This window comes from Pseudomonas sp. GW531-T4, assembly GCF_017349615.1.
GTDB lineage: Bacteria > Pseudomonadota > Gammaproteobacteria > Pseudomonadales > Pseudomonadaceae > Aquipseudomonas > Aquipseudomonas chlororaphis_I.
The window spans coordinates 1-56,212 of sequence record NZ_JACMZT010000031.1; the positions used below are offsets into that span (position 1 = coordinate 1).

The window sequence follows — 56,212 nt, forward strand, 5'->3', positions numbered from 1 at the left end:
CCTGTCACCGAGGAGCTACTTTACGGCCTTGGAGCTGTCTATCTGCAAACCGCCTTAACATTCGCATTTATTTTCGACTTTCTAGAGCAGATTTCCCCTGGAAGCTTTTCCGGCTCTCCTTCGACCTTCAGAATCGATATTTTTGTCTACTTCAGCATCATAACGCTGACCACCGTTGGCTATGGCGACATCTCACCCTCCACCCCCATAGCAAGAATATTTGTATGTGCCGAGGTGCTTTTTGGAATTTTGTTCACCGCTCTGATTGTTGCCAAGACCATGTCGCTACTCAACGTAGAGAAGAAAGACAACTAAACCAATAGACATGCAGATAGCTTTATATTTTCGGCCCAGCTTATTCACAAGAGAAAACCTGAGTGAGCCAGAACTTTATCGGGTATCCGATTCCAGTTGGCTAACCACTCGACGCAAAGCATCAGGCCCTGTAACCCGATCTCATGGGCGCTGAAACCACGTAGCGTGCTCGACTGAACCCTGTGCTGACAAAACCTTATGAAGGCGCGGAAGCGGCCTTTGATGCGCGGATAGGGCGACCCGCCTGTACCTCATCAGCAGCAGCGATAACTTCGCGTCACTTTGGCTCATGGCCCGGATGAAAGCCTAGAAGAGCCAAGAGGCGGCCTCAGGGCGTAATAGAGACACCCTGCAAGGTGTGTAAGGAGACTCGCGGGGGTTGAGTTCCAGAAGCAGCTGGCGAGCCCAATCGACTATAGGCGCAACGTGTCGATTGCCTATGCAGATCCACGCCCTCCTCGACTCCTGGTGGGCACATGGAGAGCCAGGTGATCAGGATTCAAGGAAAGGAAAGCACAGGAGTTGTATGTACCAAGGCCAGGTATAACCCCAAAACAAAAAACCCCTGAAACCATAGGTTTCAGGGGTTTTCATTTGTATGGCGGAGAGATAGGGATTCGAACCCTAGGTACCCGCGAAGGTACAACGGATTTCGAATCCGTCCCATTCGGCCACTCTGGCATCTCTCCAACGGCGCGCATCATAACAGCACCTTTGCCCGAAGCGAAGCCCCTCGGGCAAATTTTTTCCGTGCTATCAGTCGGTTGCGTCGATTACAGCGGTACGCCCAGACGGTTTGCGACTTCTTCGTAGGCTTCGATCACATCACCGAGGCCCTGACGGAAGCGGTCCTTGTCCATCTTCTTGCGTGTTTCCTTGTCCCACAGGCGGCAGCCATCCGGGCTGAATTCGTCGCCCAGGACGATCTGGCCGTGGAATACGCCGAACTCCAGCTTGAAGTCCACCAGCAGCAGGCCGGCATCGTCGAACAGCTTGCTCAGGACTTCGTTGACCTTGAGCGACAGTTCTTTCATGCGTGCCAGTTGCTCGGCGGTGCCCCAGCCGAACGCCACGACGTGGGATTCGTTGATGAACGGGTCGCCCTTGGCGTCGTCCTTCAGGAACAGTTCGAAGGTGTAAGGGTTGAGTTTCAGGCCCTCTTCCACACCCAGGCGCTTGACCAGGCTGCCGGCGGCGTAGTTACGCACGACGCATTCAACCGGGATCATGTCCAGCTTCTTCACCAGGCATTCGTTGTCGCCCAGCAGTTTGTCGAATTGGGTCGGCACGCCGGCCTCTTCGAGCTTCTGCATGATGAAGGCGTTGAACTTGTTGTTCACCATGCCTTTGCGATCGAGCTGCTCGATACGCTTGCCGTCGAACGCCGAGGTGTCGTTGCGAAACAGCAGGACCAGGCGGTCGGCGTCGTCGGTCTTGTAAACCGATTTGGCTTTGCCACGGTAGAGTTCTTCACGTTTTTCCATGATGGGCTCCGCTTGCTAAGTAGGTGGGCTAGGCGATGTGGCGCCAGTCGAGCCCTGAATCTTGATCGGCCAGTTGCAGCCAGTCCGGGTCGCACCCGAGGGTGTCGACAAAACATTGCCGGGCCAGCTGCGGCAGGTTGTTCTTGCTGCTGAGGTGGGCCAGTACCAGATGCTGCAGGTCCTGCCAGCCCAACTCGGCCACCAGGCTTGCGGCCTGATGGTTGTTCAAATGTCCCATTTCCCCACCGACCCGCTGCTTGAGGAAATACGGGTAGTAACCTCGGGCCAGCATGTCGCGGCAGTGATTGGCCTCGATCATCAAGGCATCCAGCCCGCGATAGCGGTCGATCACTGTGTCGCAGTAGGAACCCAGGTCGGTCAGCAGGCCGAAACGCCGCTGGCCGTCACTGAACACGTACTGCACAGGTTCCAGCGCATCGTGGGCGACGCGGGTCACGTCGATGCTCAAGGCACCGACCTGAAGCGTCTCGCCCCCGGCGAGAAAACCCGCGGCGTCCACCGGCTTGCGCATCCCGCGCAACGTGCCGCGACTGAGGTAGACCGGTAAATTGTAGCGCCGAGACAGCAAACCCACGCCATGCACGTGGTCGGCATGTTCGTGGGTTACCAGAATCGCGCTCAGCTGCGCGGGGGCTACCCCCAGGCGCAGCAGGCGCCGCTCGGTTTCGCGCAAGGAGAAACCACAATCCACCAGGACGTAGGTGTCGTCACTGGCTATCAGCGTGCCATTCCCTTGACTACCACTGCCGAGAACGGCGAAACGCATCGGATCAGCCCAGATTGTCCTGAATCACAGTCAACACTTTGCGCGCCACTTCAGGCGGGGCAACGGTGTTGATGTCTTTCTCGACGGTGACCTGGACGTTGTCGCCCACCTTGCTCAGGCGAACCTGATAACGCTCGGCGCGGGCTTCGATTTCTTCCTTGGCCGGTGCGCTGCCGAACAACTTGCCGAAGAAACCCGGCTCGTCGTTTTTCTTCTCGGCTTTTTCCGCCAGGTTGATGTAGTACAGACCCAGGCTGCGGTTGATGTCTTCAACGCGCCACTCACCCTGTTCCAGGGCGCGGCCGACGCTCGACCAGGCGCGGTCGAGGTCTTCGCCGAGGTTGAGCACCACGTTGCCGCTGCCGTCTTCGGTGAGGCTGACACGGCTCGGGGTATCGAAATCACGCGCGGCCAGCAGGGAGACCGAACCGCCCTTCTCGGCGCTGCGGCTCATGCTGGCAAGCATTTCGTCGACCAGCGCGGCATCCAGGCTGGTGTTGACCGAACGGTTGGTGAAATCGACGTTGGAGGTACTGCCGACAGGACGCTCGGCGCTGACCACGTAGACTTCACTGGTATTGCGCTGCACGCCGGGTTCGATACGCACCCGCACGCGGGTTTCGTTATCGGCCGAACCTACGCTGCCCAGGCGCTTGGCCATGGATGCGGAGAGCTCGTCGGAACGCTGCCAGGCGGTGCTGAACTCGCCGGTTTGCGGGCGTTGTTCGTCGATACGGAAACCGTTGTCCTGGAAGAACTGCATGGCCACCGGCCAGACTTCGGCCGGGGCGTGCTGGGCCATGACCCAACGTGCATCGCCGCTCTTCTGCAGGGTGTAGTCGCTGGCATCGGCCACCGAGCCCAGCGGCTGCGGACGCGGCACGATGTATTCGCCCTTGACGGTGTCGTCGGCCACGTTGCGCGGAATCGGCAACAGCGGATCAAGGCGTTTGGAGGTGCTGACATCCGACGGCAGTTGCATCGGTGCGGTCTGTTGCGCTTGCAGGTAATCGCTGCCGCGGTCACGGAAGTAGCCTTCCGGCCCCCAGATCCAACCGCAGCCACTGGTGCTGGAGATAATCAAGGCAAGTGCGGAAAGTCCGGCCAATCGCTTCATGCGTAGTACTTCCTCAATTAAACCAATACGCCGGACTGGCGCATGGCCTGCCGCAGCGGTTCGTGACAGGCAGCACTGAGCCAGGTGAGCGGCAGACGGATACCGTTCGCCATCAAGCCCATCTCGCACAGGGCCCATTTCACGGGAATAGGGTTGGATTCGATAAACAGCGTCTTGTTGAGCGGCATCAGCTTCTCGTGGATCGCCCGGGCGGTGGCGGCATCGCCACGCATCGCGGCGGCGCACATCTCGCTCATGGCTTTTGGCGCCACGTTGGCGGTCACCGAAATATTGCCCTTGCCGCCCAGCAGGATCAGTTCGACGGCGGTTGCGTCGTCGCCGGAATACACCAGGAAGTCGCTGCTCACGCCGGCCAGGATGTCCTTGGCGCGCTGCAGGTCGCCGGTGGCTTCCTTGATGCCGATGATGTTCGGCACGGTCGACAGGCGGATCACAGTCTCGGCCTTCATGTCGCAAGCGGTGCGACCCGGCACGTTATAGAGGATCTGCGGGATATCGACGGCTTCGGCGATGGCACGGAAATGCTGATACAGGCCTTCTTGCGTCGGCTTGTTGTAATAAGGGGTCACCAGCAGGCACGCGTCGGCACCGGCGATCTTCGCGTTGGTGGTCAGTTCGATCGCTTCGCGCGTCGAGTTCGCGCCGGTACCGGCGATCACCGGGATGCGCCCTGCAACCTGAGCGACCACGCGACGAATCACTTCGATGTGTTCGTTCACATCGAGGGTAGCCGACTCACCTGTAGTGCCGACCGCCACAATGGCGTTGGTGCCCTCTTGCAGGTGGAAGTCCACCAGTTTGCTCAGGCTGTCCCAGTCGAGACGACCCTGTGCATCCATGGGTGTGACCAGTGCCACCATACTGCCCGCAATCATGCAACCGCTCCTGCCGGAAAAAGAGAGCGGTAATGGTACTGGCGCCAAGATGCTTGCACAAGCGAAGTACCGCGCTGCGAGCATTCCCCTGAGCGATGTATTTCGCTACCCTTCAGACTTTGATCGGTACTGCTAAGCTCGTACGCCGGGTTCCAGCCTCCCTTTTCGGCATCCGAAGCCCCAATCCCGCGTTGCCGCCCTTCGCTCTCGCCTTTATGGAGTTCGTTGCAACCGGGCGGTTCAGGGCTTCTGAAACCGCATCCGGACGTTTACCCAGTACTCGAGCCTGTAAAAGTATCGACCGCTCATCGCTTTAGGAATGCTGCATGTCCACCCCCACAGTCCGCGAACAATTCCTTGTCATCAGTGCCCTCGGCGCCAACCCCATGGAGCTGACCAACGTCCTGTGCCGCGCCAGCCATGAAAACCGCTGTGCCGTGGTGACCTCCCGCCTGACCCGCCACGGCGAGTGCAGCGCGCTGGTCCTGGAGGTTTCCGGCAGCTGGGATGCCCTGGCGCGCCTGGAGGCCGGCCTGCCGTCGCTGGCGAAGAAATACGCCTTCACCGTCAACGTGGTACGCAGCGCGGCCCTGGAAAACCGCCCGCAGGCCCTGCCTTATGTGGCTTACGTCAGCGCCGCCTACCGCCCGGACATCGTCAACGAACTGTGCCAGTTCTTCATCGACCACCATGTCGAGCTGGAAAACCTGACCTGCGACACCTATCAGGCTCCGCAGACCGGCGGCACCATGCTCAACGCCACCTTTACCGTGACCTTGCCGGCCGGCACCCAGATCAGCTGGCTGCGCGATCAGTTCCTGGACTTCGCCGACGCCATGAATCTCGATGCGTTGATCGAACCCTGGCGCCCACAGAACCCAATGTAAGGAAAGCCCCAATGGCCGTTGCCATCGACCAACCTGTTGCCAACTTCGAAGCCCCGGCCACCAGCGGTCAGACCGTCAGCCTCGCCGCGCTCAAGGGCAAGCAGGTGGTGATCTACTTCTACCCCAAGGACAGCACCCCGGGCTGCACCACCGAAGGCCAGGGCTTTCGCGATCAATACGCCGCGTTCAAGGCCGCCAACACCGAGGTGTTCGGCATCTCCCGCGATGGCCTGAAGTCCCATGAGAACTTCAAGTGCAAGCAGGAATTCCCCTTCGAGCTGATCAGCGACAAGGACGAAGCCGTCTGCCAATTGTTCGACGTGATCAAGCTGAAGAAGCTCTACGGCAAGGAATACATGGGCGTCGATCGCAGCACCTTCCTGATCGACAAGAATGGCGTGCTGCGCCAGGAATGGCGTGGCGTGAAAGTGCCAGGCCACGTGGATGCGGTACTGGCTGCCGCGCAGGCGCTGAACAAGGCCTGAGCGGGGTAAACGACTAAAAAAGGGGGCGGCTGAATCAGCCGCCCCCTTTTCATTTCCAGGACAGAGCCGTTCTAGAGCAAGGGCGCCACGACCGGCTCCTTGCGCGGCCAGGCATCCAGTACCGCCTTGAACAGGGTGGCCAGGGGAATCGCGAAAAATACGCCCCAGAAGCCCCACAACCCGCCAAACAGCAGCACCGCACAGATGATCGCCACTGGATGCAGGTTCACTGCCTCGGAGAACAGCAGCGGCACCAGCACGTTGCCGTCCAGGGTCTGAATGATCCCGTAGACCGCCATCAGATAGATAAACTGGTCGCTCCAGCCCCACTGGAACAAGGCGATCAGCGCTACCGGCACGGTCACCACCACCGCCCCGACGTAGGGCACCACTACCGAAATCCCCACCAGCAATGCCAGCAGGGCCGCGTAGTTCAGCCCCAAGGCCACGAAGGCGATGTAGGTCACTCCACCACAAATGACGATCTCGATCACCTTGCCACGAATGTAATTGGCGATCTGCCGGTTCATCTCCTGGGCCACCCGGGTGATCAGCGCCCGCTCGCGCGGCAGGTAACCGCGCACCCACTGGCTGATCATCGCCCGGTCCTTGAGGAAGAAAAACACCAGGATCGGCACCAGCACCAGATAGATCATGATGTTGACCAGCAGTGGCAGGCTGGACAGCGAGAAGGTCAGCGCCCACTGGCCGAACTTGCCGATCTCGCCACGCGCCACCTCGATCGCCTGCAACACCTGTTCGTCGGACACCAGGTGTGGGTAACGCTCCGGCAACAGCAGAAGCAGCGATTGCCACTTGGCGAGCATTCCCGGCAGCTCGTTGAACAAAGTGATCAACTGATGCCACAGCAGCGGCACGACGACCACGATGAACACCAGCAGCAGCCCCATGAACAAGGCAAAGACCAGGCCTACCGCCGCCCCGCCTGGCAAGCGCCAGCGTTCCAGCGTGAGCACCAGCCCCTGCATCAGGTAGGCCAACACCATCCCCGCCAATACCGGCGCGAGCATGCCGCCCAGGGTCAGCACGGCGGTGAAGGCCAGGAACAACAGAACGGCCAGCACCACGGCCTCTTCGTCGGAGAAGTAGCGCTGAATCCAGTCGCGTAACACTTTGAACATCAATGATCCTTAGACAGAGGCGCGATGATTTCCGGGGCGGTTCAGGCCTTCTTCAGCCAGTAACGATAGACCCCGGCTTCGTCTTCCTCGCGCAGCAGGGTATGACCGGCCAAACGGGCAAAGGTGCGAAAGTCGCGCTGGGAACCGGCATCCGTGGCGATCACCTTGAGCACCGCGCCGCTGGCCAGGCGATTGAGTTCCATCTTGGCCTTGAGCAGCGGCAGCGGGCAGTTCAGGCCGCTGGCATCGAGCTCGGCGTCGTGGGCTACAGCATCAGTCATTGCGTCACTCCGGGAGGGTCGTCGAGGTGCCTAGAATATCTGGTCCAAGGCCTGGTGTCCGGCTACAGTAGACTCTTTGTCGACTAAGGCTTTGTGCATGACTTTTTTGCGCCCTACCCTGCTGACGCTCGCTTGCCTGCTCGCCTCACCAGGCTTCGCCGACGACCTGCCGTCACTCGGTGATGCCAGTTCTGCCATTGTCTCGCCCCAACAGGAACACCAACTGGGCCGCGCCTGGCTGGCGTTGCTGCGCAGCCAGGTTTCGCAACTCAACGACCCGCAACTCAAGGATTACGTCGAAACCAGCGTCTACAAGCTGGTCGAGACCAGCCAAGTCAACGACCGGCGCCTCGAGTTCATCCTGATCAACAGCCCGCAGCTCAACGCCTTCGCCGCTCCCGGCGGGATTGTCGGGGTCAACGGCGGGCTGTTCCTCAATGCCCAGACCGAAGGCGAATACGCCTCGGTGCTGGCGCACGAATTGGCGCACTTGTCGCAACGCCACTTCGCCCGTGGCGTCGAGGCCTCGCAACGCATGCAGGTGCCGATGATGGCCGCCCTGCTGGCCGGTATTGTGATCGCTGCGGCGGGCGGTGGCGACGCCGGGATCGCCGCCATTGCCGGCACCCAGGCCGCGGCCATCCAGGAACAACGGCGCTTCTCTCGGCAGAACGAGCAGGAAGCTGACCGTATCGGCATCCTCAACCTGGAAAAGGCCGGTTATGACCCGCGCTCCATGCCGACCATGTTCGAACGCCTGATGCGTCAGTACCGCTTCGACGCCAAGCCGCCGGAGTTCCTGCTGACTCACCCGGTCACCGAATCGCGGATCGCCGACACCCGCAACCGTGCCGAACAGGCCAAGGCTGGCGGCAAGGAAGACAGCCTGCGCTACCAGCTGATCCGCGCACGCGTGCAACTGATCTACGAAGAGTCTCCCGGCATGGGCGCCAAGCGTTTCCGTGCCCAGCTCGACGAAAACCCGAAAAACGACATCGCCCGCTACGGACTCGCCATCGCCCAGATCAAGGGCAGCCAGTTCAACGATGCCCGGGAAAACCTCAAGCAACTGCTGGCCAAGCAGCCTAACGACATCACTTACAACCTGGCCCAGATCGATCTGGATACCGCCACCAGCCGTTTTTCCGACGCTCAGGCCCGGGTGGATAAAATGCTTGCGCAGTACCCGGGCAACTATCCACTGAACCAGGTCAGGGTCGATCTGCTGCTCAAGCAGAATCGCCCGGCGGACGCCGAAAAGGCTCTGGAAAGCCTGCTCAAGACCCGCTCCGATGATCCGGACGTCTGGTACTCGGTGGCGGAAACCCGTGGCCTGTCCGGCAACATCATCGGCCTGCATCAGGCGCGGGCCGAATACTTTGCCCTGGTCGGCGACTATCGCCAGGCGATCCAGCAGCTGGATTTCGCCAAACGCCGCGCCGGCAGCAACTTTCCCCTGTCTTCGCGGATCGACGCACGTCAGCGTGAGTTGATGGACCAGGAGCAGATGGTCAAGGACATGATGCGCTGAGCCCGACCGGCGCCCACAAAAAAGCCCGCCTCTTCCGAGGCGGGCTTTTTATTGCGCGATCAACCCGCTAAGCGGATTACTCGGCCAGCTTGAAGGTAATGAAGCTGGCGCGCCCCTGACGCAGAACCCGCATCGAGACCGAACGGTTCTTTGGCAGCGCCTGGGCGATTTCAGTGAAGTTCTTGGTTGAAGTGATCGCCTGATTGTTCAGGTGAGTGATCACATCGCCCGGCTGCAGGCCGATCAGCGCGGCTGGGCCATCCTGGACTTCCTTGATCACCACACCACCCTTGAGGTCGAAGGCTTTCTTCTGCTCATCGGTCAACTCGACCACCGCAACGCCCAGACGGTTGCTGCTGCGCTCGGCACCGGACTTGCTGATGACATCCAGGGTCTTGTCTTCGTCCGGAATCGCACCAACGGTCAATTCGACGTTCTTGCGTTTGCCGTCACGAATCACTTCAAGGTTGGCTTTCGCGCCTGCCTTGAGGGCACCGACCAGATGCGGCAGGTCCGCCGACATGATGATCGGTTGACCGTTCATGCTCAGGATCACATCGCCCACCTGCAGGCCGCCCTTGGCCGCCGGGCCGTCATCCTGGATCTGGGCCACCAGCGCACCGGCCGGTTTCTCCAGGCCGAAGGATTCCGCCAGGTCCTTGTTCACTTCCTGGATGACCACGCCCAGCCAGCCGCGGCTGACTTTGCCACCGGCTTTCAGCTGGTTGGAAACGTCCATGGCGACATCGATCGGGATGGCGAAGGACACACCCATGAAGCCGCCGGAACGGGTGTAGATCTGCGAGTTGATACCCACGACTTCACCGGCCAGGTTGAACAGCGGACCACCGGAGTTACCCGGATTGATCGGCACGTCGGTCTGGATGAACGGCACGTAGTTTTCGTTCGGCAGGCTACGACCGATGGCACTGACGATGCCCTGGGTCACGGTGTGGTCGAAACCAAATGGCGAACCAATGGCCACCACCCACTGGCCGGCCTTCAGGTCCTGGGATTTGCCCAGTTTCAGCACTGGCAGGTCCTTGCCATCGATCTTCAGCAATGCCACGTCGGAACGTGGATCGGTACCGATCAGCTTGGCTTTGAGTTCGCTGCGGTCAGCCAGGCGGACAAGGATTTCATCCGCGTCGGCGATCACATGGTTGTTGGTCAGGATGTAACCGTCCGACGAAATGATGAAGCCAGAACCCAGGGACTGGGCTTCACGCTGGCGATCGCCCCGTGGCGAACGCGGCTGCGGCGGCATGCCACGCTCGAAAAACTCGCGCAGCATCGGCGGCAAGCCTTCGAGGTCTGGCATCTGGGCGGAAACCTTGCGGTCCGGGAGCTTCTGCGTGGTACTGATGTTGACCACTGCAGGCGATGCCTGCTCGACCAGTTGTGTGAAGTCAGGCAAGTCCGCCGCCTGCGCGGTAACGGCCTGACCGAGCACCAGCACAGTAGCGAAAATGGAGAGATAGGATTTCAAACGTGGTATCGACATACGGCTCCCATTACAACGAGCGTGGTTAAGCGATAGGGACAAGAAATACCAGGCGACTCGCGCAGTACTTTTGTCCCGGAAACGACAAACAAGGCCAGAACCTAGTGGCTCTGACCTATAAGAAAAAACAGGGGGTTTTGCAAATGAAAATGTTCACCGAACATTTAGATATCTCGATTGCAGAGCTGGCATTGCAGACCTCTTACACAACCAACATTAACGCTCGATGAACACCTGGGCTGTACTCACTGCGCCTTGGGCCCAGCGGCGTCGGTACGCATCGACAAGGCGATCCGTTCGGCGGTGCCGATAGGGATCTCGCCCACCACCGTTACCATCATTTCGCCTTCAGGCGTGGTCAGGCGCCGGGATACCGCCACGGTCGGGCCCAGTTGAGTGCGAGTGTCGGTCACCGTCGCACCGTTGAGCGGCTCGAGGAACACCGAGAAGCGGGCCAGACCATCGTCATACATCAAGCTGTTGACCATGGCCTTGGTGTCGGGATCCTTGCGCGCACTGCTGCTGGTCAACTCGAAGCCTGGCGGTAACCAGTCGGAATGCCAGACCTGCGCAGCCTTCACCGCGGAAGCCTTGTCGCTGTCCAGGGCCACAGCCTTGCATTCGGCGCTGGCCTGCAACTCGCTGTCCTTCGGCACATCAGCCGTATCCAGGCGAGTGAACTGGAAGCGCTCGAGCAACTGCCCCTTATCGTTCAATAGCAACGATTTCAGCGGCAGGCCCGTCTCGCGGTCCAGATGCAATTCAAAACCATAACGATGCTGGTCCCGTGGGGTCAGGGAAACAATGACCGCCACACGCCCAGCCACACGCGACTTGCCGATGACGGCAAGGTCGTACCAATTCTTGAGCTTTTCTGGATCGAGTGAGTGGGCCGAAGCGTTGGGGACATCCCCCAGTCCAGCCACCAGCGTACCGCTGACACATTGGGTACGCCCATCAACACGCACAACCTCTTGAGCGGAACCGTCGAGCTGAATCAACCGCTCGCGGACCTGGCCATCCTGGACGCGATGCCAGATGTTATGGGTAGAAAAACTACCGTTACGCTCGTAGACGAAAGTACCCTGGAAGCTTTGCTGCTGTTCGGCTTGCCCAAGACGTTTCAACCAATCCTGAGCTTCGTCGGCGTGGGCTGGAACGATGAACCAGCCACTGAGCAGAAGCGAGAGTAGAGGGATGGCGCGCATGATCCTCCTTAACGGTTTTCCAGGCTCGCCGCACGAGCATAAGGCAGAGCGCTTTCAGTGCCCTTCAGTGCAGCTTGTTGAGCATGCTGACGCAGGTAGCTTGGCAGACGCTGATCGTGCCAGCCTGGCTGACCTTGCAATACGCCGTTGGCCATAGGGCCAGTGGCTTCCGAACTCTCATTGTAGCCGGCCAATACAGCTGGGCCTTTTACTTGAGGAGCGGCCAGGGTTGGCTGGTTCGATTGCTGTGCCAGTTCGACACCAGCGATCTCGTCCTGGTTGTACAGGCGAACACCCGCCAGCACGGCAACGGTCACCGACGCAGCAACAGCCAGGCGACCCAGGCTGCGCCATGGACCACGAGTGGCCTTGGCCGGTACGGCTTCGTCAGCCAGCGCAGCAGAAACGGCCGCGGCGATGTCCAGACGCGGAAGCAGCAATTCCTTGTGCATGGCCGCCCGGGCGATCTGGTAACGAGCCCAGGTCTCACGGGTTTCCACTTCGTCGACGGCATTCAATACCCGACGCAATTCCAGTTCGTCCGCTTCGTTATCCATCACCGCGGACAGCGATTCCTGCAGGGCTTCACGACTCATGGCGGTTCCTCTCTTGGCTGTCGCCGCTGTCTCAGGTTTCCTGCAACAACGGCTGCAGGGCTTTATCGATGGCCTCCCGAGCGCGGAAAATCCGGGAGCGCACGGTACCCACCGGACATTGCATGACGCTGGCAATGTCCTCGTAACTCAGACCATCGAATTCACGTAAAGTTAAAGCCGTACGCAAATCTTCTGGCAGTTGCTGAATGGTTCGATGGACGGTGCCTTCGATCTCATCCCGCAGCAATGCGCGCTCTGGAGATTCGAGATCCTTGAGGCCGTGATCGCCATCGTAGAACTCCGCATCCTCGGAACTGACATCGCTATCCGGCGGCCGGCGGCCGCGTGAAACCAGATAGTTTTTCGCCGTGTTGATGGCGATACGATACAGCCACGTATAAAACGCACTGTCACCGCGGAAATTACCAAGCGCACGGTAAGCCTTGATAAAGGCTTCTTGTGCAACATCCTGGGCTTCATGGGTGTCGTGCACGAAACGCACGATCAACCCGAGAATTTTGTGCTGGTATTTCAGCACTAGCAGATCGAAAGCTCGCTTGTCGCCGCGCTGAACGCGCTCGACCAGCTGCTGATCCTCTTCCTGGGTTAGCATGAACACTCCTCGATAAGCTCGGAGGAGGCTTGCATAACTAAACGATCAGGCTTGCAAACATAGACTCGGGCTTTTCGCAAAAGTTCTCCCCCTCCAAGCAAGTTTCCTGCGGGCTCTGATTTGGCACGCACGAAAAACGCAGCGCGGGCAAGGCCGGCTGCGCGAATAATCCTGTCGTCGAATTGAGTTGCATGACCACAACACAAGTCCTGCATAAAACCGACGCTGTCCCTTCTATCAGGCAACCTTCTATTGAGTTTGGGGCCGTGTCAAAAGTTCCCAATCTTTATAGCCGTGCAGGGCGAACATTGTGTAACCATGAAGAGAAAAAGGTTGCTACATCTTCGATACAGTCGCCAGTTTCCCGATTTGACGGAAAAATCTAACCGCCCGCCACTGCCTCGCAACACCGCCTTTTCCCGCGCCCATAATTTCATAATGCCACGAAGGCACCGCTATTGTGCCGATCCCCCCCTCTATATACTAGTGGGCTGCATGGCTGCTTTGACTCGCCGATCCAGGCGTCTTGCGCCAACCCCGACCCGGGTCGCTTTTGAGCGGAATCTTCCAATGAGCCAACAGTTTCAACACGATGTTCTGGTGATAGGCAGCGGCGCTGCCGGTTTGAGCCTTGCGCTGACCTTGCCCGGTCATCTGCGCATCGCCGTATTGAGCAAGGGCGATCTCGCCAATGGCTCGACCTATTGGGCTCAGGGTGGCGTCGCGGCAGTGCTGGACGACACCGATACCGTCGAATCCCACGTCGACGACACCCTCAATGCCGGTGGCGGCCTGTGCCACGAAGACGCGGTGCGGTTTACCGTCGAGCATAGCCGCGAGGCCATTCAATGGCTGATCGATCAGGGCGTGCCCTTCACCCGTGACGAACAATCGGGCAATGAAGACGGCGGTTTCGAATTCCACCTGACCCGCGAAGGCGGCCACAGCCATCGCCGCATCATCCATGCCGCCGACGCCACCGGCGCGGCCATCTTCACGACATTGCTGGACCAGGCCCGGCAACGCCCGAATATCGAGTTGCTGGAACAGCGGGTCGCCGTCGATCTGATTACCGAAAAACGCCTGGGGCTGGAAGGCGATCGCTGCCTCGGCGCCTATGTACTCAACCGCGCCACCGGCGAAGTCGACACCTACGGTGCGCGTTTTGTCATCCTCGCTTCCGGCGGTGCCGCCAAGGTCTACCTCTATACCAGCAACCCCGATGGCGCCTGTGGCGATGGCATCGCCATGGCCTGGCGTTCGGGCTGCCGGGTGGCCAACCTGGAGTTCAACCAGTTCCACCCGACCTGCCTCTACCATCCGCAGGCCAAGAGTTTCCTGATCACCGAGGCCCTGCGCGGCGAAGGGGCACTCCTGAAGCTGCCCAACGGTGAACGCTTCATGCCGCGTTTCGACCCGCGTGCCGAACTGGCGCCGCGGGATATCGTCGCCCGGGCCATCGACCATGAAATGAAGCGCCTGGGTATCGACTGCGTGTACCTGGACATCAGCCACAAGCCGGAAGCCTTCATCAAAAGCCACTTCCCGACCGTGTACGAACGCTGCCTGGAATTCTCCATCGACATCACCAAGCAGCCGATCCCGGTGGTACCGGCCGCGCACTACACCTGCGGCGGGGTGATGGTCGACCAGCAGGGCCGCACCGACGTTCCGGGCCTGTATGCCATTGGCGAAACCAGCTTCACCGGCCTGCACGGCGCCAACCGCATGGCCAGCAACTCGCTGCTGGAATGCTTCGTCTATGCCCGTTCCGCGGCCGCCGACATTCTCGAGCAACTGCCACAGATCGCCATTCCGATCGCCCTGCCCGCCTGGGACGCCAGCCAGGTCACCGATTCCGACGAAGACGTGATCATTGCGCACAACTGGGACGAACTACGGCGATTCATGTGGGACTATGTCGGTATCGTGCGCACCAACAAGCGCCTGCAACGGGCTCAGCACCGGGTGCGCCTGCTGCTGGACGAAATCGATGAGTTCTACAGCAACTACAAGGTCAGTCGCGACCTGATCGAGCTGCGCAACCTGGCCCAGGTCGCCGAGCTGATGATTCGTTCAGCCATGGAGCGCAAGGAAAGCCGCGGCCTGCATTACACCCTCGACTACCCGAACCTGCTGCCCCAGGCACTGGACACTATTCTGGTGCCGCCCACCTACGGCGACTGAACTTGAGCCGCACGCGCAGGCGCCGATGCACATCGGCCGCCTGTGCATCCCGTGGCACACAGACCGACCTCACCCAGCGCTCGCCCGGCAAGCGAAAACGCAACACCACCAGCAACGGCAGCGCCAGGCTGTCAGGCCGCAGTTGCACCGGCCGCCAGCCCTGCCCCGCGCACCACAACTGCCAGCCATCGGCATCGCGACGCAGACCGCTGAAAGCCGAGGGATGACTCAGCAGAATCCGCCGCGGCAACGTCCAGACTGCGTGGCCCAGGCACAGCAGAGCCCCGAACAGACCGGCCCAAAGCGGAATATCGAGCATCAGCAAGGCGCCCAGCGCGAACAGCTGGGCCAGGAGATAGGCCGCCAGCAATTGCCTGGAAGGCTGCCAGCGGCATTCGAAGGTGTTACTTGGGTTGGACACGATCCAAGATCATGCGGACCATGCGTTGCAGCTCGGGATCTTCGGATTCGGAGCGTTCCATGAACCAGCCGAACATGTCCTGATCTTCGCATTCGAGCAGCCTGACGTAGCAGGCACGGTCAACATCGTTCAGATGCGGATAGACTTCTTTCACGAATGGCACCAGCAACACGTCCAGTTCCAGCATGCCGCGGCGGCTGTGCCAGTAGAGGCGGTTCAGTTCAACATCTTCGACCATGGAGCGCTCCTCAAATAGAGCGCAAGTATACAGTCCGACGGACGCCAGAACAGTCGGCTTTGGTCGATCGCCACCCATCCTTTGTGAACTACCCATTTCAAGGGCACCACCTTATGATGTTCGCCAGACTTTTTACCCTGCGATGACCCATGGCTGATTCCGCTTTTTTCTGCTCCCTGTCCCACGAGGGCGTTCTCGCCGTCCGCGGCCCCGATGCCAGCAAGTTCCTTCAGGGCCAGCTGACCTGCAACCTCAATTACCTCAGCGATAGCCAATCCAGCCTGGGCGCCCGTTGCACCCAGAAAGGCCGCATGCAATCGAGCTTTCGCATCCTGCTCGAAGGCGATGGCTGCCTGCTGGCCATGGCCACCGAGTTGCTGGAGCCGCAACTGGCGGACCTGAAAAAATACGCGGTGTTTTCCAAGGCCAAGCTCAGCGATGAAAGCGCCCTGTGGGCGCGCTTCGGCCTGGGCAACGCCGATGCGCTGCTGGCCGGTCTCGGACTGCAGCTGCCGGCGGAAGACGGCGCGGTTGCCCGCAGCGACAGCCTGATCGCCATTCGTGTCTCAGCGGACCGGGCCGAGCTCTGGGCCCCGGCAGATAAAGCTGAAGGCCTGCGCGAAAAGCTGGCCGCGCAACTGCCCGAAGGCGATCTCAACCAATGGTTGCTGGGCCAGATCCGCGCCGGTATCGGCCAGGTCATGCCGGCCACCCGCGAGCTGTTCATCCCGCAAATGCTCAACCTGCAGGCCATCGGCGGCGTCAGTTTCAAGAAAGGCTGCTACACCGGCCAGGAAATCGTCGCGCGCATGCAGTACCTGGGCAAACTCAAGCGCCGCCTCTACCGCCTGGCCCTGAACGTCGAAGAGTTGCCGGAACCCGGTACCCCGCTGTTCTCCCCGACCCACGGCAGCTCCATCGGCGAAGTGGTGATCGCCGCGCGCGCCGAACAAAACATTGAACTCCTGGCCGTACTGCAAGCCGAAGCAGCAGAGGATGGCAATCTCCATCTCGGCGCGCTCGAAGGTCCCGGGCTGCAGTTGCTGGACCTGCCTTACCAGCTGGATCGCGATCGAGAAATCCAGCGCTGATCGCCGCAACTTCCTGCAATACCCCTAGAGAACAGAAATGAGTGAGCTGGCGGAAAAGGTCCAACAGGATTTGGTTGAGGCCATCGATAACGATGACCTGGTTCTGCCAACGTTACCGGAAGTGGCCCTGCAGATTCGCCGGGCCGCTGAAGATCCGGAAATCAGCGTCAGTACCCTGAGCAAAGTGATTGGCCGTGATACGGCGCTGTCGGCGCGCCTGATCAAAGTGGTCAACAGCCCCCTGCTGCGCGCCACCCAGGAAGTCACCGACCTGCACACCGCGATTACCCGGCTGGGGGTCAACTACAGCAGCAACCTGGCCATCGGCCTGGTCATGGAGCAGATTTTCCATGCCCGCTCGGAGGTGATCGCACAGAAAATGCACGACGTCTGGCGCAAAAGCCTGGAAGTGGCCGGCGTCAGCTATGCCCTGTGCCGCAGCCATACCCAGTTGAAACCCGACCAGGCCGCCCTTGGCGGACTGGTGCATCAGATCGGCGTGCTGCCGATCCTGACCTATGCGGAAGATCACTATGAGCTGCTGTCCGACCCGGTCAGCCTCAACCACGTGATCGAACGCATCCACCCGTTACTGGGCGACAAGCTGCTACAGGTCTGGGAGTTTCCGGAACAGCTGGCCAAATTGCCGGGGCAGTACCTGGACTTCAAGCGTCAGTCCACACGTGTGGATTACGTCGACCTGGTGCAGGTCGCCAGCCTGTATTGCCACAAGGACACCAACCACCCGCTGGCGAAGATCGATCTCCTCAGCGTACCGGCCTTCAAAAAGCTCGGAATCGACCCCGAGAACAAGGTGATGTGCAGCGACCTGGCCGAGTCGCAGTCAATGTTCTACTGAACCTGTACCGCAAAGCCCCTAGCCCGCGTTAAAACTCACCCGCACCTTCAGCCCCGCCTGAGCGCCATCGTGCAGGCTGATCTGCGCCAGATGGGCGCGACAGATTTCGCCGACGATCGCCAGGCCCAGGCCGGAACCGGCGACATGGGGGTTGCGCCGGTAGAAACGCTCGAATACCCGGTCGCGGTCTTCCAGCGGAATCCCCGGGCCGTCGTCCTCCACCTCCAGCACCGCCGGCGCGCTGACCCGCAGGATCACGTTTCCGCCCGGCCTGGTGTGGGCCAGGGCATTGTCCACCAGGTTGCTCAGCAGCTCGTTCAAGAGGGTCGGCTCGCCGCGTAGCCAGACCGGCTCGTCGGCTTCCAGGGCCAGGGCGATCCCCCGGGCGTGGGCCAAGGGCGCCATGGCCATGCCCAGTTCGCGGGCCAGCTGGCTGAGATCGAGCAATTGCGCGCCGCCCTCGGCAATCGCCCGGGCACCGTTTTCGATCCGCGCCAGGGACAGCAACTGATTGGCCAGGTGAGTCAGGCGATCGGTGCCCTGGGCGGCGCTTTCCAGGGTGCTGCGCCAAGTCTCGGGTTCCGACGCCCGCAGCCCCAGTTCCAGGCGTGCCTTGAGTGCCGCCAACGGGGTGCGCAATTCGTGTGCGGCATCGGCGATGAACTGCGCCTGGCGCTCGAACTGCCCACGCAGCCGCTCGGTGAAGTGATTGAGCGCCCGCACCAGTGGCCACAGCTCGCGTTGCACCTCGACCAGCGGCAAGGGCCGCAAGTCGTCGGGCTGGCGCTCTTCCACCGCGCTGCGCAAACGTTCCAGCGGGCGCAACGCGGCGCTGACCGCGAACCACACCAGCAGCAAGGCCCCCATGGCCAGCATGCCCAGGCGCAACAGGGTATCGGCCATCAGGCTGCGCGCCATGCGGACCCGCGCCTCGTCGGTCTCCGCCACGCGAATCTCCGCCATGCCGTTCATGTTCGGCTCGCTGACCGCCTTGAGCAGGCTCACCACCCGGACGTTCTGCCCTTGATAGGTGGCATCGTAGAACCGCGCCAGCGCCGGGTAATCGTCGGTGCGAGGCGTGCCCGGCGGCGGACCGGGCAGGTTTTCGTAACCGGAAATCAGCTGCTGGTGGATGTCGTTGACCTGGTAATAGATCCGCCCGGCGCTGTCGTAGGCAAAGGTATCGAGGGCGACATAGGGCACATTGGCGCTCAGGCCGCCGTCGCGCTGGGACAGGCCGGCGGCGATGGTGCGGGCCGAGGCCAGCAGGGTCCGATCGTAGGCGGTGTCCGCCGCCTCGCGGCCGTTCCAGTAGGCACTCAGGCCGCTGGCCAGCATCAATACCACCAGCAGCAGCGCCAGGTTCCACAGCAGGCGCCAGCGCAGGCTCCTGGGCCTATGCATCGCGGCTTTCCAGCAGGTAGCCGAGGCCACGGAAGGTGACGATGGCCACCGGCTGGCCGTCGAGTTTCTTGCGCAAGCGATGGACATAGATTTCGATGGCATCCGGGCTGGCCTCTTCATCCAGGCCGAAGACCTGGGAAGCCAGTTGCTCCTTGCTCATGACCCGCCCCGGCCGGGCGATCAGCGCCTCGAGCACCGCCTGCTCGCGAGAGGTCAACGTCAGCAGTTCCTCACCGAGGGTAAAGCGCCGGGTATCGAGGTCGTAGGCCAGTACTCCGCAGCGCTGCACCCGCTCGCCGCCGAGCACGCTGCGCCGCAGCAGGGCCTTGACCCGCGCTTCCAGCTCGGTCAGTTCGAAGGGTTTGGCCAGGTAGTCGTCCGCCCCCAGATTGAGGCCATGGACCCGGTCCTTCACATCGCTGCGCGCGGTCAGCATCAGCACCGGCAGGTTCTTGCCCCGTGCACGCAGGCGCGCCAGCACTTCGAAACCATCCAGGCGCGGCAGGCCCACATCGAGGATCGCCATGGCGTAATCCTCGCTGCCCAGGGCCAGGTCCGCGGCAACCCCATCGTGCAGCACATCCACGGTCAAACCCGTGCTCTTGAGCGCCTGGGCGACACTTTCAGCCAGCTGCAGGTGGTCTTCGACGAGAAGCACGCGCATGGATTTCCTACCTCGTTCAGGGGATCGACGGCACTTTTTATTGCCGCGGAGTTTACAGCCGGGACCGCTGCTGTGAAGCCCGAAAACCGTGAAAGTCTGCTGAAAGGTTAGCGAAAGGTTGGCCCTTTAGAGTCCTGTTACGGATTGTTTCGACTTCCGTGGCTACCTCCGAGTGGCCTCCCGAAAAACGCCTCGAAGCGTTTTCGCCAATAAGAACAATAACGGAGTACAACACGATGCTGTCCATGCAGCCTCAGGCCTGCCAGCCTGTTCGTTTTTCCCGTCTCAGCCACACCGCCCTCGCCAGCGCCGCCGCCCTTGCCGGTTTCTCACCAATCAGCCAGGCCGCCTTCTTCGAAGACAGCAGCGCCACCCTCGAAACCCGCAACATGTACTTCAACCGCGATTTCCGCAGCGGCACCAGTGCCCAGCAATCCAAGCGCGACGAATGGGCCCAGGGCTTCATGCTCAACCTGCAATCGGGCTACACCGACGGCACCGTGGGCTTCGGCGTCGATGCGCTGGGCATGCTCGGCATCAAGCTCGACTCCAGCCCCGACCGCACCGGCACCGGCCTGCTGCCAACCCACGACGACGGGCGCGCCGCCGACGAGTACTCCAAGGTCGGCCTGACCGGCAAAGTGAAGATCTCCGCCACCGAACTGAAGATCGGCAGCCTGATTCCGGAACTGCCGACCATCAAGCCCAACGACGGACGCATCCTGCCGCAGACCTTCGAGGGCGGCCTGCTGACCTCCAGGGAAATCAAGAACCTGACCTTCACCGGCGGGCGCCTGGAGAAAGCCAAGGATCGCGACAGCACCGACTTCGAGGACATCGCCCTCAACAACAAGAACAGCCGCTTCGCCGGCACCGTCGCCGGCAAGCACTTCGACTTCGGCGGCCTGGACTACAAGTTCACCGACAAGATCACCGGCAGCTACCACTTCGCCCAGCTCGCCGAGGTCTACAACCAGCACTTCTTCGGCCTGCTCGCCTCGCAGCCGATGGGCCCGGGCACCTTCGCCACGGACCTGCGCTTCGCCGTCAGTGACGACCAGGGCCAGGCCCGCGGCGGCAAGATCGACAACAAGTCCCTCAACGGTTTGGTGAGCTATGCCCTGAACGGGCATAAACTCAGCGCCGGCTACCAGCACATGTCCGGCGACAGCGCCTTCCCCTACCTCGACGGGGCCGACCCATACCTGGTCAACTTCGTGCAGATCAACGACTTCGCCGGCGCCGAAGAGCGCTCCTGGCAAGCCCGCTACGACTACGACTTCGGCAAGCTCGGCATCCCCGGCCTGACCTTCATGACCCGCTACCTGAGCGGTGACAACATCGCCCTGAAAAACGGCGACACCGGCAAGGAATGGGAACGCAACACCGAGATCAAGTACGTGGTGCAAAGCGGCACCTTCAAGGACGTCGCGGTGCGCCTGCGCAACGCCACCTACCGTTCCAACTATTCGGCCCGCGATGCGGATGAAGTGCGCCTGCTGGTGAGCTACAGCCTGGCGCTCTGGTAATCGACCGACCTTCGGCAAGTGCTGACACCTGCCGAAGCCCCTGGCATGCGATACACAACAACAACTCCTGTGGAGACAAGCATGAACCCATCACTGCGTAAATTGGCCCTCGCCGCCGGCTGTATGCTGTTCGCCGGTCAACTACTCGCCGCCAGTGGCGAACCCAAGCGCCCGGAATGCATCGCCCCGGCTTCCCCCGGCGGCGGTTTCGACCTGACCTGCAAACTGGCGCAGAGCGCGCTGGTCAACGAAAAGCTGCTGACCAAACCGATGCGCGTGACCTACATGCCCGGCGGTGTCGGCGCGGTGGCCTACAACGCGGTGGTGGCCCAGCGTCCGGCCGACGCCGGCACACTGGTGGCCTGGTCCAGCGGTTCGCTGCTGAACCTGGCCCAGGGCAAGTTCGGCCGCTTCGATGAAAGCGCGGTGCGCTGGCTGGCCGCGGTCGGCACCAGCTATGGCGCCATCGCCGTGAAGAGCGACTCGCCGTACAAGACCCTCGACGATCTGGTCAAGGCCCTGAAGAAAGACCCGAGCTCGGTGGTGATCGGCTCCGGCGGTACCGTCGGCAGCCAGGACTGGATGCAGACCGCACTGATCGCCAAGGCCGCCGGGATCAACCCGCGCGACCTGCGCTACGTGGCCCTGGAAGGCGGCGGCGAAATCGCCACCGCACTGCTGGGCGGGCACATCCAGGTCGGCAGTACCGACATCTCCGACTCCATGCCGCACATCCAGAGCGGTGACATGCGCCTGCTCGCGGTGTTCTCCGACAAGCGCCTGGACGAGCCGGAAATGAAGGACATCCCGACCGCCAAGGAGCAAGGCTACGACATCGTCTGGCCAGTGGTGCGCGGCTTCTACCTCGGGCCGAAGGTCAGCGACGAAGACTACGCCTGGTGGAAAGACGCCTTCGACAAGCTGCTGGCTTCCGAAGAGTTCGCCAAGCTGCGCGACCAGCGCGAACTCTTCCCGTTCGCCATGACCGGGCCGGAACTGGACGCCTACGTGAAGAAGCAGGTAGCCGACTACAAGACCCTGGCCAAAGAGTTCGGCCTGATCCAGTAATCGCCCCTGTCTAGCGGTCCTGCCCCTTTCGCGGGGGCAGGGCCCAGGAGTTTGCCATGCTCTTACAACGCATTTTCGCCTCGGTGCTGCTCCTGGTCTGCCTGGGCCTGGCACTGATGGCCTGGCCTTACCAGGCCGCTTTTTCCTACGAACCGGTCGGCCCGCGCGCCTTTCCCCTGCTGATGCTCGGGCTGATGGGCCTGGCGCTGCTGTACATGGTGTTTCGCCCGGCGCCGATCAAGCACAGCGAAGACGAACCGCCGCTGGACCGTGAAACCCTGACCAAGATCAGCATCTGCGTGGTCCTGCTGCTGATCTTCGCCGGTTTGTTCGAACCCCTGGGTTTCATTCTCAGCAGCATCCTGATCGGCATTCCGATGGCGCGCCTGTACGGCGGCCGCTGGGTGCCCAGCGCCGTGGTCACCACGCTGATGGCCATCGGTCTGTACCTGCTCTTCGACCGGGTGATGGACGTGCCACTGCCCCTGGGCCTGCTCGACGTTCTGGAGAACTGATATGGATACGCTTGGCTATTTGGGCCAGGGTTTCGGCGTCGCGCTGAGCCCCTACAACCTGGTCACCGCCCTGACCGGCACCCTGATCGGCACCGTGGTCGGCCTGCTCCCGGGCCTGGGCCCGATCAACGGCGTGGCGCTGCTGATCCCGATCGCCTTCGCCCTCGGCCTGCCACCGGAGTCGGCGCTGATCCTGCTGGCGGCGGTGTACCTGGGTTGCGAATACGGCGGCCGGATCAGTTCGATCCTGCTGAACATCCCGGGCGAAGCCTCCACCGTGATGACCACCCTCGACGGCTACCCGATGGCGCGCCAGGGCCTGGCCGGGGTGGCCTTGTCGCTGTCGGCCTGGAGCTCGTTCATCGGCGCCTTCATCGCCACCTGCGGCATGGTGATGTTCGCCCCGCTGCTGGCGAAATGGGCAATCGCCTTCGGCCCGGCGGAGTACTTCGTGCTGATGGTGTTCGCCATTGTCTGCCTCGGCGGCATGGCGGGTGACCGACCGATCAAGACCTTTATCGCCGCGCTGATCGGGCTGTTCCTGTCGTCGGTCGGCATCGACGCCAACAGCGGCGTATACCGCTTCACCGGCGACAACATCCACCTCACCGACGGCATCCAGTTCGTGGTGCTGGTACTGGGCCTGTTCTCCATCAGCGAGATCCTGTTGCTGCTGGAAAAAACCCATCGCGGCCAGGAAGCGGTGAAAGCCACCGGGCGCATGATGTTCAACTTCAAGGAAGCGGCGTCGGTGTTCGTGGTGAACATCCGTTGCGGCTTGCTGGGCTTCATCATGGGCGTCTTGCCGGGTGCCGGCGCGACCCTGGCCAGCGCCGTGGCCTACATGACCGAAAAACGCATCGCCGGCGCCAGCGGCAAGTTCGGCCAGGGCGACAAGCGCGGCCTGGCGGCTCCGGAAACCGCGATCGGCGCCTCGGCCTGCGGCGCCCTGGTGCCGATGCTGACCCTCGGCGTCCCGGGCTCGGGCACCACCGCGGTGATGATCGGCGCCCTGTCGCTGTACAACATCACCCCGGGCCCGCTGCTGTTCCAGCAGCAACCGGACATCGTCTGGGGCCTGATCGCCTCGCTGTTCATCGCCAACATCATGCTGGTGATCCTCAACATCCCGATGATCCGCGTCTTCACCCGCATCCTCGCCGTGCCGAACTGGGCCCTGGTGCCGGTGATCGCAATCATCACCGGGATCGGCGTCTACGCGGTGCACGCCACCACCTTCGACCTGTTCCTGATGGTCGGCATCGGCATCTTCGGCTACATCCTGCGCAAGCTGGATTTCCCGCTGTCGCCAGTGTTGCTGGGCTTTATCCTCGGCGGGCTGATGGAACAGAACCTGCGTCGCGCGCTGTCGATCTCCAACGGCGCGATGGAGATCCTCTGGTCCAGCCCGATCACCGTCGGCGTCTGGGTGCTGACCGTGATCATGCTGCTGATGCCGATGATCCGCATCTGGCGCAAGCGCTCGGCCCTGCAACGCGCCGTGGCCGATGTCTGAGGTCAGCTTCAAACAGTGGTGGGGTACGCCCCTGGTCGGTCTGGTCGGCGGTTACCTCGCCAGCCAGATCGGCTGGCCGCTGCCGTGGATGGTCGGCTCGTTGCTGGCGATCATCCTGGTGCGCTGCCTGACGCCCTGGCAACTGGGGGAAATTCCCGGCGGCCGCAAATGCGGGCAATGGGTGGTGGGTATCGGCATCGGCCTGCACTTCACCCCGGTGGTGATGGAGCAGGTCATGAGCCATTTCGGCCTGATCTTCTTCGGTGCCCTGGTCACCAGCCTGTCCAGCGTGGTCGGGGTCTGGCTGCTGCGGCGCACCGGTGAGGACCGGGCCACCGCGTTCTTCTCCAGCATGCCGGGCGGCTCCGGCGAGATGGTCAACCTCGGCGCGCGCAACGGCGCGGTGCTCAGCCGTGTGGCGGCCGGGCAGAGCCTGCGGGTGCTGGTGGTGGTCTTGTGTGTACCGGCGGCCTTCAAGTACCTGTTGGGTGAAGGCGTGCCCCAATTGCATCCGGCCAGCGTCGATTGGCGCTGGCTGGCGGTATTGTTTCCGGCGGGCGCCCTGCTCGCCTGGCTCTGGCAGCGTCTGCGCCAGCCCAACCCCTGGCTTTTCGGGCCGCTGCTGGTCAGCGCCGCGGTCAGTATCGGCTGGGACCTGCACATCGGCCTGCCGGACGGCGGCAGCCAGATCGGCCAGTGGCTGATCGGCAGCGGCCTGGGCTGTCACTTCAATCGCCAGTTCTTCCGCCGCGCGCCCTCGTTCATGGGCCGCACCCTGGTCGGCACGGCGCTGACCATGCTGATCGCCAGCCTCGCGGCCGTGGCCCTGAGTGCCCTGACTCATCTGGATTTGCGTTCGCTGACATTGGGCATGATGCCCGGCGGTATCGCGGAAATGAGCCTGACGGCCGAGACCCTGCAACTGTCGGTGCCGCTGGTGACGGCGATGCAGGTGATGCGCTTGCTGTTCGTGCTGTTTCTGGCCGAGCCGCTGTTCCGGCATTGGGACAAGAAACCGGACTGAAGCCGGTCCCCCGTAGCCGCTGCCGCAGGCTGCGATCGACCCCGAAAGGGGCGCAATATACAGAATCGCCGAGGTCCTTCGGACCTATCGCAGCCTGCGGCAGCGGCTACAGGGTTTGGCGTTGTTTCTGTAGGAGCGGGGCTTACCCGCGATGACGGCCTTCAACCCTCCATCAAACCGGCGGCAAGCGCCATTCGATCGGCGTCTCGCCATTCTGCTCGAGGTATTTGTTGGTCCGGCTGAAATGCCCGCAACCGATAAAGCCGCGGTACGCCGACAGGGGCGACGGGTGTACCGAGGTCAGCACCAGATGCTTGGTGGCATCGATCAGCTTCTGCTTGCTCTGGGCATGGGAACCCCACAGCAGGAACACCAGGTGGGGCTGGTGCTGGCTCACCACTTCGATGATCCGGTCGGTGAAATGCTGCCAGCCCCTGCCCGCGTGGGAAGCGGCGTTGGCCCGCTGTACGGTCATGGTCGTGTTGAGCATCAGCACACCCTGGTCGGCCCAGCTCTGCAGGTAGCCGTGGTTGGGCATGTCGATGTTCAGGTCGCGCTTGAGCTCTTTATAGATGTTCACCAGGGACGGCGGCGCCGGTACGCCGGGCTGCACCGAGAAGCACAGGCCGTGGGCCTGGCCCGGGCCGTGATAAGGGTCCTGGCCGAGGATCACCACCTTGACCTTGTCCAGCGGCGTGGAATTCAGCGCGTTGAAGATCAACGGGCCCGGCGGATAGATCTCCTTGCCGGCGGCATGTTCCTGACGCAGGAACTCGCGCAACTCCGCCATGTAAGGCTGGTCGAATTCGGCACGCAGCGCCTGCTTCCAGCTGGGTTCGAGTTTGATACGGTCGTCATCGGTCATGGTTGCACCCGGTAAAATCAATGGGCGCACCCTAGGAAAGCCCACCACGCTTGTCAATTGATCTGACGCAGAACCGCCACTTTCGCCTATAGCGATCATACTGAACGCTCAAATTCCCGATCGAGGTCACGATGAATCTGCACTTCGAAGAACTCACCGGCACCGATGGCGCACGCATCGCAATTGCCAGCCTGGATGCCGAACAATCCCTCAACGCCTTGTCCCTGCCGATGATCCATCTGTTGAGCGACCGCCTGGAAGCCTGGGCCAAGGACCCGCAGGTGGTCTGTGTGCTGTTGCGCGGCAACGGCGCCAAGGCCTTTTGCGCCGGCGGCGAAGTGCGCAGCCTGGTCCAGGCCTGCCTGGCCCACCCCGGCGAAGTACCGCCGCTGGCCGGGCAGTTCTTCGCCGCGGAATACCGCCTCGACTACCGCCTGCACACCTACCCGAAACCGCTGATCTGCTGGGGCCACGGCTATGTGCTCGGTGGCGGCCTGGGCCTGCTGCAAGGCGCCAGCATTCGTATCGTCACACCGAGCAGCCGCCTGGCGATGCCGGAAATCAGCATCGGCCTGTACCCGGATGTCGGCGCCAGCTGGTTCCTCTCGCGCCTGCCGGGCAAGCTCGGGCTGTTCCTCGGCCTGACCGGCGCGCATATGAACGGTCGCGACGCCATCGACCTGGGCCTGGCCGACCGCTTCCTGCGGGACGACCAGCAGGAAGCGTTGATCGACGGGCTGCTGCAGCTCAACTGGCAGGAGCAGACGCCGATGCAGCTCAACAGCCTGCTCAAGGCCCTGCAACAGGAGGCCATGGAGCAGATGCCCGCGGCCCAATGGTTGCCACGGCGCCAGCAGATCGACGAGTGGCTGGACGTCAGCGACGTACGCTGTGCCTGGCGCGCCATCAGCCAGCTGCACAATCACTCGGATGCCCTGCTCGCGCGGGCGGCGAAAACCCTCGGCGAGGGCTGCCCGCTGACCGCCTGCCTGGTCTGGGAACAGATCCAGCGGGCCCGGCACCTGTCCCTGGCCCAGGTGTTCCAGATGGAATACACCCTGAGCCTGAACTGCTGCCGGCATCCTGAATTCAGCGAAGGGGTGCGGGCGCGCTTGATCGACAAGGACCACAAGCCCCGCTGGCACTGGCCGGACATCAACAGCGTTCCCGCCGCCGTGGTGCAGGCGCATTTCCACAAGGCCTGGGAAGGCCGTCACCCCTTGGCGGATCTGTCGGACTTCTAAAAAAGCCCGCCATGAAAAAAGCGGCGCACCAGGCGCCGCTTGTTCGTTGTGGGCAGATCAGCGGTTGTGATGACGGTCACGACGGTGATCGTCGCGGCCGCGATCGCTCCAGTCTCGACCGCCACGCCGGCCGTCATGGTCGCGGCGGCCGTCATGACGCCGATAGTCGTTGTTCCAGCCCTGGCGGTGGCCATCCCAGCCACGGTTCGGGTAGGCGCGATAAACCGCCCGCGGCGCCGACTGGTAGTAACGCGGAGCCGATTGGTAATACCGCGGCTGGTAGTACCGGGGCGCTGGCTGATAGTAGCGAGGCGCAGGTTGGTAATAACGCGGCGCGTAATAGCCGCGGCCGGAAGAATAATAGGAGCCGCCGTAGTAGACCGGCGCCGGCGTCGTATAGACCTCAGAGCGGTAGTAAGTGGAACCTCCGTCGTAGTCGTAATAGGGAACGCAGGCAGAAAGAGCCAAACCCAGGAACGCAGTGAGAAGAATTCGACGATACATGGCGGCCTCCTGGACCGCTGATGGGCCATGCCAGCGACGCTGGCCGGCGGCAGCCAAGGATGTTCTGGCTGACGGAATATCTGACCGCGAAAACCGGGTCTGGTGCGATTTTGGTTACACCTTGATACAAGTCGTCAGGCGAGGATTTTGGATCCGAGAAGGCCCGGTTTTCGCTGGCTGCGGGCCATTGCTGGCGAGCTATCAAATCACGCCGCTACTCGTCGACGCAGCCACTAGAATGCTTGCATCGGGTCACTGCCAGGGAATCGCCCATGCCGCTTAGTTCCCCGCTGTATTCGCAGCGCTGGTTGATCATCACGCTCATCGTGCTGCTGGGTGGCGGTTTTATGGCCACGTCCTTGCTCAGCTATTACGCCTCGCGAACCTCGATCCGCGACAACATCGTCAACACCGAGCTGCCGCTGACTTCCGACACCGTGTATTCGGAGATCCAGAAAGACCTGGTACGACCGATCCTGATTTCTTCGATGATGTCCCGCGATACCTTCATGCGCGACTGGGTGATGAGTGGCGAACGCGATCCCGAGCAGATGACCCGCTACCTCAACGAAGTCATGACCCACTACGGCGCCTACACCGCGTTCTTCGTCTCCAACAGCACCCTGACCTACTACCACGCCAAGGGCGTGCTGAAAAAAATCGCCCCTGATACCCCTCCCGACGCCTGGTATTTCCGCGTCCGCGACATGGCCACCCCGTATGAAATCAACGTCGATCCGGACCAGGCCAACCAGAACAACCTGACGTTTTTCATCAATTACAAGGTCTACGACTACCAGGACAATTTCATCGGCGTCGCCGGTGTCGGCCTCAAGGTCGATACGGTGGTCAAGCTGATCGACCGCTACCAGCAGCGTTATCAGCGCAGTGTGTATTTCGTCGATACCCAGGGCCGGATCGTCCTCACCGGGGCCGAAGGCGGTCCGCAGGGCGCGCGGGCCGGCCAATCGCTGTCCGAACTGGAAAACCTGCGCGACCTGCAGGCCAGGCTGCCCAAGCCTCACAGCGGCAGCTACGAGTACAGCGCCCCAGACCAGCGGCACTTCCTCAATGTGCGTTTCATTCCCGAGCTGAATTGGTACCTGTTCGTCGACAAGCACGAGGGCAGCGCCCTGGGCGATATCCGCCGCTCGCTGTACCTCAACCTGCTGATCTGCCTGGTCATCACCCTGATCGTGCTGGCCCTGCTCAACGGCGTGGTCAGGCGCTTCCAGCGCAAGATCGAAACCCAGGCCACCCTCGACAGCCTCACCGGCCTGCACAGCCGCCGCGGCTTCGACCTGCTGGCCGCCCAGGCCATGCTCGAAGCCCAGCGCGAGCCCAAGCCGCTGACCGCGCTGCTGCTGGATCTGGATCACTTCAAACGCCTCAACGACACCTACGGCCACCTCGCCGGCGACCAGGTGCTGAGCGGCTTCGCCCGGCACCTGGAAAGCTGCCTGCGCAAATCCGATATCGTTTGCCGTTGGGGCGGCGAAGAGTTCATCGTGCTGCTCAAGGACACCGACAGCGCCACGGCGCTGAAGATTGCCGAGAAAATCCGCCTGCTGATCGAGCAACAGCGCTACGCCTATGAGGGCAAGAACATGCAGCTGACCGTCAGTATCGGCGTGACCACGCTGCAGGCGGACGATACCCTGCACAGCCTGCTGTCGCGCGCCGACCATGCGATGTACCGTGCCAAGCAGACTGGCCGTAACCGAACCTGCGTGGAAATGCCTCACTCCCGTTATGAATGAACCGACCCTGAACAGCCCCAGCCTCTGCCCGGCCTGCGGCGCCCGCAACGACTGCAGCAAGGCCGACCCGCGTACCGCCGACCAGGCCTGCTGGTGCTACAGCGTGAGCATCGATCCGGCGGTGCTCCAGGCGCTGCCGCCGGAGCTGCGCGATCGTGCCTGCCTGTGTCCGCGCTGCGCCCGGGTCGAGGCGCAACTGCAAGCGGCCGCCAGGCCGATCCCGTAAGATGCGCAGCCCTTTGCCAGCCTGCCGATAGCCATGCGCGTTGACCGCTTCCTCAGTAACCTGCCCCGCTTCAATCGTCAGCAGGTGCGCCTGTTGCTGGTGGCAAAGCGCATCCGCATCGACGGCCAGGTGGTCAGCGATCCCCACGCCGAGGTGCGCGAATTCAGCCGGGTCGAGCTCGACGACGAAGTGCTGCAGGCCGGCAAGCCGCCGCGCTATTTCATGCTGCACAAACCCATGGGCTGCGTCAGCGCCACCCGCGATCCCGAACACCGCACCGTGCTCGACCTGCTGGACGAACCGGACAAACACGAGCTGCACATCGCCGGGCGCCTGGACTACAACACCACCGGTTTATTGATCCTCACCAACGACGGCAACTGGTCGCGACGCCTGACCCAGCCGCAGACCAAACTGCCGAAGCGTTATTACGTCGAGACCGAACAGGACATAGGCCCGGAGTACGCCGAGACCTTCGCCCGGGGCCTGTACTTCGCCTTCGAGGACCTCACCACCCTGCCCGCCGAGCTGCAGATCCTGGGCCCCCGGTGCGCGCGGCTGAGCATCGTCGAAGGCCGCTACCACCAGGTCAAACGCATGTTCGGCCATTTCGACAACAAGGTCTTGCGCCTGCACCGCGAACGCATGGGACCGCTGGCCCTCGACGAAAACCTGGCGCCCGGCGAGTACCGGCCGCTGACCGATGAAGAAATCCGCCTGATCTGAGCACCTACAATTTCTGTAGCCGCTGTAAGCCATCGACGATGCGATGACCATTCAGCCGAAAGTTGTCGAACAATTTACCAACGGCACTTGCGAGACGGCGTTCTCCCTGCTTGAATCAGTCCGTCGGCCGAAATGTGACCGATGAGTCACGAACATACTTCTAAGAAATCCTTTGCCGTCCGAGCCGCCTGTGCTCATTCCTGTTGTCCGGCAAATTGCCCGCCTATAACAACACCCGTCGACCATCTGTTGCGGATCGACATGGGCTCAAAAATTCCAGGCGTATGCCTACCTGTCACAAATCTCGTGCACCCTCGGTTGCGCGCATACCCGCTTGCCAGGAGTCTTATGACATGAGGCCAGAAATCGCTGTGCTGGATATACAAGGTCAGTATCGGGTTTACACGGAGTTCTATCGCGCAGATGCCGCAGAAAAGACCATCATTCTGGTCAACGGCTCAATGGCCACCACTGCGTCTTTTGCGCAGACCGTGAAGAACCTGCATCCGCAGTTCAACGTTGTGCTCTACGACCAGCCCTACGCCGGTCGTTCGAAAGCCCACAACAGACACGAGAAAATGCTCACCAAGGAAGTCGAAGGACAGATCCTCCTGGAACTGATCGACCACTTCGCCGCCGAGCATGTGATGTCGTTTTCCTGGGGTGGCGCGCCGACGCTGCTCGCCCTGGCACAGCGCCCGCGACGCATCGAAAAGGCGGTGATCAGCTCGTTCTCGCCAGTGATCAACGAGCCGATGCGCGACTACCTCGAACGCGGTGTCGATTACCTCGGCAGCCTGGACCGCGACCGGGTCGGGCACCTGGTCAACGAGACCATCGGCAAGCACCTGCCGTCGCTGTTCAAGCGCTTCAACTATCGCCACGTCAGCACCCTGGCCGAGCATGAATACGGGCAGATGCACTTCCACATCAGCCATGTCCTCAACAGCGACCGCCAGTGCTACCTGAAAGCGGCGAAGAACATCGACGTACCGGTGCTGTTCATGAACGGCGAATGGGACGAATACACCGCCGCCAATGATGCCCGGCTGTTCGGCAACCATGTCCGGCACTCGACGTTCAGCACCATCCAGGCCGCCGGGCACTTCCTCGACATGGAACACAAGGCCGCCTGCCGGGACAGCCGCAACGCGCTGATGGGGTTTCTCAAACCGACCCAGCACACCAGTCGCCCGCGTTATCACTACCTGCAGGACCACCATGCCCTGGCTATCTGAAGTGGCGTCATCGCGAGCAACTCGTCCCCTGCCGCAGGAGCGAGCTTGCTCGCGATAGACCGCAAGACGGTCTTCGCCCCGTCACCGCGATGACGGCGTAGAAGCGTGCCCGTGCACGTCTCCCGCCGCCTCGCAGACACAGGCCCGGCAAAGAAAAACTTCAAATCCGCGCGCACTTCTGGTACAAAGTCAGCCGCTCCGAGCGGGTGTCGTATAATGGCATTACTCCAGCTTCCCAAGCTGATAACGAGGGTTCGATTCCCTTCACCCGCTCCACTTCCCCATTCCGGGACGTCTCGACCCAAGGCGGACGAGCCTGGAAACGCCGCTACTACCAGGCAGACACGCAAAACCCCATCTCCCCCAATCGACCAAGACTTCCAGCCCACACCAGCGTGATGGTTCTGTTGGGCCTGCCGCGTCAGATATTACTGAAACATCTCAACGAACATCCTTGTCGCAGCCATGGTTTGCCCGATTGTATTGGCAGCCACTGAAGGGTTACGCCGCGGCGGGGCAGCCATTGCCTGCGTTGGAAGCGCTGCGGGAGCCGGGAAAAACACGCTCTGGCCGCCGTGTCATACAAGGCCGTTTTTAAGAACCTTCTTATGTTCTCAGTGCAGAAACGGCGGGGAGAATTGCGCATTCGAACTCGCCGCACACTCACGAATCGTTGACGACTCGTGGAGTCGGCGCAGTCGAGACACTCCTGCCAACCCTTCACGCCCATCGATTCTGTACGAATGAAATCCATCAATATCGCAGTCTGATGATTCGATAATTCGTGTGGAGCGGCGTCCAGCGGAGCCCTACTCCATGACACTGAAGCCGACTCGCCTCTCTCTCGCCATCCTGGCGGTGTTGTTCCCGTCACTCTCCATGACCGCGGCAGCGGCCACCTATCCCAGCATCGACCTGTCCTCGCCCAATGGCGAATCCATGCTGCTCGATCCCGGCGATACGGTGGTCAATCGGCAAGTCGCTCCAGCCATCCTTATCAGTGGGGCCGGCAACGCTCTCGCGGGCGATCGCGTCAGCATCGAATCCGGGATCGCCGATACGGGAGTCGGGGCCACGGGTATTACCCTGAGATCGGGCGGGACACTGGACCTGTCCAATAGCACGATCAACACCCAGGGCTACCGCAATGCCCAAGGCGTAGTGGTGCAGGACGCCGGCAGCAAAGCCGTCCTGAATGGCAACACGATCACCACCGAAGGACAGGAATCCCACGGCGTATACGCCCGCGAGGGCGGCCAGGCCGAAGTCACCGGGGGGACGATCAGCGCCCGGGGCTATGGCGCCCATGGCCTGAATAGTGCGGGAGCAGGTTCGACAATTACCGCTCAAGGCTTGGAAATTACCGCCTGGGGAGCGGAAGCCGCCGCGGTCAATGCCGAGGACGGTGGGAGTATCGTCCTGGACAAGGCCAGGCTGAATGCCAACGACACTGCCACGCAATGGGGCAGCAGAGGCATCATGATCAACCGTGGCTCGGTCACTGCGACCCATACCGATATCCGCACGCTCCGCGGAAGGGGTATCGAGACATCCGGGGGAACGCTTTCGCTCTCCCAAAGCACCATCGACGCCTATAGTTCCGGTGTTCACCTGGGCAGCGCTTCGGGGGCCAGCATCACCCAATCCACGGCCAAGTTGACCGATGTGAAGATTCATTCCGAGGCGGGCTATGGCCTCAACGCACAAAGTGAGAGTCGCGCCACCCTGGAACGCGTACAGATCGACAGCAACGGTTCCCAGGTTTCAGGCATCTGGCTGCCGAGCAAGGCGGTCGTATCCGTCAAGGACTCGACCATCGAGATGACCGGCGCCAATGGCGTGGGTGTCGACAACCGCGCGGGTACTTTCACCATGGACGGCGGTTCGATCACCACCCACGGGACCAGCGGCCACGGTCTCTACTCATCCGAAGCCTGGACCGGCAGTGGCGGCCGCGCGACCAGTACGCTCCGTAACGTTGCCATCGAGACCTTTGGTCAGGCGGCCATCGGTGTGGTGTCGCGTACCGCTGTGTCCGATATCGCGTTCGAAGGCGGTTCGGTGACCACCCATGGGAAGACCGCCTACGGCATGCTGGTCAATGGCGGTCGCCTGCAGGCCACGGGGACGACAGTACGCACCACGGGAGATTTCGCCACCGGCTTGAGGATGGGCAACAGCGGCGCAACGGTCACGCTGGACGGCGTTGACATGCGCACCAGCGGTACGGGCGCTGCCGGCTTAATGGCCTACTCGATGAAGGCTGGAGTCGACAATGAAGTCACCATCCGCAACAGCCATATCGAAACCGAGGATGGGCATGGCATCACCGTCGAAGGTTCCGGCCTGACAGCGAACCTGGTCGATAGTATGGTCATCGGCAAATCGCGAAATGGCGGCAATGGCACCCTCCTGCAACTGGATGAATGGACCGGCAGCGACAACGCCAAGCTGAACATCGCCGCACGTAACGTGCAGCTCAATGCACTGCGCAGCCGCCTCGAAGGCGATGTAGCGATCGATAGCGGATCGGCGAGCCTGAGCTTGCAGGACCATTCCATGCTGACCGGCGCACTGCTCGATCGGAACGGGCGGACCGTGGACAAACTGAGCATCGACGACAGCAGTGTCTGGCGCGTGCGCGGCAACTCGGCAGTAGCGGACCTGGACACGACGGGCAGCGTTTCCTTCGACACCCCAGGAAGCGATTTCAAGACGCTGGACATCAGCGGCAATCTCAAGGGTGGCGGCCTGTTCGAAATGCGCACCGACATCGGCTCCGGCCAGGGTGACCTGCTGCGTGTCGCAGGCACCGTCGAGGGCAATCACCGCGTACTGGTGGCCAACAGCGGGACCGAACCTGCGACGGCCAATGGCGCCCTGAAGCTTATCCAGACCGAAGGCGGTCCAGGCTCCTTCTCGTTGGCCAACAGGGGCCAGGTCGTGGACGTCGGGACCTACCGTTATGAGCTCAAGCGCGATGACAGCGCAGGCGGCCGACCTACGGACTGGAGGCTGTTGAATACCGGACGAAACGCCCCGGTCGAGCCTCCTGCGATAATCCCCCCTCCAGTAACTCCGCCTCCCGTGGAGCCCCCGCCTGTGCTGCCGCCACCGGTTCCGCCTCTCCCCGTCGATCCGCCACCGGTCACTCCCCCTGGCCCTGACAAGCCGCGGCCGGAACATTTGTCGACGGCTGCCAACGCGGCGATCAACACCTCGGCCGCCAGCACCGCGCAGGCGATCTGGCATGCGGAGTCAGGCACGCTGGCCAGGCGCATGGGCGAGCTGCGTCAGGGCAAGGATCAAGACGGGCTCTGGATACGCAGCTTTGGCGAGCGTCAGAAGCTCGATAACCATGGAGCGCGAGCATTCGAACAGACCGTCAGCGGGATGCAAATCGGCGCCGACAAATCCCTGCCGGTCGAGGATGGCCGTTGGTACATCGGCGGCATCGCCGGCTACAGCTCCGCCGACCGCCACTTCTCGGGCGATGGCTCGGGCAGTGCCAACAGCTATCACCTGGGCGCTTATACCACCTGGTTGGCGGATTCCGGTTGGTACGTCGATGGCGTGCTCAAGGCCAACCGTATACAGCAGGACTTCAAGGTGGAGGCCACCGATGGCCAAAGGGTGAAAGGCAAAACGTCCCAGAACGCCATCGGCGCCACCCTCGAAGCGGGGCGCCAGCTGCAATTGGGCGAGGGCTGGTTCGTGGAGCCGCAGGCTGGCATGGCGGTCGTCCACGTCAACGGCGATAACTATCGAGCCAGCAACGGGCTCGACGTTTCGGCGGGAGCCGGCAATTCACTGCAATTACGGGCAGGCTCCGCGCTGGGTCGCCGCATCGAACTGGCCAACGCAGATTTTATCCAACCCTATGTCAAGGTAGGCCGTGCGCAGGAGTTCAACGGCAAAAGTACGGTGCGCACCAACGGCATCGCCACCCGCACCGACCTGTCCGGTGGCCGTACCGAGCTGGGCCTGGGCATCGCTGCCGCGCTGGGTGCCAGCCACCGCGTCTATGCCGACTATGAATACGCCAACGGCTCGAAGCTGGATAAACCCTGGTCGGTCAGCGCCGGCTACCGGTATACGTGGTGACAGCTCTCTTTGAGTCGACGCACTCATTGCCCGGCAAATACACACGTCCATTCGGTATTTGAAACCGCCCTGGCGTTCGGGCAAAAGGTCGAGGCCCTGCTCGCCCGTTCGCCGCGGTGAGACTTTAGTCGTACAGGTCGCCCACAGGCACGCGCGGACGAGTACGGCTACGCCCAGGTCGCATCCGGTGCATCGGCAGCGCTCGAAACTTCTACGATGGGCCCTCGCCTTTCACCGTAGAGACCGACCATGCGCCAGATCCTGCTCGCTCCCTTGCTCGCACTTTCACTGGTCGCCGGCAGCTGTCTGGCCGGCCCTTCGTTCGATCATCTCTACGCCTTTGGCGACAGCTATTCCGACAACGGCGCCAGCGACCGCTTGACCCGGGACATGCTCGCCCGCCAATTCAAGGATGCCCAGCAGTTGCCCGGCGAACTGTACTGGCAAGGCCGCTGGAGCAACGGTCCGACTGCCGTCGAAGTGCTTGCCAAAAGCCTGCAACTGCCCCTCACCGACCACGCCGTTGGCGGCGCGAAAAGCGGCCGGAACAATTACTACGCCTGGATGACTGCGTACCGTGACACAGGAGTGAGCGGGCAAATCGACGACTACCTGGCCAACACCAAAGGCCAGGCCGATCCACGCGCGCTGTACTTCATTTTCATCAGCGCCAACGACTTTTTCGAGCACGCCGACTTCGGCCACCAGGAGCCGATCGACGAATTGGCCGCCAGCAGCATCGGTCATATCCAGAACGCCGTCAGCCGCCTGGCCAAGGCCGGGGCCAGGCATTTCCTGGTAATCGGCAGCACCGACCTGAGCCATGCTCCGGCAGTGGTGGCCAGCGGGCAGCGCGAACCGGCGCTGCGCTATCAGCAGATACTTGAACGGCAACTGCCGCCGCTGCTGGTGGCCGAGAGCAAAAAGCTCGATGTACAAATCACCTACTTCGACCACATCGCCTTCAGCGACCAGCTGCGCCGCCAGCCTGGCGAACAGGGCCTGACCCAGCTCGACCAGCCGTGCCAGCCGACCTACCCCGAGGTGAAGCCGGCATGCGCCCATCCAGACGAATATTTCTATTGGGATGAATGGCACCCGACCCGCAAGGTTCATGCCCTGGTGGGGGAAGCCATGGCCAAGGCCCTCGGCCAGGCCCACTAAGCCACAGCCTCATCGATGAGCAGCAGCCCTGCCCTAGACGCAGGACTGCAACGGAAAACGATTCGCCCCGCTCCAGGCCAGGAAGCGCTCCTGCAACATCGGCCGGGCGAGGAAATAGCCCTGGGCCTCATCGCAACCGAACGCGTACAGCATCTGCAGACATTTGAAACTCTCGATACCCTCGGCCACGGTGCGATAACCCAGTTCGCGGGCCAGGCTGATGATCGAGCGGGTGATCTTCTGGTGCTGGGTGTTGCGTTCCAGGTCGGTGATCATCGACTTATCGAGTTTCACCACATTGGCCGGGATCTGATGCAGGTAGGCGAAGTTGCTGTAGCCAGTGCCGAAATCATCGATGGCCACATCCATGCCCAACTCGCGGATGCGGGTCAGCTGCGCCAGGACATTCGGGTTGGAACGCAGCCACTCGCCTTCGGTGATCTCCACTTCAAGCCGCCGCGGGTCGATGCGATGCAGCTCGCAGGCGCGACGGATCAGCTCGGCGATATCCTGGTCCTCGAAATCCTTGGGCGACAGATTGATCGACAGCTTGCTGCTCTCGGGCAGGCTCCAGGTGTGCAGCTTGCTCAGCACCGTGTCGATGACCCAGCGGGTCACCTGATGAATCAGGCCATTGCGCTCCATCACCGGAATGAACTCGGCGGGCGAGATCGGCCCCAACCACGGATGTTCCCAGCGCAGCAAGGCTTCGGCACTCACCTGGGCCCCGTCGGGCAGGGCGAAGCGTGGCTGGAACATCAGGTAGATCTGGCCACTGCGCAAGGCATCGTTGAGGTCCGAGGCCAGGTTGAACGCACGGCGCTGGGCATGATCGCGCCCGGCATCGTAGTGCGCCCAGAAGCTGCGCCTGGCCATGGCCAGCTCCAGGGCGAACATGGCCTTGCGCAAGGCATCGTCCACCGACTGGGTATCGATCTTGAACTCCACGGTTCCGGCGCAGACCGTGGGAATCATAGGAAACCCCAGCCCGGGCGGCTGGCGGCGCAGGCGACTGACCAGGGCATCGAGCAACTTGTCGAGTCCTTCGGCCGGCGCCGGCAGCAGGAAACCGAAGCGCTTGACCGACACGTGATAGACCCGCACATGCCGCCCCAGGTACTCCTGCAGGCGCAGCGCGAGAAAACGGATGATGGTCTCGAAAGGTGCCAGCCCCAGGGCCAGGGTCAATTCGTGGGCGACCTTCATGTCCAGGGCATCGATCAACACCAGCACGCGCTTTTCGCCGAGGTGATGCTCGGCCAGATCCCGCAGGTCGCCCTGGAACTGCTCGCGATTGGCCAGGCCGCTGACCGGGTCGCGACGCCGCAGGCGCTGGCGCTGCTCGACCTGCTCCATGACCATCGCCGCCATGTCCCGCAACTGCTGGCGTTCGACGATGCTCAACTGCTGCTCGACCTTGTCGATGATGCACAGGCTGCCGATGGCATAACCGGAGGAGGTCAACAGCGGCGCCCCGGCGTAAAAGCGGATGCCTTGGTCCCGGGTCACCAGCGGGTTGTCGCAAAAGCGCGGATCGAGCGCCGCGTTGCGCACCTCCAGCACCTCACGGCCTTGCACCGTGAAGACACAGAATGACTGGCTGATGGGGGTCTGCGGCTGATCGAACCCCACCCGCGACTTGAACCACTGGCGATCGCGATCCACCAGGCTGATCAAGGCGGTCGGCACCTTGAAGTACTCGGCCGCCATGCGGCAGATCCGGTCGAAATTCTCGCAACTGGCGGTGTCCAGCAACTCCAGGGCATGCAGGGCGGCCAGGCGCCGCTCCTCGGCAATCGCCTTATCGGGCATACACAACCTCGGGCCGGGATAACGCGATCATCACAATAAACAACCTATTCGCAGGGAGGCTGGAGGGACGCGACGACCTTGAATGCGATAGTGGCATTAGGACATCGCCCTCCAGAATGACTGACGGGCAGGCGCTTGCCAAACCCATCCGTCGGACGAACGGTATCGGTTACAAAAAAGTGCGGTTCTCAAGACCTTCGGTCTAGAGCGCTTTGACGGTTTTCGGCGCTGATCTCAGGCGCCAAAACGTGCGATAGCCGCATCGATGAAGTGCCGCAGCTTGGCGGTCATCCGCCGATCCGGCCGGTACAGCAGATGCATGGCGCGGCTCGGCGCCTCATAGCCGGGTAGCAACTGCACCAACTCCCCCGCGGCCCGCGCCGGTTCGAGAAAATCCGCCGGCCCCAGGACGATGCCGAAGCCATCCACGGCCGCCGACAGCAGGGCCCTGCTCTCGTTGACCTGCAAGCGGCTGCGCACCTGAACCTCATGCACCTGGCCGGCGCGGCGGAACTGCCATTGGTGGTCCGCCGGCCGCGACCAGTAGACGTACCCCAGGCACTCATGCTGTTCGAGATCGGCCGGCACCCGTGGCGTGCCCCGGGCGGCGAGGTAGGCAGGCGCCGCGCAGGCGATCAGCCGATAGGGCGCCAGCGGCCTGGCGGTGAGGCTGGAGTCGGCCAGTGGCCCGATACGAAAGGCTGCCTCGTAGCCCTCCTCCACCAGGTCGATGTAGCGATCGGTGAGGTGCAGGTCGATTTCCACCTCCGGATGCTCGCGCAAAAACGCCGTCACGAACGGCATGAGGCTGTAGGAGCCGAAGGTCACCGGCGCGCTGATACGCAGTTTGCCCCGGGGCGTGGCGTTCATGATCTGCGCCAGGGAATCGGCGGCCTGGGCCTCGCCGAGGATGTGTTTGCAGCGCTCGAGATAGGCACTGCCCAGCTCGGTCAGGCTTTGCCGGCGCGTGGTGCGGTTAAGCAGGCGCGCGCCCAGCCGCTGCTCCAGCGCCGCGACATGCTTGGCAACCATCTGCGGCGACAGCCCCAGGCGGATCGCCGCACGGGCGTAGGAACCGCTTTCGGCAGCCGCGACAAAGGCCTCCATGCTGGTCAGGCGATCCATCATTCAACACTCCCAGTAACGAGACCCAGTACCAGATGCTTATTTATCGCCATTGAGTGGCGAATCATCATAGCCGCTCGACCCTTTCAACGGAGCATGGACATGCGTATCGGCATTATCGGAGCAGGTTTTATCGGGCGCGCCGTGGCGCAACTGGCCCTGGCGGCGGGACATGAGGTGCTGCTCAGCAACTCCCGCGGCCCGCAGACCATGAGCAGCGTGGCCAGCGGCATTCGCGGCAGCCGCATCGGCAGCGTCGAAGACGCCGTGCAGTTCGGCGAGCTGGTGCTGGTGGCCATTCCGCTGGCCCACTACCGCAGCCTCCCCGCGGCCCTGCTGGCCGGCAAGACGGTGCTGGATGCCAACAACTATTACCCGGATCGCGACGGCTATATCGAGGCCCTGGACCGCTTCGAAACCACCACCAGCCAACTGCTCGCCGAGCACTTCGAAGGCGCCAGGGTGGTGAAGGTGTTCAATGCCATCCTCGCCCAGGACCTGCTGACCGACGCCCGCCCTGGCGGTGCTGCCGATCGTCGGGCCCTGCCGATTGCCGGCGACGATCCGCAGGCCAAGGCGCAGGTCGTGCAATTGCTCGACGAACTGGGTTTCGACGCTGTCGATGGTGGCGGCCTGGCGGACAGCTGGCGCTTCGAACGGGCCAAACCGGCCTACTGCATCCCGCTGGATAAACCGGGGCTGCGCGCGGCCCTGGCGCAGGCGCAACGCGAGGTCGAACTGCCCGAAGGCTGGTGGCGCTCCTAACGCCAGCAGCATTTGATGTCGATCAGTCAAAGAAAGGGTAGGAGCGAAGCTTGCTCGCGATGGTTGCTAACGATAACGCGCATCTACTGGGTAAACGCGGCGCTCTCAAGTCCATCGCGGGCAAGCCTCGCTCCTACAACGGATTACCTTCGCTTTTATAGCTGGGGCTATTCTCGCTCAACTGGCCCAGCCACCCGCATGCAGGTGCCAGCCATCGCCGCGACGCTCCCAGAACGGGTGCACATAATGGTACCCGGGGCGCAACGGCTCCCAGTGGCCATGGACCGCCACATACTGCCGGCCATCCCAGTGCCAGTAAGCCCGGGACCAGACATAACCCGGGCGATGCATGGGCTCGACTTCGATGACCCGCACCGGCGGTGGCTGCGACGCAACCACCTCGGTGTACTCCACCGGCGCCGCGCGTTCGACCACCCGCCGCTCATGCACCACCCGTTCCTGCACGCACCCGGAGGCCACTACGACCACCGCCATCAGAGCCGTGTAACGTAACAACATGCTGCCTCCCCGGCGCTTGACGCCGACGTTTGAACTGCTGACAACGCCCCCTGCAACTACCCGGCTCCTGCCAGGCGTACGGAATGTTTTAACAGCTCGAAACTGTCTGCTTGCTGAACCTGGTAGCGGCAGGCAGACCGCGACAGCGGGGTGGCGACAAACGGCCAGTCAGCGGCGGTAGATCAAGGTCGTCGAGCGTCGAAATCCGCCCGGGTCATCTCGAAGAACTTGCTCGGCAAGCCTTCGAACTCACCGTCGCGCACAAAACGAAAACCCACTTTGCGCGCCACCGCCAACGACGCCTGGTTCAAGGCATGGGCATCGGCGACGATGCGTTCGACTCCAGCGCCGAGAAAGGCATGCTCGACGATGCGCCCCGCCGCCTCGGACGCAACCCCCTTGCCCCACGCCCGCCGCACCAGGCGCCAGCCCATTTCCAACTCGGGGCCGACGGCCTCGTAGGGAATGAACGACACCCAGCCGAGAAACTCCTCCGGCGCGGACTTGGCAAAGATCACCCAGTAACCGCAGTGCTCACCAAAATCGCGCTCGATACGCGAACGCACAAAATCGCGGTGCTCCTCGCCACCGTCCCAGGGGCCGGGAAGGTAACGAGTGACGTGCGGATCGAGGTCCATGGCGATGCATGCATCGAAGTGTTCGAGGGTGCGCGGGCGCAGCAGCAGGTGGGGGGTTTCGAAGTGGTGGTTCATCAACTGGATATCCGTATTCATCGATGGAAAGATGCCGCAGAGAAAGTAGCAGGTCGGCGTCGGCATCGCCGGATATCCGTAGCAGAACCGCCCCCTGACACGCAGACAGCTGTAGGAGCGAAGCTTGCTCGCCACCACAGGCCACCACCCTGTTCCAGGCAGCAACCCCTTTCTGAAGGCCTGCGACGCCATCGCGGGCAAGCCTCGCTCCTACACGGAATCGTGGTTACTACGCCAACAGCGCCTGGATATCGTTGAACAGCGCGAGCGGAATCTGCACGCCGTGTTGCGTGCTGCGCGCCCTGGCCTCGAAACGCCGCTGCGACGGCAGCCGCGCGCCTTGCTCGGTGATGGCCGCGAACAGCCCTTCGGCGCGCGCCAAGCCTTTCTGATAGTCCTCGCCCAAGAACACTTTGGGGTCGAACGCCAGGATCAGTTCACCATGGCAAGGCGCGGCGCCGACGCCGGCGTCGAAGGCCATGGACTCGGCGCTGGTGAGGTCGCCGATCAGCGCGCCGGCCAGCAGTTCGATCATCGCCGCCAGGGCTGACCCCTTGTGCCCGCCGAAGGTTTGCATGGCGCCTTGCAGGGCCGCCTTGGCGTCCGTGGTGGGCTGGCCCTGGGCGTCGATGGCCCAATGTTCGGGGATGGCTTTGCCTTGGCGCGCGTGCAGTTCGATATCGCCGCGGGCGATGGCGCTGGTGGCGAAGTCGAACACGAACGGCTGGCCCGACGGCCGTGGCCAGGCGAAGGCCAGGGGGTTGGTGCCGAACACCGGCTTGCTGCCACCGGCCGGCGCCACCCAGCTGTGGCTGGGGTTCATGGCGATGCCCACCAGCCCTTCGGCGGCAATCGCCTCGACCTCCGGCCACAGCGCCGAGAAGTGGAAGCAGCGCTTGATCGCCATGGCCGCGAGCCCCTGGCTGCGGGCCTTTTCCGCCAGCAACGGCAAGCCGGTCTGGAACGCCAGCAAGGAATAGCCGTAGTGCGCATCCACCTCCAGCACGCCCGCGGAAATAGACCGCAGGCTCGGTTCGGCCAGCGGATCGACCTGGCCCTCGCGCACGGAACGCACACAGCCCAGCAGGCGATACACCCCGTGGGAGTGGCACTCGTCGCGCTGCCCCTGGGTGATGACCTCGGCAATAGCCCGGGCATGGGCATCGGACAGGCCGTGGCGGGTCAGGACTTTGAGGGATAGTGCCTGGACTTCGGCAAGGGAAAGGGTAACGAGATCGGACATAGGGACTCCTGGTCCGGTGGCGACAGTCAAGACCGGGGAAACCCGACCCTATTGGGTTGAAGGTGAGATCGCCGAAGGCCTGCGGCCTTATCGTCCGAACGCAGCCCGAACCTTCGGCAGCGGCTACAGACTCTCAACGCGGCCGCTCACCGTTGAGGCGCAGCGGAACCTGCCAGGGGTTGTCGCTGCGCAGGGCCTGCGGCAACAGTGCTTGCGGCAAATCCTGATAGGACACCGGGCGCAGGAAACGCTGGATCGCCAGGCTGCCCACCGAAGTGGTGCGCGTGTCCGAGGTGGCGGGGAACGGCCCGCCGTGGACCATGGCATGGCCGACTTCGACACCAGTGCCAAAACCGTTGACCAGCAGGCGGCCGGCCTTTCGCTCCAGCAACGGCAGCAGTTCCCGGGCTTGCGGATGGTCGTCGTCACTCAGGTGCAGGGCGATGGTCAGTTGACCTTCCAGGCTCGCCAGCAGCGCCTTCATCTGGGCCGCATCAGTGCAGCGCACGAGCAACGAGGCCGGGCCAAAGACTTCTTCGCGCAGCGCAGCGCGGGCCATAAAGGCCGCCGCCGACGTGGCGAACAGCGCGGCCCGGGCCTGATAACGCTCGCCCTCGCCGCCCTGCCCCAGGCAGTCCACCTCGGCATGCCGCAGCAGCCGCTCGACACCCTGGCAGTAGCTGGCGTGAATGCCTGGCGTCAGCATGGTCTGCGCCGGCGCCACCTTGAGCGCCGCGGCCGCCGCGGCTTCGAATGCCCGCAGCGCCGGGCTGTCGACGGCGAGGATCACCCCCGGGTTGGTGCAGAACTGGCCGGCGCCCAGGGTCAGGGAGCCGACAAAGGCCTTGGCGATGGCTTCGCCCCGCTCGGCCAGCGCATTGGCCAACAGCAGCACCGGGTTGATCGAACTCATCTCGGCATAGACCGGAATCGGCTCCTCGCGGGCCGCGGCGATCTTCATCAGCGCCACCCCGCCGCCGCGCGAACCGGTAAAACCCACGGCCTTGATCCGACTGTCCGCCACCAGCCCCTGGCCAATGCTGCGGCCGGAATCGAACAGCAGCGAGAACACTCCTTCCGGTAACCCATGGCTGTGCACCGCCTGCTGGATCGCCTGCCCTACCAGTTCCGAAGTGCCGGGGTGCGCCGAATGCGCCTTGACCACCACCGGGCAACCGGCGGCCAGCGCCGAGGCGGTGTCGCCACCGGCCACGGAAAACGCCAGGGGGAAGTTCGAGGCACCGAACACCGCCACCGGCCCGATGGCGATCTGACGCAGGCGCAGATCCACCTTGGGCAAGGGCTGGCGCTCCGGCTGGGCCGGGTCGATGCGCGCCTCCAGGAAACTGCCGTCGCGCACCACCACCGCGAACAAACGCAGTTGGCCGACTGTGCGCCCGCGCTCGCCTTCCAGGCGGGCACGAGGCAGGCCGGTCTCGCTCATGCAGCGCTCGATCAGCTCGTCGCCGAGGGCGAGGATGTTGCTGGCGATGCTCTCGAGGAACGCCGCCCGTTGTTCCAGGCTGGTTTCCCGATAGCGGTCGAATGCCGCTTCGGCCAGGGCGCAGGCGCGCTCCAGGTCATTCGGGCCGGCGCCGCCAAAACTCGGCGCCAGGGCCTCGCCAGTGGCGGCGGCCAGCGCATGCACTTCGCCGTGGCTGCCACGCACGCGGGCTTGGCCGATCAGCAGTTGTCCTGTTACAGGCATGAGTTACCTCTCCGAATAGATGGTATGAACAGCGGTCATTCGTCTTCCCCTTCCAGCACCAGCTTGCTGGACGGCACCCCGGTATTGGCGCCCCAGTAGTAGATGCACAGGGCCATGACCGTGACGGCCAGGGTGTCGTAAGGGTGAGTGAGGGTGCCGATACCGCCGAAGCTGCCCAGGTAGGAAATGACCATGGTCAGGGCGTAAAAGGCGATCAGCCACAGGGACGAGCGCACCTGTTCGCTGAGGCTCAGGTGGTCGGTGGGCACCAGGCGCTTGCAGCCCAGGTAGATGACGAACATCAGGATCTGCAGGCCCAGCAGCCAGGACACCGTGCCCCAGCCGGACCAGTAGACGATCAGCGCGGCGATGACAAAGGACACCGGCCCCAGCAGGCCGAAGCCGCTGACCCGGAACGGCCGCGGCAGGTCCGGCGCGCTCTTGCGCAGCGCCGCCACGCTGATCGGGGCAATCGCATAACTGAGCACCAGGGCCGCCGACACCACATTGATCAGCGCCTCCCAGGACGGGAACGGCAAGGTCCAGAACACCGACAGGCCGAAGGTCAGCCACAGCGCCGGGCGCGGGATGCCGGACTGCTCGTCGATGCGGGTGAAGATCTTGAAGAAGGTCCCGGTCTTCGCCCAGCCGTAGACCACCCGTGGCGTGGCGTTCATGTAGATGTTGCCGCAGCCGCTGGGGGAAATCACCGCGTCCGCCACCACCAGATAGGCCAGCCAGCCGACGCCCAGGGTCAGGGCGATGTCGCGGTACGGCAGGGAGAATTCCTTGCTGATGCTGCTCCAGCCGTTGGCCAGCATGTCGGTGGGAATGCTGCCGAGGAACGCCAGTTGCAGCAGGCCGTAGATCAGGGTCGAGAGCAGCACCGAAAGGATCAATGCGATGGGAATGGTGCGCTGTGGATTACGCACTTCGCTGGCCACCGAAATGATCGGCGTCAGGCCCAGGTAGGCGAAGATGATACCGCCGGCGGAGACCGCCATTTCGATGCCGGACAGGCCGAAGGGGGCAAAGCCCTGGACGTGGAAATTGTCCGGTTTGAAGAAGGTGAACAGCACGCCGATGACCAGCAGCGGCACGACGAACTTGAACAGGCTGATGAGGTTGTTGGACTTGGCGAAGGTCTTGACGCTGGAGTAGTTGAGCCAGAAGAACAGGCACAACAGGGCGAACTGCACCAGCCAGCCGAGAATGGTCGGATTGCTGTTGCCGGCATGGGTCAGCCCAGGAAACCAGGCCGCCGCGTATTGCCGCGCCGCCACCACTTCAATGGCCACCAGGCTGGAAAACGCGATCAGCGTGATGAAGCCCATCAGGTAGCCCAGCAGCGGCCCGTGGGAGAACACCGGATAACGCACCACCCCGCCCGCTCGCGGCAAGGCCGCGCCCAGTTCGCAATAGACGATGCCCAGCAGCAGGACGGCGAAACCGCCGAGCAGCCAGGAGAAGATCCCCGCCGGCCCGGCGATGGCCGAGACATGGCTGGCGGCGAACAACCAGCCGGAGCCGAAGATCGCCCCCAGGCCGATGAAGGTGAGGTCAACCAGAGAGAGCTGTTTCTTGAATTTGCCTTGGCCTGACATAGGCGCGCCTTCTTATTGAGTTATTGGAGTAGGCAGATCGAATGTCGCGCCGGCCTCCCGCGGACGGGGTACCGACGTGGTGAAACACGGCACTGCGCGAGTACCTGATTGTTCTTCTCGTGGACCAGGGCGCCCCCGCCACCCAGCGCGCGGGAGCGTCCTGTTAGCGGGCTTACAGACCGACGTCCGGCAACTGCGGACGCTCGGCCAGGGCCTTGGCGACTATCGCCTTGACCTCGGCCAGGGTCTCGCCCTGCAGGGCCAGGCGGGGTGGACGGGTGATAGAGGAGCCGCGACCGACCAGTTCCTCGCAGAGCTTGATGCACTGCACCAGGTCCGGACGCGCATCCAGGTGCAGCAGCGGCATGAACCAGCGGTACAGTGCCAGGGCTTCCTCGAAGCGTTTTTCCTTGGCCAGGCGGAACAGGGTCTCGCCCTCTTTCGGGAAGGCGTTGGACATGCCGGAGACCCAGCCTTCGGCGCCGACAGCGATGCTTTCCACCACCACGTCATCCAGGCCGGCGAACAGCACGAAGCGGTCGCCCACCGCATTGCGCAGGTCGATGAAGCGCCGGGTATCGCCGGAGGAATCCTTGAAGCAGACGATGTTTTCGCAGTCCTGCAGGGCGATCAGCACGTCCGGGGTGACGTCGTTTTTGTAGATCGGCGGGTTGTTGTAGACCATCACCGGCAAGTCGGTGCCGGTGGCGATGCTGCGAAAGTGCGCGGCGGTTTCATGGGACTTGGCCGAATACACCAGGGCCGGCATGACCATCACTCCGTCGACCCCGACCTTGGCCGCCTCGCGCACGGTGTTGCGGGCGAACTCGGTAGTGAACTCGGCGATCCCGGCGATCACCGGTACGCGGCCGCCGGCGGCGTCCTTGGCGACCTCGATCACCGAGAGTTTTTCCGCGGTGCTCAGCGAGGTGTTTTCGCCCACGGTGCCGCACACCACCAGGCCCGACACGCCATCGGCCACCAGGTTGCGCATGACGCTGTGGGTGGCGTCCAGGTCCAGGGAAAAGTCAGCTTTGAACTGGGTGCTGACAGCAGGGAACACACCGCTCCAGTGGATGGCTTTACGGCTCATGGTCTTGTCCTTGTTGGTTGAGTCGGCCGGGCCGACAGGCGTTGGAAACGAAAAACAGATTCCGCCTTTCGCCGCCCAGGAGCTTGAGGTTTTTCCCGCTCAAGCAAGACGAAATCGGCACATTCGCCCAATCGTCCACAGACCTTTTCCGTCCATTGCGCCTGCGCACTACCCTCCTTCGACCCGCCTGAAATCCCCTGCACCAGCAGCCGCACCGCACGCCTGTAGCCGCTGCCGAGGTACGAGGCTGCGATCGGCTGCGCAGCAGACGCAGAACCTGTATCCCCGACCTTTCTGTCACACCACGTCGTCCGATCTGGCGGACGCTGCGCGTCCGTGCGCAGCCTGCGGCAGCGGCTACAGGATGGGCGAGCCCCGGCACTGTGCCGATTTCGTCATTCGCCGCAGAGAAAACCCACAAGCGATGCGGCCCTTTCCCGAGCCAATCTGTAGGCCTTTTCCGTCAGGTGCTGCCATGAAAAAAATAACCGTCATCGATTCACATACGGGGGGCGAGCCGACTCGCCTGGTTGTCGACGGCTTTCCCGACCTGGGCAGCGGTTCGATGGCCGAACGGCTGGCGATCCTGCAAGAGCGTCACGATCGCTGGCGCACGGCCTGCGTGCTGGAACCGCGGGGCAGCGACGTGCTGGTGGGGGCCCTGCTGTGCGAACCCCAGGCGGCGGATGCCTGTGCCGGGGTGATTTTCTTCAACAACAGCGGCTACCTGGGCATGTGCGGCCACGGCACCATCGGCCTGGTGCGCTCGCTGCATCACCTGGGCCGCATCGCCCCCGGCGTACACCGCATCGAAACCCCGGTGGGCACCGTCAGCGCCACCCTGCACGACGACCTCTCGGTCAGCGTGCGCAACGTGCCGGCCTACCGTTACCGCAGCGGCGTCGAACTGCAGTTGCCCGGCCACAGCCCCGTCCGCGGCGATATCGCCTGGGGCGGCAACTGGTTCTTCCTGATCAGCGAGCATGGCCAGCGCATCGCCCTGGACAACGTCGAAGCCCTGACTCACTACAGCTGGGCCGTGCGCGAAGCCCTGGAGGCCGCCGGCATCAGCGGCGCCGACGGCGGTGTGATCGACCATATCGAGCTGTTCGCCGACGACCCGCACGCCGACAGCCGCAACTTCGTGCTGTGCCCCGGCAAGGCCTACGACCGCTCCCCCTGCGGCACCGGCACCAGCGCCAAGCTGGCCTGCCTGGCCGCCGACGGCAAGCTGGCGCCCGGGGCGACCTGGTGTCAGGCCAGCGTGATCGGCAGTCAGTTCAGCGCCAGCTACGAGCCAGCGGGCGAGCAGGTTATCCCGACCATTCGCGGCACCGCCCATATCAGCGCCGAAGCCACCTTGCTGATCGAAGACAGCGATCCTTTCGGCTGGGGCATCCTCTCGTGAGCGAGCCGGCCGAAGCCGATGTACTGCTGATTGGCGGCGGCATAGTCGGGGCCGCCTGCGCCCACGAAATGGCCCGCCGCGGCCTGCGGGTGCGGGTGCTCGACAACGCCAGCGGCGGCGCCACCGGCGCGGGCATGGGCCACCTGGTGGCGATGGACGACAACCCCGCCGAACTGGCGCTGAGTCACTACTCCATCGGCCTGTGGAACCAGCTGCGCGCGCACCTGCCGGCCGCCTGCGCCTACCGCAATTGCGGCACCCTGTGGCTGGCCGCGGACCCGGCGGAAATGGACCTGGCCCGGGCCAAGCAAATCAACCTGGCCCAGCACGGCGTGGCGGGCGAATTGCTCGACAGCGCAACCCTGGCCGAACTCGAACCCATGTTGCGCAAAGGTCTTGGCGGCGCCCTGAAGATTCCCGGCGACGGCATTCTCTACGCCCCGGCCACGGCCCATTGGCTGTTGCACAACACACCGGGGATCAGTTGCGAGCGGGCCAGGGTCAGCGCCATCGCCGCCCAGCGCGTGGAGCTGGATGACGGCCGTGTGCTGCGCGCCGAGTACGTGGTGCTGGCCAACGGTCTGGCGGCCAGCAGCCTGCTGCCGGAGTTGCCGCTGCGGCCGAAGAAGGGCCACTTGCTGATCACCGATCGTTACCCCCGACAGGTGTCCCACCAACTGGTGGAGCTGGGCTACGCCGCCAGCGCCCACGCCAGCAACGGCACCTCGGTGGCGTTCAATGTGCAGCCACGGCCGACCGGGCAATTGCTGATCGGCTCGTCCCGGCAGTTCGACACTCTCGACCCGGCCATCGAGCCCGAGGTGCTGCGGCCGATGCTGCAACGGGCCGTGGCCTATCTGCCGGGGCTGGCGCAACTGAACGGCATCCGCGCCTGGACCGGCTTTCGCGCCGCCACCCCGGACGGCCTGCCGATCCTTGGCGAACACCCGCGATACACCGGCCTGTGGCTGGCGGTCGGTCATGAAGGCCTGGGCGTCACCACCGCCCCCGGCAGTGGCCGGCTGTTGACCAGCCTGATGCTCGGCGAACGGCCGGATATCGATGCCCATGCCTATCGCCCCGAACGCTTCGCCGAGCTGACCGCCACCCTGACAGGAAGCGCCCCATGATCATCTACCTGGACCGTCAGACGCTGACCGTGCGCGATGGCCTGAGCGTCGCCGCGGCCATCGCCGCCAGCGGCGACCCACGTACCCGAACCTCCTGCAGCGGCCAGCCCCGGGCGCCCTTCTGCGGCATGGGCATCTGCCAGGAGTGCCGCATGACCATCGACGGCCGGCGCCAACTTGCCTGCCAGACCCTGTGCCGCGAAGGCATGCACGTGGAGCGCACGCCATGAGCCAACAACGCCTGACCTGCGACATCCTGATCGTCGGCGGTGGCCCGGCCGGCCTCGCGGCAGCCCGAGCGGCGAGCCGTAGCGAGCTCTCCATCGTCCTGCTCGACGACAACCCACGCCCCGGCGGCCAGATCTGGCGCAACGGGCCCGGCGTCACGCTCCCCGGTATCGCCCGCGAAGCCTTGCAGGTGCTGCAACACTCGCGGCTGCGCTACCTGCCGGGCACCCGGGTGGTGGCCGGCGCTGGTGCCAATGCCCTGCTGCTGGAAGATGCCGAGCAGGCTCTGCTGGTCCACTACCAGAGCCTGATTCTGTGCTGCGGCGCCCGCGAACTGCTGCTGCCCTTCCCCGGCTGGACCTTGCCCGGAGTGACAGGCGCCGGGGCCTTGCAGGCGCTACTGAAAAACGGCCTGGCCGTGGCCGGCGAGCGGGTGGTTATCGCCGGCAGCGGGCCGTTGCTGCTGGCCAGCGCCGCCACCGCCCGTCAAGTTGGTGCCCGGGTCGAGGCGGTCCTGGAACAGGCCCCGTTGCCCGCGCTGGCGACATTCACCGCCGGGCTCTGGCGCTGGCCGGCCAAGCTCGGCCAGGCCGTCGGGCTGGCCACCACTTCCTATCGCTGCAACGCCCATGTGCTCGAAGCACTGGGCGACGATCGCCTGGAAGCGGTGCGCATCCAGCAGGGCGAACAGGTGCGGGAAATCCCCTGCGAACGTCTCGCCTGCGGGTTCGGGCTGGTGCCCAACACCACCCTGGCTAGCCATCTCGGTTGCCAGCTACAGGCCAATGCCATCGCGGTGGACCCTTACCAGGGCACCAGCCTCCCGCAGGTCTACGCGGCCGGCGAATGCACCGGGGTCGGCGGCAGCGAACTGGCGAGGGTCGAAGGCGAGATCGCCGGACTGGCCGCCAGCGGGCAGGCCCGGGAGGCCACCGCGCTGATCCAGCGCCGAGCCCATTGGCAGGCGTTCGCCGAGCGAGTGAGTGAAACCTTCGCCCTGCAACCGGCGCTTCTGCGCCTGGCGCGAGCTGATACGCTGCTGTGCCGCTGCGAGGATGTGCCCTACGCCGCCGTGGCTGGCGAAGCAGGCTGGAGCGAGGCCAAACTGCACAGCCGCTGCGGCATGGGTGCCTGCCAGGGGCGGGTTTGCGCCACGGCGGCACAGGCCCTGTTCGGCTGGACCGTACCGACACCACGAGCGCCCCTGGTGCCGGCGCGGATCGAGACCTTGCTGATGGAGTCGACGCCCGGCGCGAAGTGACGAGCAGACCGTTGCCGCTGGCCGCCCGCCAACGGCGCCGTGGGATTCAAGGATGAGCCAGTAGACCCGAAGTCGCGGGGCGCGCCCCGCCCCCTAACAAGAGCAGCCCTTGATGATCGACACCGCTCAGCTGCACCGCCTGCCCGAAGCCATCGCCAGCCAGGCGCCCGAGGATATTCACGACCTGCTGGGCAGCATGGCCCTGGTGATCCCGCTGCTCGACACCCTGCCCAACGCGGTGTTTTTCATCAAGGACCTGCAAGCCCGCTACCTCACCGCCAACCTGACCCTGGCCCAGCGTTGCGGTTTCAAGAACGTCGCGCCGCTGCTGGGCAAGACCTCGGCCGAGGTGTTTCCCGCCGTGCTCGGCCCGGTCTATACCGAGCAGGACCAGCGCGTGCTGCGCCAGGGCATCACCATCAAGGGCCAACTGGAACTGCACCTGTACGGCAGCCGCGAACCCGGCTGGTGCCTGACCCACAAGCTGCCGCTGCATGGGCGCGACGGGCGGATCATCGGCATGGCCGGCATCTCCCTCGACCTGCAGGCCGCCCGCGACGCGCACCCGGCCTACGAACGCCTGGCCGCGGTCGACCGGCATATCCGCGAGCACTACAACGAAGCCATCCGCCTTGACGACCTGACCCTCATCGCCGACCTGTCCATCGCCCAGCTGGAGCGCTACTGCAAACGCATCTTCCACCTCACACCGCGACAGATGATCCACAAGGTGCGCCTGGAACACGCCTCGCGCCTGCTGCTCGGCGAACTGCCGATCACCGACGTCGCCCTGCAATGCGGCTACACCGACCACAGCGCCTTCAGCCGCCAGTTCAAGGCCCTGACCGGCGTCAGCCCACGGCAGTTCCGGCAGAACGCTGCGCACTGACCTGGGCAGCCCGCAGGCTGAAGTTTTATCGGATGAAGGAATACGCAGGGATTGAAACCGGAGACTGTCTGCAAAAAAGAAGTTTATTCCCTTCATCCGTCCATTCTCTTGAGCGATCTATTTTGGTTCGATCTAAGTACTTAACAAAAGAACATATGCTAGATCTGAAACATTCAAATCTATAACTTAATGTTCCATATGATTTTTATGATTCGCACTATTTTTGTGCCGTTGCGCACCATAAGATGGCGACCAGACAAATTCATAAGCCCCACAAAAAAGTTATTGACAGCTTTCCATTAGACAAGCACTTTTCAGTGCCACAGCCGTTCACACAAACAACACCGAAGACGTCAGGACAGACGCTGGTGCAGATGCGTTTTCTCTATCGAAAGAGGGATCTATGTTCGAGGAAATTGGCAACGACACTCACCAGGCCGACTTTTTAATTCCAGGCCTCAGATTCGAAAAGAACTCTGTCAGTAATACCTATGCTGGAAACGGCTGGTTCAGTCGAAAATTAATGTCCAGCAAGGGTCCGCTCATATCAGACTTCGTCACTCATGAACCCGACTTCAGTTATTCAACCTATGGCATACATGTCGGCCAGGACGATCGCCTGACATTCATGGGGGAAAACGGCAAGAAAATAGAAGGCTTCTTTGTCGATTGCCGAGAAGGCAGTCCTAGTATCCATCAAGTTGTCCAACTCAGATTCTCGCCAAGCCTGTATCGACACTTGGTCATTCCACGAGGCGTGGCTCATACCTTCGATAACCTAGAGTACATTGTCACCCGGGACGAACCAGTCTGGCACTCGGATCAAGACAATGCAGCATGGAATCTGGACAACGATCTTGTTTCAGTCCCTCGTACTACGGAACTTGCAAAGTTTCCAATTATCAAGGCCAACAGATACCGCTTGCCCGATGAAGCCCATCGCTTTCTTTCGAAGATTTCCCAGTCTTTGCTGGAGAACCCCAAATCCTATCTGGCCCGATACCCGGTGACCATTCGCGGCGCCGAACAGTATGTGATGTTCGAGCCCAAGACCTGGTCGGACGATGCCCGCAGCGTCGCTGAACGATTGACGGACGAGGAGTTCTGCGGAGTACGGATAAAACGCAACCGCTATGCCCTGACTGGCGCCAGGTCCTATACGCTGGTGCCCAATACTGCCTCCTGCGTGGCCGACGTCCTGGTGCTTCCAACGTCCGTTCCGGGCACTCCTCACCAGTACTACTGGCACGCCAGAACGAAAAAAACCTATACCTTCCTCAATAATCAGGAACTGCAAATCGACTTGAACCTGATTGATTTCAGGCATGACTCCGCCACTTACGGTCAGCACAAGTCTCTCCAGATCATTTGTGATCCACGCACCAGCATTCATATCGAACAAGGTATTGCCTACACGTTCAACTGCAGTAAACCGACGCTGGTTCGCTGTGAACATGAAGTCTTCGTCAGCCAGAATGAGCCACGCTCGGATATTCCCATGTTCGGTCAGGACTTGATTCCATTCGCTATCGACCAGCCCTATCCAAATATCAAACTACCTGACATGCGCTGCCCGGACATCCTGCTGTACAAGATGGCCAAGTTCGAGCAGCAGACACTGGAAAGAACTTAGTTTTGGGGTGTGCACCCAAGTTGCAAACTTACTTACACCATGGAGATTCACATGAAAGCAACTCAAGAAGCAGTATCCTGGAAAGAAGAGCTGGCTGATCTGGTTGGTTCTGCGCAAAACGCGGAAGAGTCTCTGGCTCTTGCAGCGTTCGAGAAAGCGCTGTCCCCTTACCTGCAAGAACCTGGAGCACTGCGTACACTCCTGGGCAAGATACAAGCCATGGAAATTGTTGCGCTGGACAGCCTTACATCCAAAAAGGAGTTCAACAGCATAGAAGAACTCCAATCGTTCTTGCCTGCCAACATCAAAGCCCTGGCTGCATGATACCGGGCATATAAAAAATTTAACGGATTAAATTTCTGTGCACACCTCTTTCAATTCAACGCCGCGGTCAGTGTGGTCCTTTGTGGCTTTGGGGGTATTACTCATACTTTCCGAAGCCATCTACGACCTGGTATTCGCCAACCTCGCCTATTCCATTAGCGGAACGACGCTCGCTGTTACCACCACCTACGCCGTCGGCTATAGCGCTGAAATACTGGTAACCCTGCTAGGCGCGGGTTTTATCGATCGTTTCAACAAATGGAAACTGTTCATTGCCACGCAACTGGCCAACATTGCGGTGTTTGCCCTGGCTGTTTTTGTCCTCAGGATCTACGACAGCTCCGTGGAGTGGGTGTGGTTTTTTGCCTTCTTCGTCGACCTGATCCATCAGTACTCACGGCTGATCATGTTTGCCTTGATCCCGTTCCTTTTCACCGCTGACAACATCCCCAGAATCAACGGCCTGCTCGCCACCTTCAATGGCATCGCCAGGACCCTGGGGCCGGTCATCGGCGCCCTGGTCATTTTCAACGTCGGCTTGTCGATCTCACTGCTGGCCTCCATTGCCTTCATGCTGGCGGCGCTCGCCTTGACGATCAGCCTGAGCGCCTTGAATGAGAAGACCTCGACCCTCGATATCTGCAGCACGTCGTTTGCCCAACGCTTCCAGGAAAGTGTCACCGGCGCATCAAGAGCCACCATCGATCTGTTGCGCGCTCCACGCTGGCGGTATTTCCTTGCCTCCTATGCCACCTGCCTGCTGGTGGTCAGCGTGCTGGCGCTGCTGTGGGTCCCCTTGCTGCGGGGCTTTCATGGTTTTTCTGAAGCACAGACCGGCTACCTGTTCTCAGTTGGAGCAGCAGGCGCCATAGCCGGCGGACTCGCCTTGCGCGCCAGTGGCCAGGCCTCCCGGGTGCCGGGCACGATATTGCTGTCCCACCTGATCATGATCTCGGGGGTCTGCATCACGTTATGTCTGCGCGGCAACCTCTGGCTCGCGGGCACCGGCATGTTCGTATTCCAGTTCGGTACCACGCTGTATTTTCGTACCACAGCCAGTGCCATCCAGCTCACCGTACCCAAGGAAATCATTGGCAGCTGGTATGGCTCGATAGACTTCATCAGCCGCTTTGCCGGACTCGTGGGCATTCTGCTGGCGGGTTGGGCCTACGATAAGCTCGGGACCTACGCCATCTACTCGATACTCTTGCTCTTGCTGGCACTGAGCAGTTTCAACTGGCGCGGCAGTCGCCAGGCTCGCTGGTTGGTCAATACCTGAGGCTGTGCCCCCTCGGTCCGTCTCAGTGCCCATGACCTGAAGCATGGGCACTTTGCGCGAAAGCCTCCTTGCCCGATGTTACTCGAGCAGCTCGCTGCATAGCTCGTCAGCATCTTGTCGTCCTCTGCTTCTGCATCATCGTTATCGGCATTCCCTGCTCCGAAGGCGCAGGCAACCGCAAGAGACGGCTGGATAGCACCACTCATTGCAGACCTGAGACGATCATTGATTTGATCATTGAGAAATTGACCCACCATTTTTCGAGTCAGCTCATAAAACTGTTCC

Annotated in this window: 52 protein-coding genes, 2 tRNA genes and 1 pseudogene (1 of these 55 cut by a window edge); 29 read left to right on the forward strand and 26 right to left on the reverse strand. The window is 62.5% G+C overall.

Features of this window, described 5'->3' with window-relative positions; all coding sequences use genetic code 11:
- The coding region (locus J4D28_RS21810) for a two pore domain potassium channel family protein (RefSeq protein ID WP_207246448.1) at window positions 1–315 on the forward strand (315 nt) is incomplete at its 5' end.
- A 599-nt stretch (window positions 316–914) separates the two neighbouring features.
- Here the strand turns inward: J4D28_RS21810 and J4D28_RS21815 are convergent.
- The 5 genes from J4D28_RS21815 to dapA all read right to left on the reverse strand — a co-directional run bounded on the left by J4D28_RS21815 (window position 915) and on the right by dapA (window position 4,599).
- A tRNA-Ser gene (locus J4D28_RS21815) sits at window positions 915–1,004 on the reverse strand.
- Between the two features lie 84 nt (window positions 1,005–1,088).
- Window positions 1,089–1,799 carry a phosphoribosylaminoimidazolesuccinocarboxamide synthase gene (gene purC / locus J4D28_RS21820; RefSeq protein WP_007930242.1) on the reverse strand — a complete coding sequence of 237 codons (711 nt, stop codon included), beginning with the start codon at window positions 1,797–1,799 and terminating at the stop codon, window positions 1,089–1,091.
- Between the two features lie 28 nt (window positions 1,800–1,827).
- Complete coding sequence (locus J4D28_RS21825; RefSeq protein ID WP_009042592.1) at window positions 1,828–2,586, reverse strand: MBL fold metallo-hydrolase; 759 nt, start codon at window positions 2,584–2,586, stop codon at window positions 1,828–1,830.
- A gap of 4 nt (window positions 2,587–2,590) precedes the next feature.
- Window positions 2,591–3,703 carry an outer membrane protein assembly factor BamC gene (gene bamC / locus J4D28_RS21830; protein WP_009047492.1) on the reverse strand — a complete coding sequence of 371 codons (1,113 nt, stop codon included), beginning with the start codon at window positions 3,701–3,703 and terminating at the stop codon, window positions 2,591–2,593.
- Between the two features lie 17 nt (window positions 3,704–3,720).
- Entirely contained in the window at window positions 3,721–4,599 is an 879-nt protein-coding gene (dapA, locus tag J4D28_RS21835) for a 4-hydroxy-tetrahydrodipicolinate synthase (protein ID WP_009047491.1), read from the reverse strand.
- Between the two features lie 326 nt (window positions 4,600–4,925).
- On the opposite strand from dapA, the gene J4D28_RS21840 reads away from it, so the two are divergent.
- Window positions 4,926–5,486, forward strand: a complete 561-nt coding sequence (locus tag J4D28_RS21840; RefSeq protein WP_007930238.1) for a glycine cleavage system protein R — start codon at window positions 4,926–4,928, stop codon at window positions 5,484–5,486.
- Between the two features lie 11 nt (window positions 5,487–5,497).
- Window positions 5,498–5,971, forward strand: a complete 474-nt coding sequence (locus tag J4D28_RS21845) for a peroxiredoxin (protein ID WP_009047490.1) — start codon at window positions 5,498–5,500, stop codon at window positions 5,969–5,971.
- A gap of 71 nt (window positions 5,972–6,042) precedes the next feature.
- Here J4D28_RS21845 and J4D28_RS21850 read toward each other — a convergent pair whose 3' ends face one another.
- Both J4D28_RS21850 and J4D28_RS21855 read right to left on the reverse strand, forming a co-directional pair.
- Window positions 6,043–7,113 carry an AI-2E family transporter gene (locus J4D28_RS21850; RefSeq protein WP_007930236.1) on the reverse strand — a complete coding sequence of 357 codons (1,071 nt, stop codon included), beginning with the start codon at window positions 7,111–7,113 and terminating at the stop codon, window positions 6,043–6,045.
- Between the two features lie 41 nt (window positions 7,114–7,154).
- A complete protein-coding gene (locus J4D28_RS21855) occupies window positions 7,155–7,394 on the reverse strand; it encodes a sulfurtransferase TusA family protein (RefSeq protein ID WP_007930235.1) in 240 nt (79 codons plus the stop codon).
- A 97-nt stretch (window positions 7,395–7,491) separates the two neighbouring features.
- Between J4D28_RS21855 and J4D28_RS21860 the strand changes: the two genes are divergently transcribed.
- Window positions 7,492–8,925: a M48 family metalloprotease gene (locus J4D28_RS21860; RefSeq protein WP_007930234.1), complete on the forward strand. Its 1,434-nt coding sequence runs from the start codon at window positions 7,492–7,494 to the stop codon at window positions 8,923–8,925.
- Window positions 8,926–9,001: 76 nt separating this feature from the next.
- Here the strand turns inward: J4D28_RS21860 and J4D28_RS21865 are convergent, their stop codons facing one another.
- From J4D28_RS21865 to rpoE, 4 genes are all read right to left on the reverse strand, one after another.
- The gene (locus J4D28_RS21865) at window positions 9,002–10,429 is read right to left on the reverse strand and encodes a DegQ family serine endoprotease (RefSeq protein ID WP_009047488.1); all 1,428 of its coding nucleotides are present in this window, start codon (window positions 10,427–10,429) and stop codon (window positions 9,002–9,004) included.
- A gap of 245 nt (window positions 10,430–10,674) precedes the next feature.
- Window positions 10,675–11,637, reverse strand: coding sequence for a MucB/RseB C-terminal domain-containing protein (locus tag J4D28_RS21870; RefSeq protein WP_103331528.1), 963 nt, complete (start codon window positions 11,635–11,637; stop codon window positions 10,675–10,677).
- An 8-nt stretch (window positions 11,638–11,645) separates the two neighbouring features.
- Window positions 11,646–12,233: a sigma-E factor negative regulatory protein gene (locus tag J4D28_RS21875; RefSeq protein ID WP_009042586.1), complete on the reverse strand. Its 588-nt coding sequence runs from the start codon at window positions 12,231–12,233 to the stop codon at window positions 11,646–11,648.
- A gap of 31 nt (window positions 12,234–12,264) precedes the next feature.
- Window positions 12,265–12,846 (reverse strand): RNA polymerase sigma factor RpoE, encoded by a 582-nt coding sequence (gene rpoE / locus J4D28_RS21880; protein ID WP_007930230.1) that lies wholly within the window; start codon window positions 12,844–12,846, stop codon window positions 12,265–12,267.
- Window positions 12,847–13,416: 570 nt separating this feature from the next.
- Between rpoE and nadB the strand changes: the two genes are divergently transcribed.
- Window positions 13,417–15,033 carry an L-aspartate oxidase gene (gene nadB / locus J4D28_RS21885; RefSeq protein ID WP_028681766.1) on the forward strand — a complete coding sequence of 539 codons (1,617 nt, stop codon included), beginning with the start codon at window positions 13,417–13,419 and terminating at the stop codon, window positions 15,031–15,033.
- On the opposite strand, the gene J4D28_RS21890 is transcribed toward nadB, so the two are convergent.
- A complete protein-coding gene (locus tag J4D28_RS21890; protein WP_009047485.1) occupies window positions 15,002–15,454 on the reverse strand; it encodes a protein YgfX in 453 nt (150 codons plus the stop codon). The genes nadB and J4D28_RS21890 overlap by 32 nt on opposite strands.
- Entirely contained in the window at window positions 15,438–15,692 is a 255-nt protein-coding gene (locus J4D28_RS21895) for a succinate dehydrogenase assembly factor 2 (RefSeq protein WP_007930227.1), read from the reverse strand. The genes J4D28_RS21890 and J4D28_RS21895 overlap by 17 nt, the downstream gene beginning before the upstream one ends.
- 149 nt (window positions 15,693–15,841) lie before the next feature.
- Here J4D28_RS21895 and J4D28_RS21900 point away from each other — a divergent pair, with 149 nt between their 5' ends.
- Both J4D28_RS21900 and J4D28_RS21905 read left to right on the forward strand, forming a co-directional pair.
- Window positions 15,842–16,783 carry a folate-binding protein YgfZ gene (locus J4D28_RS21900; RefSeq protein WP_053268418.1) on the forward strand — a complete coding sequence of 314 codons (942 nt, stop codon included), beginning with the start codon at window positions 15,842–15,844 and terminating at the stop codon, window positions 16,781–16,783.
- 37 nt (window positions 16,784–16,820) lie between these two features.
- A complete protein-coding gene (locus tag J4D28_RS21905) occupies window positions 16,821–17,642 on the forward strand; it encodes an HDOD domain-containing protein (protein WP_103331529.1) in 822 nt (273 codons plus the stop codon).
- 18 nt (window positions 17,643–17,660) lie between these two features.
- Here J4D28_RS21905 and J4D28_RS21910 read toward each other — a convergent pair whose 3' ends face one another.
- Window positions 17,661–19,046 carry a sensor histidine kinase gene (locus tag J4D28_RS21910; RefSeq protein ID WP_028681769.1) on the reverse strand — a complete coding sequence of 462 codons (1,386 nt, stop codon included), beginning with the start codon at window positions 19,044–19,046 and terminating at the stop codon, window positions 17,661–17,663.
- The gene (locus tag J4D28_RS21915; protein WP_009042580.1) at window positions 19,039–19,710 is read right to left on the reverse strand and encodes a response regulator; all 672 of its coding nucleotides are present in this window, start codon (window positions 19,708–19,710) and stop codon (window positions 19,039–19,041) included. The genes J4D28_RS21910 and J4D28_RS21915 overlap by 8 nt, the downstream gene beginning before the upstream one ends.
- 236 nt (window positions 19,711–19,946) lie before the next feature.
- Between J4D28_RS21915 and J4D28_RS21920 the strand changes: the two genes are divergently transcribed.
- The 5 genes from J4D28_RS21920 to J4D28_RS21940 all read left to right on the forward strand — a co-directional run bounded on the left by J4D28_RS21920 (window position 19,947) and on the right by J4D28_RS21940 (window position 25,362).
- Window positions 19,947–21,239: an OprD family porin gene (locus J4D28_RS21920; RefSeq protein WP_009042579.1), complete on the forward strand. Its 1,293-nt coding sequence runs from the start codon at window positions 19,947–19,949 to the stop codon at window positions 21,237–21,239.
- Between the two features lie 81 nt (window positions 21,240–21,320).
- Window positions 21,321–22,307 (forward strand): tripartite tricarboxylate transporter substrate binding protein, encoded by a 987-nt coding sequence (locus tag J4D28_RS21925; RefSeq protein ID WP_028681770.1) that lies wholly within the window; start codon window positions 21,321–21,323, stop codon window positions 22,305–22,307.
- A 56-nt stretch (window positions 22,308–22,363) separates the two neighbouring features.
- Window positions 22,364–22,822 carry a tripartite tricarboxylate transporter TctB family protein gene (locus J4D28_RS21930; RefSeq protein WP_009047480.1) on the forward strand — a complete coding sequence of 153 codons (459 nt, stop codon included), beginning with the start codon at window positions 22,364–22,366 and terminating at the stop codon, window positions 22,820–22,822.
- Window position 22,823: 1 nt separating this feature from the next.
- A complete protein-coding gene (locus J4D28_RS21935; RefSeq protein WP_007930213.1) occupies window positions 22,824–24,338 on the forward strand; it encodes a tripartite tricarboxylate transporter permease in 1,515 nt (504 codons plus the stop codon).
- On the forward strand, window positions 24,331–25,362 hold the full coding sequence (locus tag J4D28_RS21940) for an AbrB family transcriptional regulator (protein WP_009047479.1): 1,032 nt from the start codon (window positions 24,331–24,333) through the stop codon (window positions 25,360–25,362). Before J4D28_RS21935 ends, J4D28_RS21940 begins: the two co-directional genes overlap by 8 nt.
- 172 nt (window positions 25,363–25,534) lie before the next feature.
- On the opposite strand, the gene ung is transcribed toward J4D28_RS21940, so the two are convergent.
- On the reverse strand, window positions 25,535–26,227 hold the full coding sequence (ung, locus tag J4D28_RS21945; RefSeq protein WP_009047478.1) for a uracil-DNA glycosylase: 693 nt from the start codon (window positions 26,225–26,227) through the stop codon (window positions 25,535–25,537).
- Window positions 26,228–26,358: 131 nt separating this feature from the next.
- Here ung and J4D28_RS21950 point away from each other — a divergent pair, with 131 nt between their 5' ends.
- Complete coding sequence (locus J4D28_RS21950) at window positions 26,359–27,471, forward strand: enoyl-CoA hydratase/isomerase family protein (RefSeq protein WP_009047477.1); 1,113 nt, start codon at window positions 26,359–26,361, stop codon at window positions 27,469–27,471.
- A 57-nt stretch (window positions 27,472–27,528) separates the two neighbouring features.
- Here J4D28_RS21950 and J4D28_RS21955 read toward each other — a convergent pair whose 3' ends face one another.
- A complete protein-coding gene (locus tag J4D28_RS21955; RefSeq protein WP_009047476.1) occupies window positions 27,529–27,975 on the reverse strand; it encodes a hypothetical protein in 447 nt (148 codons plus the stop codon).
- Between the two features lie 272 nt (window positions 27,976–28,247).
- On the opposite strand from J4D28_RS21955, the gene J4D28_RS21960 reads away from it, so the two are divergent.
- The 7 genes from J4D28_RS21960 (at window position 28,248) to J4D28_RS21990 (ending at window position 37,193) form a co-directional block, all read left to right on the forward strand.
- Window positions 28,248–29,735: a sensor domain-containing diguanylate cyclase gene (locus J4D28_RS21960; RefSeq protein WP_103331530.1), complete on the forward strand. Its 1,488-nt coding sequence runs from the start codon at window positions 28,248–28,250 to the stop codon at window positions 29,733–29,735.
- Window positions 29,736–29,742: 7 nt separating this feature from the next.
- Window positions 29,743–29,961: a cysteine-rich CWC family protein gene (locus J4D28_RS21965; protein ID WP_028681772.1), complete on the forward strand. Its 219-nt coding sequence runs from the start codon at window positions 29,743–29,745 to the stop codon at window positions 29,959–29,961.
- A gap of 33 nt (window positions 29,962–29,994) precedes the next feature.
- Window positions 29,995–30,687, forward strand: a complete 693-nt coding sequence (locus tag J4D28_RS21970) for a pseudouridine synthase (RefSeq protein ID WP_009047473.1) — start codon at window positions 29,995–29,997, stop codon at window positions 30,685–30,687.
- Between the two features lie 353 nt (window positions 30,688–31,040).
- Window positions 31,041–31,925: an alpha/beta fold hydrolase gene (locus J4D28_RS21975; RefSeq protein WP_009047472.1), complete on the forward strand. Its 885-nt coding sequence runs from the start codon at window positions 31,041–31,043 to the stop codon at window positions 31,923–31,925.
- A 202-nt stretch (window positions 31,926–32,127) separates the two neighbouring features.
- Window positions 32,128–32,201, forward strand: a tRNA-Gly gene (locus J4D28_RS21980).
- Window positions 32,202–32,741: 540 nt separating this feature from the next.
- Window positions 32,742–36,029, forward strand: coding sequence for an autotransporter outer membrane beta-barrel domain-containing protein (locus J4D28_RS21985; RefSeq protein ID WP_009047471.1), 3,288 nt, complete (start codon window positions 32,742–32,744; stop codon window positions 36,027–36,029).
- A gap of 249 nt (window positions 36,030–36,278) precedes the next feature.
- Entirely contained in the window at window positions 36,279–37,193 is a 915-nt protein-coding gene (locus tag J4D28_RS21990; protein ID WP_103331531.1) for an SGNH/GDSL hydrolase family protein, read from the forward strand.
- A gap of 33 nt (window positions 37,194–37,226) precedes the next feature.
- Here the strand turns inward: J4D28_RS21990 and J4D28_RS21995 are convergent, their stop codons facing one another.
- The gene (locus J4D28_RS21995) at window positions 37,227–39,005 is read right to left on the reverse strand and encodes a bifunctional diguanylate cyclase/phosphodiesterase (RefSeq protein ID WP_009047469.1); all 1,779 of its coding nucleotides are present in this window, start codon (window positions 39,003–39,005) and stop codon (window positions 37,227–37,229) included.
- 234 nt (window positions 39,006–39,239) lie between these two features.
- Window positions 39,240–40,130, reverse strand: a complete 891-nt coding sequence (locus tag J4D28_RS22000) for a LysR family transcriptional regulator (protein ID WP_103331539.1) — start codon at window positions 40,128–40,130, stop codon at window positions 39,240–39,242.
- 102 nt (window positions 40,131–40,232) lie between these two features.
- On the opposite strand from J4D28_RS22000, the gene J4D28_RS22005 reads away from it, so the two are divergent.
- Window positions 40,233–40,895, forward strand: a complete 663-nt coding sequence (locus J4D28_RS22005; RefSeq protein WP_009047467.1) for an NADPH-dependent F420 reductase — start codon at window positions 40,233–40,235, stop codon at window positions 40,893–40,895.
- A 177-nt stretch (window positions 40,896–41,072) separates the two neighbouring features.
- Here the strand turns inward: J4D28_RS22005 and J4D28_RS22010 are convergent, their stop codons facing one another.
- From J4D28_RS22010 to J4D28_RS22035, 6 genes are all read right to left on the reverse strand, one after another.
- On the reverse strand, window positions 41,073–41,414 hold the full coding sequence (locus tag J4D28_RS22010) for a YXWGXW repeat-containing protein (RefSeq protein WP_009047466.1): 342 nt from the start codon (window positions 41,412–41,414) through the stop codon (window positions 41,073–41,075).
- 182 nt (window positions 41,415–41,596) lie between these two features.
- Complete coding sequence (locus J4D28_RS22015; protein WP_009047465.1) at window positions 41,597–42,127, reverse strand: GNAT family N-acetyltransferase; 531 nt, start codon at window positions 42,125–42,127, stop codon at window positions 41,597–41,599.
- Window positions 42,128–42,356: 229 nt separating this feature from the next.
- Window positions 42,357–43,370, reverse strand: coding sequence for an Ldh family oxidoreductase (locus J4D28_RS22020; protein WP_009047464.1), 1,014 nt, complete (start codon window positions 43,368–43,370; stop codon window positions 42,357–42,359).
- 133 nt (window positions 43,371–43,503) lie between these two features.
- Entirely contained in the window at window positions 43,504–45,078 is a 1,575-nt protein-coding gene (locus J4D28_RS22025) for an aldehyde dehydrogenase (NADP(+)) (protein WP_103331532.1), read from the reverse strand.
- A gap of 35 nt (window positions 45,079–45,113) precedes the next feature.
- On the reverse strand, window positions 45,114–46,682 hold the full coding sequence (locus tag J4D28_RS22030) for an APC family permease (RefSeq protein WP_103331533.1): 1,569 nt from the start codon (window positions 46,680–46,682) through the stop codon (window positions 45,114–45,116).
- A 172-nt stretch (window positions 46,683–46,854) separates the two neighbouring features.
- Entirely contained in the window at window positions 46,855–47,775 is a 921-nt protein-coding gene (locus J4D28_RS22035; protein ID WP_009047461.1) for a dihydrodipicolinate synthase family protein, read from the reverse strand.
- A 475-nt stretch (window positions 47,776–48,250) separates the two neighbouring features.
- Between J4D28_RS22035 and J4D28_RS22040 the strand changes: the two genes are divergently transcribed.
- The 8 genes from J4D28_RS22040 to J4D28_RS22075 all read left to right on the forward strand — a co-directional run bounded on the left by J4D28_RS22040 (window position 48,251) and on the right by J4D28_RS22075 (window position 55,927).
- Window positions 48,251–49,183, forward strand: coding sequence for a 4-hydroxyproline epimerase (locus J4D28_RS22040; RefSeq protein ID WP_009047460.1), 933 nt, complete (start codon window positions 48,251–48,253; stop codon window positions 49,181–49,183).
- Window positions 49,180–50,313: an FAD-binding oxidoreductase gene (locus tag J4D28_RS22045; protein ID WP_009047459.1), complete on the forward strand. Its 1,134-nt coding sequence runs from the start codon at window positions 49,180–49,182 to the stop codon at window positions 50,311–50,313. The genes J4D28_RS22040 and J4D28_RS22045 overlap by 4 nt, the downstream gene beginning before the upstream one ends.
- Window positions 50,310–50,543, forward strand: a complete 234-nt coding sequence (locus J4D28_RS22050; RefSeq protein ID WP_009047458.1) for a (2Fe-2S)-binding protein — start codon at window positions 50,310–50,312, stop codon at window positions 50,541–50,543. The genes J4D28_RS22045 and J4D28_RS22050 overlap by 4 nt, the downstream gene beginning before the upstream one ends.
- On the forward strand, window positions 50,540–51,802 hold the full coding sequence (locus J4D28_RS22055; RefSeq protein ID WP_009047457.1) for an FAD/NAD(P)-binding oxidoreductase: 1,263 nt from the start codon (window positions 50,540–50,542) through the stop codon (window positions 51,800–51,802). Before J4D28_RS22050 ends, J4D28_RS22055 begins: the two co-directional genes overlap by 4 nt.
- Window positions 51,803–51,914: 112 nt before the next feature.
- The gene (locus J4D28_RS22060; RefSeq protein WP_009047456.1) at window positions 51,915–52,691 is read left to right on the forward strand and encodes an AraC family transcriptional regulator; all 777 of its coding nucleotides are present in this window, start codon (window positions 51,915–51,917) and stop codon (window positions 52,689–52,691) included.
- A gap of 403 nt (window positions 52,692–53,094) precedes the next feature.
- Window positions 53,095–54,324 carry a dTDP-4-dehydrorhamnose 3,5-epimerase family protein gene (locus J4D28_RS22065; RefSeq protein WP_009047455.1) on the forward strand — a complete coding sequence of 410 codons (1,230 nt, stop codon included), beginning with the start codon at window positions 53,095–53,097 and terminating at the stop codon, window positions 54,322–54,324.
- 51 nt (window positions 54,325–54,375) lie between these two features.
- Window positions 54,376–54,648, forward strand: a complete 273-nt coding sequence (locus J4D28_RS22070; protein WP_009047454.1) for a hypothetical protein — start codon at window positions 54,376–54,378, stop codon at window positions 54,646–54,648.
- A gap of 37 nt (window positions 54,649–54,685) precedes the next feature.
- Entirely contained in the window at window positions 54,686–55,927 is a 1,242-nt protein-coding gene (locus tag J4D28_RS22075) for an MFS transporter (protein WP_231999300.1), read from the forward strand.
- Between the two features lie 101 nt (window positions 55,928–56,028).
- Here the strand turns inward: J4D28_RS22075 and J4D28_RS30480 are convergent.
- Window positions 56,029–56,212 (reverse strand): annotated as a pseudogene (locus J4D28_RS30480) (restriction endonuclease) (its annotated part continues 47 nt past the right edge of the window); the annotation flags it as partial.

What these genes read in the sequence shown, in the direction of transcription:
- purC (WP_007930242.1), bottom strand. Translation starts at nt 1,799, where the DNA reads ATGGAAAAACGTGAAGAACTCTACCGTGGCAAAGCCAAATCGGTTTAC.
- J4D28_RS21825 (WP_009042592.1), bottom strand. Translation starts at nt 2,586, where the DNA reads ATGCGTTTCGCCGTTCTCGGCAGTGGTAGTCAAGGGAATGGCACGCTG.
- bamC (WP_009047492.1), bottom strand. Translation starts at nt 3,703, where the DNA reads ATGAAGCGATTGGCCGGACTTTCCGCACTTGCCTTGATTATCTCCAGC.
- dapA (WP_009047491.1), bottom strand. Translation starts at nt 4,599, where the DNA reads ATGATTGCGGGCAGTATGGTGGCACTGGTCACACCCATGGATGCACAG.
- J4D28_RS21840 (WP_007930238.1), top strand. Translation starts at nt 4,926, where the DNA reads ATGTCCACCCCCACAGTCCGCGAACAATTCCTTGTCATCAGTGCCCTC.
- J4D28_RS21845 (WP_009047490.1), top strand. Translation starts at nt 5,498, where the DNA reads ATGGCCGTTGCCATCGACCAACCTGTTGCCAACTTCGAAGCCCCGGCC.
- J4D28_RS21850 (WP_007930236.1), bottom strand. Translation starts at nt 7,113, where the DNA reads ATGTTCAAAGTGTTACGCGACTGGATTCAGCGCTACTTCTCCGACGAA.
- J4D28_RS21855 (WP_007930235.1), bottom strand. Translation starts at nt 7,394, where the DNA reads ATGACTGATGCTGTAGCCCACGACGCCGAGCTCGATGCCAGCGGCCTG.
- J4D28_RS21860 (WP_007930234.1), top strand. Translation starts at nt 7,492, where the DNA reads ATGACTTTTTTGCGCCCTACCCTGCTGACGCTCGCTTGCCTGCTCGCC.
- J4D28_RS21865 (WP_009047488.1), bottom strand. Translation starts at nt 10,429, where the DNA reads ATGTCGATACCACGTTTGAAATCCTATCTCTCCATTTTCGCTACTGTG.
- J4D28_RS21870 (WP_103331528.1), bottom strand. Translation starts at nt 11,637, where the DNA reads ATGCGCGCCATCCCTCTACTCTCGCTTCTGCTCAGTGGCTGGTTCATC.
- J4D28_RS21875 (WP_009042586.1), bottom strand. Translation starts at nt 12,233, where the DNA reads ATGAGTCGTGAAGCCCTGCAGGAATCGCTGTCCGCGGTGATGGATAAC.
- rpoE (WP_007930230.1), bottom strand. Translation starts at nt 12,846, where the DNA reads ATGCTAACCCAGGAAGAGGATCAGCAGCTGGTCGAGCGCGTTCAGCGC.
- nadB (WP_028681766.1), top strand. Translation starts at nt 13,417, where the DNA reads ATGAGCCAACAGTTTCAACACGATGTTCTGGTGATAGGCAGCGGCGCT.
- J4D28_RS21895 (WP_007930227.1), bottom strand. Translation starts at nt 15,692, where the DNA reads ATGGTCGAAGATGTTGAACTGAACCGCCTCTACTGGCACAGCCGCCGC.
- J4D28_RS21900 (WP_053268418.1), top strand. Translation starts at nt 15,842, where the DNA reads ATGGCTGATTCCGCTTTTTTCTGCTCCCTGTCCCACGAGGGCGTTCTC.
- J4D28_RS21905 (WP_103331529.1), top strand. Translation starts at nt 16,821, where the DNA reads ATGAGTGAGCTGGCGGAAAAGGTCCAACAGGATTTGGTTGAGGCCATC.
- J4D28_RS21910 (WP_028681769.1), bottom strand. Translation starts at nt 19,046, where the DNA reads ATGCATAGGCCCAGGAGCCTGCGCTGGCGCCTGCTGTGGAACCTGGCG.
- J4D28_RS21915 (WP_009042580.1), bottom strand. Translation starts at nt 19,710, where the DNA reads ATGCGCGTGCTTCTCGTCGAAGACCACCTGCAGCTGGCTGAAAGTGTC.
- J4D28_RS21920 (WP_009042579.1), top strand. Translation starts at nt 19,947, where the DNA reads ATGCTGTCCATGCAGCCTCAGGCCTGCCAGCCTGTTCGTTTTTCCCGT.
- J4D28_RS21925 (WP_028681770.1), top strand. Translation starts at nt 21,321, where the DNA reads ATGAACCCATCACTGCGTAAATTGGCCCTCGCCGCCGGCTGTATGCTG.
- J4D28_RS21930 (WP_009047480.1), top strand. Translation starts at nt 22,364, where the DNA reads ATGCTCTTACAACGCATTTTCGCCTCGGTGCTGCTCCTGGTCTGCCTG.
- J4D28_RS21935 (WP_007930213.1), top strand. Translation starts at nt 22,824, where the DNA reads ATGGATACGCTTGGCTATTTGGGCCAGGGTTTCGGCGTCGCGCTGAGC.
- J4D28_RS21940 (WP_009047479.1), top strand. Translation starts at nt 24,331, where the DNA reads ATGTCTGAGGTCAGCTTCAAACAGTGGTGGGGTACGCCCCTGGTCGGT.
- ung (WP_009047478.1), bottom strand. Translation starts at nt 26,227, where the DNA reads ATGACCGATGACGACCGTATCAAACTCGAACCCAGCTGGAAGCAGGCG.
- J4D28_RS21950 (WP_009047477.1), top strand. Translation starts at nt 26,359, where the DNA reads ATGAATCTGCACTTCGAAGAACTCACCGGCACCGATGGCGCACGCATC.
- J4D28_RS21955 (WP_009047476.1), bottom strand. Translation starts at nt 27,975, where the DNA reads ATGTATCGTCGAATTCTTCTCACTGCGTTCCTGGGTTTGGCTCTTTCT.
- J4D28_RS21960 (WP_103331530.1), top strand. Translation starts at nt 28,248, where the DNA reads ATGCCGCTTAGTTCCCCGCTGTATTCGCAGCGCTGGTTGATCATCACG.
- J4D28_RS21970 (WP_009047473.1), top strand. Translation starts at nt 29,995, where the DNA reads ATGCGCGTTGACCGCTTCCTCAGTAACCTGCCCCGCTTCAATCGTCAG.
- J4D28_RS21975 (WP_009047472.1), top strand. Translation starts at nt 31,041, where the DNA reads ATGAGGCCAGAAATCGCTGTGCTGGATATACAAGGTCAGTATCGGGTT.
- J4D28_RS21985 (WP_009047471.1), top strand. Translation starts at nt 32,742, where the DNA reads ATGACACTGAAGCCGACTCGCCTCTCTCTCGCCATCCTGGCGGTGTTG.
- J4D28_RS21990 (WP_103331531.1), top strand. Translation starts at nt 36,279, where the DNA reads ATGCGCCAGATCCTGCTCGCTCCCTTGCTCGCACTTTCACTGGTCGCC.
- J4D28_RS21995 (WP_009047469.1), bottom strand. Translation starts at nt 39,005, where the DNA reads ATGCCCGATAAGGCGATTGCCGAGGAGCGGCGCCTGGCCGCCCTGCAT.
- J4D28_RS22000 (WP_103331539.1), bottom strand. Translation starts at nt 40,130, where the DNA reads ATGGATCGCCTGACCAGCATGGAGGCCTTTGTCGCGGCTGCCGAAAGC.
- J4D28_RS22005 (WP_009047467.1), top strand. Translation starts at nt 40,233, where the DNA reads ATGCGTATCGGCATTATCGGAGCAGGTTTTATCGGGCGCGCCGTGGCG.
- J4D28_RS22010 (WP_009047466.1), bottom strand. Translation starts at nt 41,414, where the DNA reads ATGTTGTTACGTTACACGGCTCTGATGGCGGTGGTCGTAGTGGCCTCC.
- J4D28_RS22015 (WP_009047465.1), bottom strand. Translation starts at nt 42,127, where the DNA reads ATGAACCACCACTTCGAAACCCCCCACCTGCTGCTGCGCCCGCGCACC.
- J4D28_RS22020 (WP_009047464.1), bottom strand. Translation starts at nt 43,370, where the DNA reads ATGTCCGATCTCGTTACCCTTTCCCTTGCCGAAGTCCAGGCACTATCC.
- J4D28_RS22025 (WP_103331532.1), bottom strand. Translation starts at nt 45,078, where the DNA reads ATGCCTGTAACAGGACAACTGCTGATCGGCCAAGCCCGCGTGCGTGGC.
- J4D28_RS22030 (WP_103331533.1), bottom strand. Translation starts at nt 46,682, where the DNA reads ATGTCAGGCCAAGGCAAATTCAAGAAACAGCTCTCTCTGGTTGACCTC.
- J4D28_RS22035 (WP_009047461.1), bottom strand. Translation starts at nt 47,775, where the DNA reads ATGAGCCGTAAAGCCATCCACTGGAGCGGTGTGTTCCCTGCTGTCAGC.
- J4D28_RS22040 (WP_009047460.1), top strand. Translation starts at nt 48,251, where the DNA reads ATGAAAAAAATAACCGTCATCGATTCACATACGGGGGGCGAGCCGACT.
- J4D28_RS22050 (WP_009047458.1), top strand. Translation starts at nt 50,310, where the DNA reads ATGATCATCTACCTGGACCGTCAGACGCTGACCGTGCGCGATGGCCTG.
- J4D28_RS22055 (WP_009047457.1), top strand. Translation starts at nt 50,540, where the DNA reads ATGAGCCAACAACGCCTGACCTGCGACATCCTGATCGTCGGCGGTGGC.
- J4D28_RS22060 (WP_009047456.1), top strand. Translation starts at nt 51,915, where the DNA reads ATGATCGACACCGCTCAGCTGCACCGCCTGCCCGAAGCCATCGCCAGC.
- J4D28_RS22065 (WP_009047455.1), top strand. Translation starts at nt 53,095, where the DNA reads ATGTTCGAGGAAATTGGCAACGACACTCACCAGGCCGACTTTTTAATT.
- J4D28_RS22070 (WP_009047454.1), top strand. Translation starts at nt 54,376, where the DNA reads ATGAAAGCAACTCAAGAAGCAGTATCCTGGAAAGAAGAGCTGGCTGAT.